This window comes from bacterium (assembly GCA_030646995.1).
In the GTDB taxonomy this organism is placed as follows: domain Bacteria; phylum Patescibacteriota; class Minisyncoccia; order UBA6257; family WO2-44-18; genus JAUSKF01.
The window spans coordinates 1-57,671 of record JAUSKF010000006.1; the positions used below are offsets into that span (position 1 = coordinate 1).

Below are 57,671 nucleotides of genomic sequence, written 5' to 3' on the forward strand. Positions count from 1 at the left end.
GTGCGGACGCTAATTTAATTCGATGAAATATAAATTTTTTACAAAATCCGACAAAGCTTGGGGGGCAATGCTTGAGGCGGTTAACGGCGCTCAAAAGTCAATTTATCTGGAAAGCTTTATTCTCACCGATGATCCAGAGACACATCATTTCTTAGAAGTATTGAAAACTAAGGCCAAGCACGGAATCCGAGTAAAGATAGTAATCGATCGGGCTGGTAGTTTTTGGTTTGGCACTATAGACAAGCAGGCCTTCGCGGCCGCCGGCGTGGAGGTTTTAATTTTTAATCGCTGGATTAATCATAGCCATAGAAAGCTTTTGATTGTGGACGAAGAGATTGGTTTTATTGGGGGCGTGAACCTGCGTGGCGAATATGCTGACTGGTTGGATTTGCATCTGCGGGTTACAGGAGTTTTTGTGAAGCGGTTACGTAGCTCGTTTGCCAAGATTTATTATCTCTCCGGCGGGCGAGACGAGGAGGTTTTAAAATTCAGGAAGTGGAAGTTTAAAAAAGTGGACGCTTCGTTGTACAAGGCCAAAACTTGGCTGCTTGAGCGGTGGCCGTTCCATGGGCGTCGAGCGTTGATTAATTTTTATAAAAAGAAATGCGCTGAGGCGAAAAATAAAATTACTATCGTGACTCCTTATTTTGTACCGCAGCGCTGGCTTTTCGGCGCTGTGAAGAAGGCCGCTAAACGAGGGGTGAAGATTGAGGTGATTATGCCCGGCGATACCGACCACGCGCTCGTTCAGTTGGCGCATCGGTATATTTTAAAGAATCTAAGCCCTTTGATTGATTTTTTTATCATGCCGGAAATGAATCACGCCAAAGTTTTATTAGTGGATGATCACGAAGGATTGGTCGGCTCCAATAATATGGACGCGCAGAGCTTCGATTTTAATCTGGAGGCGAGTGTAGTTTTTCAAAGAAAGGATATGGTGGGAGATTTGAAAAATATTTTGGATAAATGGAAAACACAGTCCGTGAAATTTTCAGCGGCAGGATTCCAGCGACGCTGGTACGATAAAATTCTTGAATACCTCGTCTCTTTTATCTATCCAATTTTGTAGATAAATAAAAAACCCGCAGTACTGCGGGTTTTTTATTTGCTAGGCGACCGCGCGGACTTTATTTTCTATTATGTGCAGAAGCTTTTTGTCTTCAACTAAACGAGCCTTTACCGTTTCGATTCCCACTCCCAACTTTTCTCCTTCAAAACTGTAAGATGCTCCGGCTTTTGTGATGACGCCATATTTTAAAGCGGCGTTGGCGACATCGGCTTCATAAGACATTCCCGAGCCGTACATAATATCGAATTCAGCCAGCTTGAATGGCGCCGCTACTTTATTTTTTACTACTTTAGCGCGGACGCGGTTACCTACGACGTCTTCGCCTTTTTTAATCACCGCTTCTTTCCGAACATCTATGCGGACTGAGCAATAAAACTTTAAAGCTCGGCCTCCTGGTGTGGTTTCGGGATTGCCAAAGACGATACCGATTTTTTCTCGGAGCTGGTTGATGAAAATAACCATCGTGTTGGATTTTGCGGAGATAGCGGTCAGTTTTCGAAGGGCCTGGGACATCATTCTCGCTTGCAAGCCCATATATTGAGCGCCCATCTCGCCCTCAATTTCTATTTTCGGGGTAAGCGCTGCCACGGAATCCACCACTACCACATCAATAATTCCCGAGCGGACTAGGCTTTCCAAGATATTCAAAGCCTCTTCGCCGTTGTCGGGTTGGGAGATGAGCAGTTCTTTTATCTTCACGCCTAATTTTTCTGCGTACTGCGGATCCATGGCGTGCTCGGCATCGATAAATGCCGCCTTCCCGCCTCTTTTTTGAGCTTGAGCGATTACGTTGAGCGCCAAGGTAGTTTTACCGGAAGATTCAGGCCCATAGATTTCAATAATCCTACCTTTCGGCAATCCGCCTACGCCTAGAGCCAAGTCCAATGAAAAAGAACCCGTAGGAATAGATTCTACGTTGAGTTTTTTCGCGTCCCCCAGCTTCATGATCGCTCCTTCACCGAATTTTTCTTGCAAAGACGCGAGTAGGCTATCCAGCTCGTTTTTTCCTTCCTTCTTCCCCTCCTTTTTTTCTTCCCCTTCCTTCTCTTTCTCTTCCAGTTCTTTTTTATTTGTCATTAGTTGGTAATTGGTAAATGATTTGTTTCACGACTTTGGTTTCCCGACCGAGGAAACGCTTGGCTAGAATTTCAAAAGTGTTGAGGCCGGGTTGCAGGTTGTAATTTTCTTGAAATCGCCCGTCTTTGTCGATGAAAACCTCTTCATTATTCACAAACACTTTGTCTTGGGGGCTGATGGCTCCACGCAGCTCATAAGTCGGGAAGATGGAGATTACTGTGGCGCTTAGGGGATTTTGGATATCCAGAGGCGGGATGCCGATGAGACGGGTGGCGTTGATGGCCAGGTAAACTAAGACGATACTGCCGATGGCGACCGGCCAGATCCAATTTTTCTTTGCTTTTTTAATGGCGAACCTATTTTCCGGAAGCTTGTCGGTGGAGCCGGAAGAGCGAATTTCTGCCTCTTCTTTGTATAACTCCCAAAGCTCTCCTTGCCCGCACTCGAGGGCCGTTTCAATTTTTTGTAAATATCCACGGGTGTAGGGAGCGGCGGGGAGGCGGTGCCACTCACCGGCGAAGATGTAATCTAAATAATGCTTAGGAACGCCGGTCAGCAAAAAAATCTTTTCAAAATTTAACCCCTTGGCGTCGATTTTTTCTAAGATAATATCTTTGAGAGTTTTTTGTTCCATCGCTTTGCCCTCGCATTATAAGGGCTCATTCAGCTTTTGTCTAACTTCTCACTCGGTTTCCTACCCCAAGGATCTCGGAAAACAACCTTTTCGGACACAGAATAACCCCGCTCCAACGGCGGGGTTTTCTTCTCTCTCGGCGGTTGTCCGTTCGACATAATAACGAACGGACCAAGCTCAACCGCCTCCGAGATGTTCCTTAAAGGTTATTTCCCTCGATTTACCTTGGACTAAAACCTTCGCTCGCTTTGGCTAAAACAGTTGCAATTTCTGTCTAGGTGTGCTATAATTGCGAAAGTGAATTTCGCACTTTAACAGGAACCCCAAAGAAAGGAGCTTGGTCATGGGAGCGGAGCTGGCGGGAGTGGTGATGTCGCTTCAGGAAGAAGTGAAGAAATTGAAGACGCAGTTGGAAGGCTCAATTTCAAAAGAGCTGGCGATGTCGGTGCTGAAAGGCGCGGAGGCGGAACTCGCGAAAGCAGAGACGGAAGTTCGGAAGGTTGCCAGCGAGATCTTGAAATCCAGAGGAGCGATTCAGACTTTACTTGCTCGGATTGAGAATCCCAAGTCTGAACATACTGCGTCCAAATCCCTGATTGTGAACTACGACAAGCCCATCTCGCAGCTCATCAGTGAAGCCGGGTTCAGCTACGTCAACTCCGACATCACGGAAAAGCATTTCAACAAGGAGAAGACGGGCGGCACGGAAGTGCTGGAGTGCAAGATGTATCACTTCGGTCGGAACATGAGTTCCGACGATGTGATCGCCGAGATGAAGCGTGATGGCTTCGAACAGGCCTCTTTGAAGGCGCTCCTCCATTACCAGTTGGCCCATCCCGACGAACACAAGCAGTATCCGATCGTCGGGCTCAGGAATCCTTGGCGGGACTCGTACGGCTACCGCTACGTGCCGTATCTGTACTGGAACGACGATCGGAAGCTCTATCTCTACTGGTGCGGCTACGATTGGAACGGCCACTATCGTTTCCTCGCCGTCCGCAGGTCTTAGGCCCTTGGACACTTGGGCGCCCTCATGAAGCTAGCTTCATGAGGGCATTTTAATTTAGGAGAAATTAAACCAAAGAATTCGGGTCTTCCGGGGTTCCGCTAGCAGAAGGAGCCGCGGGGGCATCGTTGTAAACTTCTCGGGGTTTGGCGCCGTCTCCGGGGCCGATTACGCCTTTGTCTTCCATAATATCCAATAGGCGGGCGGCGCGGGCATAGCCAACTTTCAATCTGCGCTGGAGGAGCGAGGCGGAAGCTTTCTGCGCTTCAGTGACCACGCGCAATGCTTCTTGATACAACTCGTCGTCGGTTCCATCGTCATCATCCATACCATCTAGAAAATCTATCGGCTCATTTTTCATCGGCATAATTTTCCCCTCCGGAATATCGGCGGTCATATCAGCTAATTCGTTATTTTCTTCAATGAATTGAGCTACGGCTTTAATTTCTTCCTCGGAGACGTAGGCGCCTTGGATACGCTTGGGTTTGGAGAATTCCGAAGAGATGAAAAGCATATCGCCTCCTCCTAAGAGTTTTTCCGCGCCTGCCATATCCAAAATTGTGCGGGAGTCTACCTGACTGCCGACTTGTAGAGCCATTCTGGAAGTGATGTTGGCTTTAATCAAGCCGGTGACTACTTCTACCGACGGACGCTGAGTAGCAACTACTAAGTGAATGCCGGTAGCGCGCGCCATCTGGGCTAGGCGCACAATTGAACCTTCAATTTCTTTTCCGTAAGACGCCATCAGGTCGGCCAACTCATCAATAATCATTACCAGATAGGGAAGAGGCGGAGAATTTTTTTGGTTGTAGGAGCGGATGTCGCGGGCGCCGGCATTTAGCAGGATTTCATAGCGATTTTCCATTTCTTTAATAGCCCAACGGAACAAGCCTACAGATTTTTTACCTTCTACAACTACTGGCGCAATCAGGTGGGGCAGGCCGCCATAGACGGAAAGTTCTACGCGCTTCGGATCTACCATCGCCAATCTAAGTGTGGCTGGAGAGTTCTTATATAGAAGCGAGATGATTAATGCATGGATTCCAACGCTTTTGCCGCTGCCGGTGGCGCCTGCAATTAAAAGGTGAGGCATTTTTTCGATGTCGGCCATTATTGGCTCTCCGCTAACGCCACGCCCTACGACGAAGGCCAACGGTCCAGACTCTTTGAATTCCGGATAAGAAATAAGACTTCCGAGGCGCACAATAGCCGCTGATTTATTCGGCACTTCAATCCCAACTAAAGATTTTCCCGGAATCGGGGCTTCAATGCGGATTGGGTGAGCGGCCAAGGCCAAGGAAAGGTCGGAGCTCAAGGCTAGGATTTTTGTAATTTTAACTCCTTCGGCCGGCTTGAGGGTATAGCGGGTAACTTTCGGGCCGATATTAATTTCGCCCATTTCCACGGGGATTCCAAAGCTATCGAGTGTGCGCTTGATTATATTCGCGTTAGCTCGCAAATCTCCCGAGGTTGGTTTTTCTACTGAAGATTTCAAAAGTGAGGCGGGCGGAGGAACGTAATTTCCGTATTCTTTTATTTTTAGGGAGGCTTTTTTAGCGGCAGCAGTTGCGACGGAAGCGCCCACAACCCTCGACTCCATTTCCTCCTCGTCTTTTTCTGATTCTTCCTCGTCTTCATCGGCGGCCTCCTTTTTTGTTTTGGGGGCGTCGGGCATATCGGCAATTTTTACTTCATCTATCTCTTCATCGGCTTCCGGCTCGGCTGATTTGTTTTGCTCTTCTTTCCCGACCCTCCAGAATTTAATCGAGGCATTGAAAGTAACCAAAATTGAGGTGACCAACAAAACGAATGCCAAAATTATAGATGCGGTGTAGCCGAACGGAACTTGGAGGAAGCCAACCAGCTTGCCGGCCATCCCGCCTTTGCCATCGAGTAAAATGTCCATTAGGCCCAAGCCGGAGATTATGAATAGAGATGCCCCGATAATGCTATTTGCGAGAAAGATTTTTTGCCTGGCCAGAAGAAATGTGCCGGCTACTAATAGAGAAATAGTGGGAAGCAGGTAATAGCCCCAACCGAAGAGTTTTTCTAAAATCATATAAACGAATTCACCAACGGGGCCGGCTTTATGGAAAGAGGCCAAAAGTAAAAGTATGGCGACGCCTACTAAAATAACAGCTAAGATGCTGTTTTTGGTTTCCGGATGGATGCGGTCAATATTTTTTTTCTTGTCCCTCTTAGACATTAATATCATTATAGCGGAAATGAATGAGAAATTAAAAAACCACCCGTTTATTGGGTGGCTGATTGTGAGGCTTTCTTTTCCATCATCTCAAGAATCATGCCGGTTACTTTTTCTATTACCGCCTGCTCTCTCATCTTGGTGGTGTCTAGAAGCTGCAACTGGTGGTAATCGGGTTTAAGCTGGTTAAAGGCGGTGCGATAGCGGTTCACAAGTGTTGCAATCGTAGCTGGATTAGAAGTTTGGCCCATTTTCTTGCTAACGGAAATTCTTTGCTCACGGCGCATCGCTTCTTCCGGATTGCAGACTACAAAAATAGGAAGGTCGATGTAACTAGTCCAGAATCTGGAAAGGAAGAATTGCTGCACCATCGCCATTTCTGCTTCAGAAAGTTTTTGCTTTTCCCGCCAATACATCATCCAGCAGTAAGCATCGAAGATGCAGCGATCAAAGATGACCACGTCGTAGAGATGACCGGCGGCAAAATCGATGAGTTTCGTGAGAGCGTATAGGCCGGTACGAATGTTGTAGAGAGGAGTAGTGCGTTCGATGTGGCGAATTTCTTCTGCGCCTTCTTGGGGCATCAGGACTCGGAAGCCCATAAGACGGAGAAACTTGTCCATTTCTTTAATGGCGGTGGTTTTGCCGGCGGAGGGGGAGCCGGTGAATTCAATGAAGAACGGGCGGGGCAGAAAGCTGTGATTGCGGCGGATGTCCGTTTTCAGGTAGTCCAGAATTTTGCGGGCCTTTTCTTCGTAGACGTTTTCATTTTTCATCCAGCCTCCTCTTTTCAATTTGCTGTTTTAAAGGATAATATAAAAACAATGGCAAAGGAAGTACGAACTAAAATAATTGGATTTGATATGGATGGGGTAATCATTGATAACACCGCCAATAAAATAAGAATCGCCAAAAAGTTTGGGATTGATCTGAAGCCGGAAGACACTCCGGCGGATTTTATCGAGAGCGTCGTACCCGAAGATATATTGAAGGAAATCCGGCCGCTTTTATACGATAATCCCGAAGTGGCTTTGAGTGCGGATTTAGTTCTGGGGGCGAAGGAGGGCTTGGGAAAAGTAAAAGCCTCGGGCGTGCCGTATTTTTTGATTTCCCGGCGGCGCAACGCAGAATTGGCAATCGGTCTTTTGAAAAAGCATGGAATCTGGCCGACTTATTTCAATGAAGGGAATGCTTTTTTTGTGCATAAGCCGGAAGAAAAGAATGAGCACGCCATTCGATTGGGAATAAACTTTTACGTTGATGATCAGCCGAGTGTTTTGGAAAAGCTAACTGCTGTTCCGGAAAAGTTTTTATTTGACCGATTCGGTAAATTTGGAGAGTTGCCCTTCGCGCATAAAAAAATTGCTTCTTGGGATGAATTACTCGTGCATTTTTTATGAGCCTCAATATAAATAAATCAATTTTTAAAGCTTATGATGTGCGCGGCCGCTACCCGGAAGAGATAAATGAGGCGGCGGTGAGTCGGATCGCGGAGGCCTTGGCCAATCAGTTTTCCGCCGGAAAGATAGTTCTGGGTCGCGATGCCCGGTTAAGTTCATCTTCTATATATGAGGCAATTCGGGAGGTTTTTCGAGGGCGTGGCTTTGATATTGAAGATGTCGGGACCTGCACTACCCCGATGTTTTACTTCCTGGCAAATGGATTGAAGGCTGCCGGAGGAGTAATGGTGACTGCTTCGCATGCGCCGAAAGAGTTTAACGGGCTGAAGGTTGTGAATGGGAAAGGGGAGGTTATAAGCGGTTCAGAAATATTAAAATGGATCCCGTTAGAAACCGCGCCCGCGCTTGCGCGCCCTGGAGGGGCTTTGGGGCGGGCTGTTTCTAACGGGATGGATTATTTAAAGCCTTACGTCGATTTTTTAAGTAGCAAGATTAAGTTGGCCAAGCCGATGAGTGTGGTTTTTGATTGCTCTAATGGGACCGCGGGAATGGTGATAGAAAAGTTAAAAGTTAAAGGTTTAAAGTCAGAAGTTATAAATCAAGAACCGGACGGGGATTTTCCGGCGCATGGGCCAAATCCTTTAGCCGAAGGCGCTTTACAAGAATTACAATCGGAAGTTTTGAAATCTAAAGCGGATTTGGGAGTTATTTTCGACGCGGATGGCGACAGGGCTTTTTTTGTTGATGATTTGGGACGGGAGGTGCCGGCGGATGCGGTTTTGTTTTTGCTTTCAGATAATTTCCCCGGTCCCGCCGTGGCGAATATTCTCGTGGGTTATCTCGCGAAGGAGCTTTTTGGTAAATCAAAAAAGGAACTTATTGAATCACGGGTTGGGCATTATTTTATAAAGAAAACAATGAAAGAAAAGAAAGCTAATTTTGGCGGAGAATTTTCCGGCCATTATTTTTTTCCGCTCGGAGAATCATATTTTGATTCAGGAGTTGTGGCGGCAGTTTATTTAATAAACGAAGTTTCGAAAATGAAGGCGAACGGCAAAAAACTTTCTGATTGGCTCGATGGTTTGCCCGTATTCCACCGTTCCGGAGAAATTAATTTTGAGGTAGCAGATAAGGAAAGGGCTATGGCGATGGTTGAGGGAAAATATAGTTCTGTCGCCGAGCGTGTTTCTAAATTGGACGGATTAAAAATGGAATTTGGTCCGCCAGTCGGCGGATGGTGGTTTGCGTTGCGTCCCTCAAACACGGAAAATCTTTTGCGTTTAGTGATGGAAGCGAAAAACGAAGAAGTTTTGCGGTCAAAACTTGCGGAGATTAAAGAGCTTCTATAGGATTTGATTAGCAACTTTATAGCGAGGAGGCGGAATGCAGATCCTATATGGCCACGCCGTAGTTAAAGGAGTCATCGACTATTTGCGGGCGTCTCCAAAGCGAAATAAGCAGCTTGCGATTATTGTTCCCGTGAATGATGACGCGGCTAGCGATGGATTTGTCGCGGAAGTTAATAACTTTGCTTCCAATTTGGCGATTTCTACCAGAACCCTTTTCAAGACGATTAATGCTACGACAGAAGAGTTGATTGCTGATTTGGATCGGTTATCAGCCGATAAGGACGTTGGCGGCGTGGTTTTGGTTTTGCCTTTGCCGAAGAATATTGATCGTGAAAAAGTTCTTTTGGCGATTCCGATCCGGAAGGACGTTGATGTGCTCAATCCCGGAAATAAGGTTAGTGAGCCACCGGCCGTTCGGACTGTTTCGGAGATTTGGAAAGAATTTAATGATGGCTATCATCCGCGAAATGGCCCACCAAAGAAGGTAGCAGTTGTCGGGCGCGGCTTGTTGATTGGGGCGCCCATCGCTAAGTATTTGCGTATGTGGGGGCATAGCGTTGAAGTTTATAACAGCAAAACCTCGCTGGATGGCTTGAGAGACGCAGACGTTGTGATTCTCGGCGCCGGAGTTCCCAAATTGGTTTCTCCTTCAATACTCAAAGCCGGGGCGCATGTAATCGATTTCGGCTATCCGGGAGATTTCGATTCAAAACATCCCGAAGCAGGAAAGGTCGGAATATATGTACCGGCCCGAGGCGGTACCGGGACGATCCTGACCGTTTCGATGTTCTACAACTTTTACCTTCTGAATAGCTGGTAGCGAATTGACAGGACCGTCAAGGTAGGTTATTATCTTGACGGTCTTTTTTTAAGGAGAAAGTGATGATTCGCTTGGTCACGGCAGTGCTGATGGCGCTCGTGGTGGTCTCGTGCGTCGGTTGCGGTGGCATGAATTGGAGCGTGACTCCATATGCCGGAGTTAGCGGCAATACGGATGATGAGTATTATCAGGGAATGGGCTGGCAAGCAGGAGTTTCCGTCACGCTTTATAGCGGGAGGTACCCGGCGCCTCCGGCAGTAATCCAGCCGGCTCCGGTCTATCGAAACGAGACCAAGGTGGAGAACAATGTTTCCAGCTCGTCCTCAAGTTCTTCGAGCTCGAATAGCTCGGCGACACAGAGTCAGACGCAAAATCAGGAGCAGTCGCAGAGCCAGTCCCAGAGCCAGAATCAGGATCAGAGTCAGTCTGGTGGTGGTGAGGGAGGCGATGATGATGACCACGGTCACGGCCATGACGATGAGCATGGTGGCCATGGTCATGATGACGACCATCCCGATTAGCCGGAAGCCCCGCAGTACGCGGGGCTTTTTTATTTGTGAATAATACTAGAAAAGAGTTGCCGGCAGGGATTCTTCTTGCCAGTTGAATTCGGCCTTCGATAATTCTTCTGTGTATTTTTTCGGGACCATTAGGTGTTTTTGTTTTTTTGCCAAGTCGTACAATTCTTTGGTGATTTTCACGTCGTTGAGGCAATAGCTGGCGAGCTCATCCATTTTTCCTTCTTTGTATAGCCGGATAGCCTCCAAGCCAGAGGAATGTGTTTTTCCGATTCCTAGGTTAGTTTTGGCCAGCATGTCCAGGCTGATCCGGTGGCCGAGAGCCAACTCGATCTCATCCAGCAGGTCCAGCCGGGGGAGGGCCATAATATTGAACTTGCAATGCTTGGCAAGCACCGGAAGATCGAAGCGGTTGATGCTAAATCCAATAATCAGTCCGGCTTTTTGAATCAAGACAGCGAGTTTGTCTAATTCATTTTCAAAAAAAGAAAGATATTTATCTTGGTTGTAGGAATAAACTCCTACAAAGGAGACCTCCAATTTATCGATATTACTTTGCCCGCCTACGTCGGCGAAGCTATTTTTAGTTTCGATATCTATGACCAATTTATCCATTTTATACGTGTTTATCCGCAACATTTGAAGCGGCGTAGCTCTCCGGTTTGGTTTTCGCTTCGAAATTGTGGGCGCGGATCATTCCAACTAATTCCTGGATCATTACTTTCGTAGCCCCATTTTGTCCGATATCAACGTGGATCTCGAAATCAAACTTTGGCGCGTCTTTAAAAGCCGCCAAGGATTCCGAGAACTGATTCGCGGAATCAAGCGAGATAAGCACCTCTCTGGTGATGCGGTCGCGAAGAGAATGAAATTTTATCGGCTCTCCGCTTCGAGTCCAAAAATAACGGGCGCCTTTGCCGATGCGGTGCACTACGATAGCAGTAACGAAGTCGGCTTTTTGTTCGATGTTGGCTTGAGAGTCCGTGCCAATCGTTACCCGGTATTCGGAGAGCCGATCATCTTTCATAAAATCAATAATTTGCTGAACCACTTGTTCAGCCGTAATTGAAAATGGGAGACTGCTATTGAAGTATTTACTCATTGGTTATAAAATACCCTTTCTTGCCTGTTTTGGCAAGTATAATATGAAGATGAAAGAAGTTTATCTTGATTATGCGGCCTCTACTCCCGTAGATCCCAGAGTTGAGGAGGCAATGAAGCCATATTTAGGGGGAGTTTTTGGTAACCCTCATTCTATGCATCGCTTTGGTCAGAAGGCTTCTCGGGCGGTTTTCGAGTCGCGTAAGGCCATTGCCGAATCTATCGGAGCTCATTACGAAGACATTATCTTTACCGGATCGGCTACCGAAGCAAATAATTTGGCAATTCGCGGGTTAGTGAGCGGAGTATTGGCATCTCGTAAATTTTCTAAGCCAAGAATTATTACTCTAGCAATTGAGCACGAGTCGATTTTGAGTACCTGCCAAGCCTTGTCGCTGAATGTAGAGACGATTTTTATTCCAGTCGACAAAAATGGCTTTGTGAATTTGAAAAAGTTCAAAGAGGCGTTGAACGATCAGACGGTCTTAGTTTCGATAATGCACGCTAATAACGAAGTTGGGACAATCCAGCCGATTGCCGCCATAGCGGCAGAAATTAGAAATTGGAAATTGGAAATTAAGAGCGACTTGTTCCCTATTTTCCATACTGACGCCGCGCAGTCTTTCCAATATCTAGACTGTCAGGTAGAAAATTTGGGAGTGGATTTGATGACCTTGTCGGCTCATAAGATTTACGGCCCTAAAGGAATTGGGCTATTGTATGCTGGAAAAAATGCCCGCGAGATAATGAAGCCGGTAATTACAGGAGCCGGCCAGGAAGGAGGTTTGCGTTCCGGCACGGACAACGTTCCGTATATAGTGGCCTTTGCGAAAGCCGTGGAGATTGCCGATAAGTTGCGGGAAAAAGAATCAAGGCGAATCGGAGAATTAAGGGATTATTTTTGGGTGAAGCTGGAAAAAGCGCTTGGCTTGAAGAAGGTGGTATTAAACGGAGTAATGCGAGACCGATTGCCTAATAATTTAAATCTTTATTTTCTAAAGCAAAAAGCTCACGATTTGTTAATTAAGTTGGATTTATTGGGTATTGCGGTTTCGCCGGGAGCGGCCTGTTCGGCGAGAGTTGCTAAAGCGTCTTATGTTTTGGAGGAGCTGGGCTTTTCGGAGGCGCGCGCTTCTGGAAGCTTGCGGTTCAGCCTCGGAAGACAGACCAGCAAGGATGACATTGATTACGTAATTTCTGCTACGTGTACCAGCCTTATAAAAACTAAGCGGGATGGTATAATTAAAGTATTGGATAGGTAGCAGTTCTTGAAAATTAGTATTTTTATTGATATAATCCGTTAAAATCAAAATGCCTTCTTTTAATAGATTCACTATCCGAGCCCAAGAGGCTCTCCAAAATGCTCAAGAGTTAGCCGCTAAGAGAAGTCACGGCGAATTCCGCGTTTTGCATCTTTTGCATACTCTCTTGCAAGACGAGCAAACTCTCGTCAGGCCAATGCTGATTAAGGCAGGTTTGAATGTGGAAAACTTTTTGCGTTCAGTGGAGGCGGAAATGAAGAAAATGCCAAAGATTTTCACCGCTTCCAATGTCGGTCAGCTCTATCTTTCTCCGGAATTAATGCAGGTCTTGGAGCGGGCCGGAAAGATCGCTATTTCTCAAAAAGATGAATATATCTCCTGCGAGCATTTGCTTTTGGGTATTTTTGATTCTTCTTCTTCGGCGCAAAAAATGCTTGAGAAATTCGGTTTGAAAAGGGATTTGGCTTTCCGTGCGCTTGCGCAGCTACGTGGCTCTACTCGTATTACCGATGAAACGCCGGAAAGTAAGTTCCAAGTTTTGGAAAAATACGCAGTTAATCTCACTGATCGGGCTCGAGATGGTAAGTTGGATCCGGTAATTGGCCGACAGGAAGAGTTGCGCCGTTTAATTCAAGTTTTGAGTCGGAGAACCAAGAATAATCCCGTGTTAATAGGAGAGTCGGGTGTGGGTAAGACCGCAATCGTTGAGGGATTAGCCCAGAGGATTGTTTCCGGTGATGTGCCGGAGACTCTGAAGGATAAGGAGATTATTATGTTGGATTTGGGTTCATTAATCGCCGGAACTAAGTTCCGTGGTGAGTTTGAAGATCGTTTGAAGGCCTTCGTGAAGGAAATCCAGAACTCTGCCGGCCGGTTAATCCTGTTTATTGATGAGATACACATGATAGTAGGAGCCGGCGCCGCAGAAGGGGCAATTGATGCTTCTAATCTTCTCAAGCCACCGCTCGCCCGTGGTGAGTTGCATGCAATCGGCGCCACTACTATTCGGGAATATCAGCGTCATATTGAAAAAGACCCGGCTTTAGAGCGCCGGTTTCAGCCGATTATGGTTGAAGAGCCGAACACGGAAGATGCGGTTTCTATTTTGCGTGGCTTAAAAGAAAAATATGAGATGCATCATGGGTTGCAGATTAGCGACGAGGCTATTAGAGCGGCTGTGAATCTTTCTGCTCGATATATCACAGATCGCTTTTTGCCCGACAAAGCGGTGGATTTGATTGACGAAGCCGCTGCGGCGCGACGTCTGGAAACCGAAAGTCTGCCGATTGAATTGGATAAGATTCGTAGAGAGATTACCCGCCGAGAAATTGAGCGTTCAGCGCTTTCTCAAGAGAGTTCGGTTAAAAATAAGAGTCGGATGAAGACTATCGACGGTGAGGTGGGTAAGTTGAAGGAAAAGAACGATGATCTATCGGCCTCTTGGCATGCGGAAAAAATTACTTTTGAAAATTTACATAATCTAAGGAAAAAAATTGAAGATTTGAAACGACAGGCTGAATTAGCCGAGCGAGAGGGCGATTTGGAGGGAGTTGCGCAAATTGTTTATGGAAGCTTGCCGCAGGCCGAGAAAGATTATAAGAGCTTCACGAAAAAACACGCTAAATCGTCCGGATTCATCAAAGAGAAGGTGGATGCCGAAGATATTGCTGCGGTGGTGGCTCGGTGGACGGGCATTCCGGTGAGTCGGATGTTGGAATCTGAGGCAAAAAAATTGATAAGAATTGAAGAGGCTTTACAGGGTCGGGTTATCGGGCAGGGAGCTGCCGTTAAGGCCGTGGCTAGCTCCTTGCGGCGTGCCCGCGCAGGGCTTTCCGATGAAAATCGCCCTCTCGGCTCATTTATGTTCTTGGGGCCGACCGGAGTCGGAAAAACTGAACTCGCTAAAGCCCTAGCGGAGTTTATGTTTAACGATGAAAAGTCCCTAATTCGCATAGATATGTCTGAATATATGGAGAAACATTCGGTTGCGCGTTTAATCGGATCGCCGCCGGGATATGTTGGTTTCGAGGATGGCGGGCAGCTGACTGAATTAGTGCGGCATCGGCCATATAGTCTGATTTTGTTTGATGAGATAGAAAAAGCGCATCCGGAGGTGTTTAATATTCTGCTACAAATTTTGGATAACGGACGGTTAACGGACAGCAAGGGCCGAGTAATTAACTTTAAAAATTCCATTATTTTACTTACCTCCAACGTGGGCAGTCATTACTTCAAGGCAATGTCGAACATAGGGTTTTCTTCTTCTGGAGACTCCGCTCACGAGTCTCAAGAGGAGGGATTACGCTCTAAAGTCAGCGAATCTTTAAAGCGGACTTTTAAACCGGAATTTCTGAATCGTTTAGATGAAACAATTATTTTTAATACCTTAACAAAAAAAGAGATTGAGCAGATTGTTGATTTGCAGATTGATCAGGTGAAAGAAAGGCTAAAAGAGCGCAGTATCATCATTAATGTAGACGTGGCTGCTAAAAAGTATATAGTTGAGAACGGATTTGACCCGGAATACGGAGCTAGGCCGATTAGACGGTTAATACAAAAAACTATTCTCGATAAGCTTGCCGACAAGATAATCGGCGGGGAAATTAAAGATGGTGACAAAGTTAAAATCGGTTTTTCTAAGTCCTCAATCAGCGTTAGCGTTTAAGGCGGCTGTTTTCGCCGGTTTTTTTGCTTTGGCAAAACTAGGCGATTTCAGCCTATTTTCGTTATCTGTATTTTTTGTGGCTGCCTGGGTTTTATACACCCGACCATTTTTTAGGACGTTTGAGATGGCCGGAACTTTTGTTGTGTTATTGGCTAGCTCAATTGTATTTAGCCACACATTTACTGATTCGATTGATTTCCTGTTCGCAATTGTATATTTCTCGGCGCTCTTCTATATACTGGTGGGAATTAAGGATTTAGTCCTGATTAACAGAGATGGTTGGAGGGTATTTTTGAACTTCGCTTTGGCCTATCCGGCCTTTCTTATGTACTTTTACTACAATCAAGGTCATTTTTGGTGGAAATTGCCCTTATTGTTCGCAGTCCTCTTGTTTTTATCCAAGGATTTTCTCAAGAAGAGGATTGTCTTCTGGTTGGTCGCATTTTTAGGTTCACAAATTGCCTGGGCTGCCGATTTTTTACCAATCGGCTTCGTTAGCTCTGCTAATTTAGCGATTCTCTTCTATGCTACGGCCGTGTCCTATTGCGACCAGTATTTACGGGAAGGCCTGACTAAAAGACACATTCTTGCGTCTTTTAGTATTTTTCTTGTTCTTTTAGTCGCTATTTTCGCCTTCTCCTCCTGGGGATTTTAGGTATTCCCTGAACTCGGGCCCGAAGTCCTTATGCTTCAAGCCAAAATATACCTGCGCTTTTAAAATCCCGATTTTGGATCCCGCATCAAACCTTTTACCAGGGAACTCCCAGGCATAAATTGAGCCTCCTTTAGACACATAGCTTCTTAGCGCGTCTGCTAGGGGGATTTCTTTGCCCGTGTATGGGTATAATTTTTCTAATTCTTCGAAAATCTCCGGAGTTAAAAGGTATCTGCCGATAATTGCCAGATTTGACGGCGCCTGGCCTTGGGCGGGTTTTTCCACAATATCCTCGATTAGTCGTAGGTCCTCATACTGCCCATCGGGCGCCACCTTAACCATGCCGTAGCTGGAGGCCAGCTCCGGAGGGACCGATTCTACCACTACTATCGGGGCATTAGCCTTTTTGAACTGGTCTACTAAGTTCTTTAGAGGCGGAATTTTGTCAGCCAGCAGGTCGTCGCCGAAACAAACCAAAAAGGGCTCATTTTTTATGAATTGGCGAGCCAGATATACCGCGTCGCCGTTTCCGGCCAGTTTTTCTTGTATAACGAAATCAAATTTTATTCCCAGCGTTTTCCAGCTGGGATCTTTTTCCAAATGGGTGATGTATTTTTTGAACTCCGGTTGATTTGGCCCGGTCACCAAAATAATATGATTGATTCCGGCGGCTACGATTTCGTCTATGACATAGTGAATAATCGGTCGGTCTACAATCCCAATCATTCCCTTTGGTTGATGTAGAGTCAGGGGCATTACTCGGGTCCCTAATCCGGCAACCGGCAAGATGGCTTTTTTGACTTCCATATTTGGGAAGTATAGAATAATTTCTAATGTTTGTTAATCAAAAATCTACCGAAATCTGTTATGCCTTATTGCGGGTGGCGGCGCAGATTCGTCGTCAGCAACTAAAGCAGAACCTTGAGAAGTTGGCTTTCAGGTTTCTGGAAGCCGCCACCTCGGAGGATTTTGACTTGGCGTTGAAAACATCATCTTCTATTGATGCGATGCTGAAGATTGGTCAATCTCTCTATGAAATCGAACCGGTTAACTCTAAGGTTATTTCTGGCGAGCTTGAAGCGGTTAACGCGGCAATGCGGCAATCATTGGGCATAGATGGATTGCCGAATCTAGACAGGATTTTTGAAAAGGCGAATAATGCGGCAAGCTATTCGGCAAAAACTTTTGCCGATATACGGCCATCTGCCGGATTGCCGGATTCTTTGCCTGTTTCTGAAAATAATAACGGCAATAGCAATGGATTCTCGGCAACAATCCGGCAATCGGCAATTTTGGATAAGATTCGGCAATCCGGCAACAACCAGGCAGCACTTAAAGATATCATTGCCGCATTCCCGGAAATCAGTGAGCGGACTATGAGATATGACCTCCAAAAGCTATGTCTCCAAGGCTTAATAGAGCGTGTCGGTAGTGGTGGTCCGGGTAGCTACTATTCGGTCAAAAATGGGGCGTAATAAAACGAAAATAGCCTCGTTATATCTAGGTAATGACTTTGTGTGAGGCTGGGTCATTTACGAAGGCTTTTAATGTTTAAATATTTCAATATTTAAATGTTGTAGCCCTTACCAGCCCTCCCACATCGGGAGAGTTTTTTTATTCCTCACAAGTAAAAAACTCCCAGTAATTACTTAAGACCTATAGGTCCTATAAGACTTATAAGTCCTATGTCAGCTTGAAACAAAGAAAAGATTGATTTTCGGTCCGTGGTCGATTCTTGCGCGCACTAGCGCGTCGGAAGGAACAGGAAACGATCTTTTAGTCAGTAATAAAAACAATTAAGTTAAAGGTAAAATAAATTAAACATGGGAAATATAACAAAGAAATTTGCTTCGATTGCCATTTCGGTGGCGACCGTCGCATCACTTTCGGGCTTCTCAATGTTGGTACCTGTCGCTCACGCGCAGACCAGCTTGCAAGCTCAAATCGATGCTTTGTTAGCTCAGATTGCTGCGCTACAATCCCAGTTAGCTAGTTCGAGCCCTGTTAGCACCGCCCTCTGCTCTTTCACCCGAGACCTCACCTTGGGAGTAAGAGGAGATGATGTAATGTGCTTACAGAAATACTTGAATAGCACTGGACATAAAGTATCAACCAGTGGACCAGGTTCCATTGGAAACGAAACATCCTACTTCGGTGCATTGACCGCTTCGGCTGTTGCCAAATGGCAGGCCGCTAACGGCGTTGCTCCGGCTGCTGGATATTTTGGACGCATCTCTCGAGCTAAATATGCATCATTGGCTGTCGTGGCCCCAGCTCCGGCCCCGGCTCCAGTTCCTGGCACTCCGGCCCCAGTTCCTTCTGGTTCTGGATTGACAGTCACATTAGCTTCCGATCAACCGTCCAACGGCTTATTCGGCGAATCATTTGCTAGCCGCCCATTCACGAAACTCACGTTGCGTGCTTCGGCTGATGGCGATGTAACCGTTAAAGCTATGGTTGTTGAAAGGACTGGTCAGGGTAGTGATGCCGCCTTCTCTGGCGTTATCGCTACTGATGAATCAGGTCTCCGTCTTGGTCCGTCCAAAACTTTTGGTTCTGACCACAGACTACGCTTGACCGAGAAAGTTGTTGTTAAAGCGGGTCAAACCAGGACCATCGTCTTGGCTGGTGATTCCGATAGCGATCAAAATGACTACAATGGTCAATTGGTTAGCTTGAGCTTAGTCGGTGTAGAAACCGAAGGAGCTACCGCCGTTAACGCTTCATTCCCGATGACTGGCGCGACTCACACAGTAAATAGCACGTTGGCGATCGGTAGCATGACTATCGCTCGCGGCGCTTTCGATCCAGGCTCCGGCTTGACGAAAGAAATCGGAACCGTGGGATATACCTTCTCCGGTTTGCGGTTGAATGCCGGCACTAACGAAGATGTTTTGGTAAAAGCAATTCAGTGGAACCAATCCGGTTCGGCTGGTTTGGCTGATTTGACCAACGTCAAAGTTGTGCTTGACGGTACTACTTATGACGTCACCAGCACCGATGGCAAAGACTATGTTGCCAAATTCGGAGCCGGTTTGAAGATTGAAAAAGGTTTGAGCAAGGAAGTTTACATTAAAGGCGATGTTGCTGGCGGTTCCGCCCGTACCGTTGACTTTGACCTCTTCCGCTACTCTGACATTCAAGTTGTCGGCTTAACCTATGGCTACGCTTTGTTGCCATCGGGTACAGAAATCGCAGCTGATAACGATGATGACGGCGAAATACAAGACGCCGAGCCTCGTTTTGACGCTTATCAGGTTCACATTGGCGCAGGCAGTATCAGCGCTCAAAACGCGCCGACTGTCGGATCCCAGAACGTTGCCGTCAACCTTTCCAACCAGCCTTTGGGTGGTTTGTTGATAGACGTTAAGGGTGAAGATGTCACTGTCGCTGCGATGAACTTTGACTTGAGCATCATTGAGTCAACGTCTCAAACCGATGTTGATACCAATGACATCACCAATATCACTTTGGTTGATGAAAACGGAAAGGTAGTTGCGGGTCCGGTTGACGCTGTGGCTGGTGGCAATAATGCTATCCGCTTCTCCGACACCGTTACCTTCAAGCCTGGCCGTATGGTTTATACCTTGAAAGGTAAAGTCGGAACCGATGTTGGAACCAACGATACAATCGCTGCTTCCACCACTCCAAACTCTGATTGGACCACTGTTCGTGGTGTAACCTCCGCGGTAACCATCACCCCAACCCCATCGAGCGCTGTTACTATGAGCACGATGACGGTGAAGGCTGCTTCTTTGAGCATTACTTTGTCGTCCGATACCCAGCAGGGCGTTGCTAGCTCTACCGCGCAAACCGTGGTTTCCGGCACCTCTGGATATACGTTCACACAGTATGTGTTAGATGCTAGCGGTTCTGGTGAAGATCTTCGCATTAATGCTATGCAGTTGTTGTTAACCTTCAGCTCGGCTAACGCCGCTGATGATTTGACCAATTGCCAATTATTCGATGGCGCTACCGCGTTAAACACCGGAGGCAACATCGTCAATCCGAGCAACAGCGATTCTACCGGTGCAGCTAAGACCTTCAGCTTTGACTCGAGCTTAATCGTTGCAAAAGGCACCGTTAAGACCTTGTCTATGAAGTGCAACTTAGTTTCCGGCGCTGCCTCTGGACATTATTGGAATTGGGGTATTGCTGATGCAGATGCTTCCATCAACTCCACCGGTATGACCTCAGGTCAAACCGTTGACGGTTCGGATGCAATCACCGCTGATAACGGCCGCATCGTAATTGCCGCGACTTCCGGAACATTGTCTTTGGTATTGGATGCTTCGAGCCCGTCTCTAAAATGGGCCCAATCCGGTTCCACTGATAACATCTTGGCAGTCTTCCGCTTGAACGCTACCAATGAATCGGTTCGCGTAGACACTCTTGGCTTGCAGTTAGCTACTTCTACCAATTCTTCTGCTGTAAACGGTTCCAGCACTCCGAGCGACTTAACTAAAGTCACTTTGTGGGTTGGCGCCTTGAAAGTTGGTGAAGTTGTCTTCACTGCCAGCGATTATGCTACCGCCACCCTTTCCGGAGTAACTGTTCCGAAAGATGGTCAGGTGCTGATTACCGCTAAAGGCGATATCGGCAACATCGGCACTGGTTTGTCGGCTCGTCCGGGCCACTTGGTCAACGTCAATTATGACGCTTCCAATAGCTCCGATGAATCAAACCTTGGTGCAATTGGTGTAGGTCTTTCTTCCGGCACTACTATTAGCGCTGGTGGATCTGACACTGGTTCCAATGGCGCTAGAATCGCTCGGGCTATCCCGACGGTGTCTAAAGAAGCCTTGGCTTCTAACACGTTCTCCAATTCCTCCAATCAGGCACTGTACCGATTTAAGGTTACAGCTCCGTCTGGTGGTAATGGTGTGAGCTTGTACAAGATGACCTTTGCGATTGCTACTAGCACCCTTAGCTCTCAAGAGACTGATGGTCAAAAAGTAGCTTCGACTTATAGGGTGACCAACTTCGATCTGTATTGCTATGAGAATGCAGCTTTCTCGGTTGCTTCTTGCAATACGTTTGATAACTCTGGTCTCTTGAACCAGGGAGGTTTGGCCAATGCTTCGCACGACAAGTTGGGTCTTAACAACACCAATGAAGGTGCATATAGCTCCTCTTCCCCGAGCGTTAGCGTTCGCTTCAACCCGACTGACACTACACAGGGTTCTACTGCTGAAGCTATTAGATTGGCTGCTGGTGAAACCAAATACTTCGTCTTACAGGCGGACGTAACTGGTGGAACCAACACCCCGTCTATCACTGTTAGAATGGATGGCGATGCAACTTTCGCTTCGCTGAACGATTCTACTGACTTCGGCGCGGATGCAACTGGTGAAGATAAAGACTTCACCAATGGTCACGACAACTGGTCCACGGGTCGTTATGTCTTCGCAACCACGGCTTCTATTGTGGATGCGTGGGATAATGATGACTTCATCTGGTCCGGTAACTCTACCAACACCTCGCAGGGCATTTCGTCTTACGATTGGTTCAACGGATTCTTAGTTCCGGGCCTGTCTAACTCCGACAACGGCGCCACCGAAGTGTTAACTCTCTAACGGGACTTGAGACCCGCTTAGTGAATCAAAACCCCCCGCAAGGGGGGTTTTGATTTGGGGAAGAAGGGTTGGAAATTAGATTAAAATCTGTTAGAATTCCAGTAATCTAAGATCATGAAGAAAATCTTATTAACTTTAGGAGGACTAGTTGTAATCGGTGCGTCTACCGCCGTTTTTTATTCTAATTATTACAAACCGAAAGGCGATGTGGTTACTCCGACGCAAGGTCAGAGCGATGACGGCATCGTTCTAGCAACCAGCTCTCCAGAAAAGCCGGCCGAGAAGCCGATTGTTATTGATAGTACTCCGAAGTACAAAGGGCAGGATTTAAATTTTTTGGCTTCCCCAAAAGAGCTTTCCGGTTATCCGAAAGAATTCGTGGAGGCGCAGCAAAAGAAATTACTCGGAATTATTAAGTTGGTGAATGAAAACCCTAAAGATGAGACTAACTGGATAGACGTCGGGTTGGTGAAAAAAGTTTTTAATAATTATATCGGCGCTCGTGATGTTTGGGAATATGCCAAACTGCTAAATCCGAATGCCTCAATGTCTTACAGTAATCTTGGCAAGCTTTATTCGGGATATTTATCAGATAATAAAAAAGCGGAAGAAAATTTTTTGGCCGCCTTGAAACTAGACCCCGGAATAAGCGATGGCTATCTCGCTTTAGCCGAGTTTTACCGTGATTTTTATAAGGAAAAATTTGACCAAGTGGATGACGTTTTGCTCGCAGGAATTAAGGTTGTGCCATTGGATCTCAATTTGCATCTCCAGCTGGCCTTTTACTATAAAAACATCGGAGATAAAGAAAATGCGATAAAGTATTTTGAGAAGTTTTTGAAGCTTCCTGACCTGACCGGAGCTCAACAAAAAGCCATTGAAGAAGAAGTGGTTGCTCTTAAGAGTTAAGATAGATCTTTTCTGTAGCGGCCACCATCAACTCTAAGTTTAGAGATTCTTTCAGGAAGGTATTCCCCTTTTGCGCTAATTGCTCCGCCACCTCTTTATTGTTGATTAGGTGCTCGATGGCTCGGGCCAATTCGCCTGGCATATTGGGTTGCATCACCAGGCCGCGATCTGTGGCTATCTCGGTCATACCGCCTACTCGCGTGGTGATTACCGGCAGTCCGGCGGCCATAGCCTCAAGGAGGGTGTAGGGCAGACCTTCTTTGATTGACGACAGTAGGAAGATATCGAAGGCTTTCATATATGGCGCGGCCGGAGCAACGCCATTGACGATGTAGAATTTATTTTCCAGGCCCAGTTTTTTTATTCTGGAGAGCAAGCGGTCTTTCAGTGGCCCGTCGCCGATTATAAAAAATTGTACATTTTCGTTTTTTACTAAAGCAGCGGCATCAACGAAGTCGCGGTAGCTTTTTTCTATGACTAGCCGGCCGATTGAGCCGACCCAAATTGAGTTTGTGAGTTGATGAGTTGATAGGTTTAATCCGGCCAGAGTTGTCAGCGCCTTGCGGGAGGTTTTTTTATCAAAAAATTTAAGGTTTTCCCAGTCCAAGCCATTATAAATGGTCACCAGTTTATTTAATGGAGCAATCTTATTTTGGATCGCCAAGCTTCTGTCATATTCGGATACGTTGATTATGACATCCTGATACCGGGCGGCCATTCTATGTATTAAAGTGAAAAGCTTTCTTTTTAAGTACCCCAAGGAGTTATCCGGATTAAAAACCCATCCATGAGCGGTAAATACTACTTTGGGGACGCCGCTTAGTTTGGCGGCGATTGCTCCCACCACGCCGGCCTTTGAGCTGTTGAGGTGTACTACATCCGGCTTTTCTTTTTTGAAGAAAAAGAACAATTCCGCAATTGCCAGCCAGTCATTGATGAATAAAAGGTGCGGCCAAAAAGAATTGGAGAGGAAGAAAATCCCCTTTTTCCCTCCGGTAACTACCCTCACCTCAAATTTATCTTTATTTAAGTTGTCGGCGAGATCTTGGACGTATTTTTGCGCTCCGCCAACGTCTTCTTTGGTGATTAAATATAATACTTTCGTTCTCATATTCACTCTTTAATTTTACCAATTTATAAGATAATATAAGACCAATGTCAAAGCCCTGCGTTGCCGTCTTCAGTTTAGCTTACCACCCTTTTGTGGGGGGCGCGGAAATAGCAGTCAAGGAGATTATTTCCCGTAACCCTGCCAGTGACTTTGTGATTCTCACAAAGAAGTTTGATCGAGCTTGGCCGTCGGCGGAGTCCTCCGATAATTGCTCTATTTTGCGTCTTGGGCGGGGCGAAATTTCACCCCGCAGTTATTATGGCGGATTTTTCGGTAAGATTTTTTATATTTTCCAAGCGGTTCGAGTTGCCGAAAAGATTCACCGCTCCCAGCCATTTTCGGCTATTTGGGGAATGATGGCTTCCTATGCCGGCATTGCCGCTTTAATATTTAAGTTGCGACACCCAAGCGTGCCCTTTTTGCTTACTTTGCAGGAAGGCGACTCCGAAGCGCATATTTTGAGAAAAGTAGGAATTTTTTATCCATTTTGGAGAAAGATATTTAAAAAGGCGGATAGCATACAAGTTATAAGTAGGTATTTGGCGAATTTTGCTAGGCGCCACGGAGCTATTTGCCCGATTGAGGTGATCCCGAACGGAGTGGATTTGTCTGATTATGGGACCGATAGGACTTATGAGTCTTATAAGACCAATACATCTAATGAGCCTTATGTGATCATCACCACTTCCCGATTAGTTCATAAGAACGGAGTAGATATTTTGATTGCTTCGTTGCCGTTGCTACATACTACTAACTACAAGCTACTAATTTTAGGCGACGGCCCGGATAAAGAAAAATTAAAGGACCTGGCCATTCAGTTGGGTGTTTCCGATAAGATAGAGTTCCTTGGCCACGTCGAACCCGATCTCATTCCTTCCTACTTGCTACAAGCTACTATCTTCGTCCGCGCCTCTCGCTCGGAGGGCTTGGGAAACTCATTTCTTGAGGCGATGGCCGCCGGGTTGCCTGTAATTGGAACTCCGGTCGGCGGCATCCCGGATTTTTTGAAGGATGGAGAAACGGGCATTTTCTGCCGAGTGGACGATCCGAAGGATTTAGCGAGAAAGATCAACCTCTTGATAGAGAATAAGGATTTATACAAAAAGATTTCGGAGTCGGGGCGGGTTTTGGTCGCCAAAAATTATTCTTGGGATGAAATATCTTCAAAAATGAGCTTAATTTTCCAATCCCTTAATACTAAATACTTGCTACTTACTACTCGTTTGTTGATTGCGACTGGAATATACCCCCCGGACATCGGAGGGCCGGCGACCTATACGGTGCTTATGGAGAAAGAGCTGCCAAAGCGTGGCTTTGCAGTGGATCATTTGGCCTTCACGGATTATCGGAAGAAGCCCAAGGTAATTCGCCATTTCCTATATTTATGGGATTGCTGGAGGAAGGCGAAAAATTTTGATGCGATTTACGCGCAAGATCCGGTAAGTGTTGGCTTGCCTGCGTTAATCGCCGCCCGACTTCGCGGCAAAAAGTTTTTCATCCGCGTCGCCGGAGATTATGCTTGGGAGCAATCGGCCCAGCGTTTTGGCGTAAAAGAGACGATAGACGAGTTCCAAAATAAGAAATATGGCTTCCGGGTCGGAGTGTTGCGGGCAATCCAGCGCTTTGTTGTTGGTCGCGCTGATTTAGTTATTACGCCGAGCAATTATTTCAGGAAACTTGTCGGCGGCTGGATAAAAAATCCGGAGAAAGTAAAAACTATCTATAACGGAATTGAGCTAGAAAGAATTCAGAAAACAAATCTACAAAACTCGAACGCCAAACTTATTGCTTCCACCGGACGCCTAGTCCCCTGGAAGGGCTTTGATGTATTAATAGAATTGATGAAAGAAGAGGATCTAAAAGATTGGTCCCTTCGAATATACGGCGATGGCCCGGACAAACAAAAACTGCAGAATCTGATATCCAAAAATGATCTTCAAGACAGAGTTTTATTAGTAGGGGCGCAGGATAGAAAAACTTTACTTAGCGATGCCGAAGCCGCCTCAATATTTGTGTTGAATACCACTTTCGAGAGTTTTTCTTTTCAGGTCGTTGAAGAGATGTATCGAGGTGTTCCCGTTGTTACTACCAATATTGGCAGCCTGCCTGAATTGATTGAAAACAATAAAGAGGGCATATTGGTTGAGCCAAACAATAAGGGTCAGATATTGGATGCTATAAAGAAAATTTCCCAAGATGAAGCTTTTCGGGAATTGATTGTTAAAAATGCCCAGGAGAAAGCCCAACAATTTTCTATAACCAGAACTGTCGATAATCTAGTAAAATTAATAAGCAATTAAATATGGATGTACAAGTAAATAAAACTCATTACTTCCGCAAAAAATACGACGACCTTGATCGGTTTATTTCCTATTTCTATCAGGTCGATCTATCGCAGGAAGCGATCAGTAAAGAAGCGAAGGTTTTGGAGATTGGAAAAGGAAACGGGTTTTATTCTGACTATATGAAAAAACTCGGGTATCAGGTTTCGACCTGTGATTTTGATAAGGATCTTAGCCCAGATGTGGTGGCCGATATCCGCAAACTTCCTTTCCCGGATAACAGTTTTGATCTGGTGACGGCGTTTGAGGTTCTTGAGCATCTTCCTTTTGAGGACGTTGAGGTCGCATTAGCTGAATTAAAAAGAGTTTCCAGCGGCAAGGTTCTTATTTCTGTTCCATATAAATCTACTTATTTTGAGATGGTTTTAAAGTTTCCCTTTGTTCGCACGATTCTTCGCCGGATGTTTTTGGATATACACTTCCGGATTCCGCTGGTTTTCGGCGGCATCAAGGTTTCCGGCCAGCATTATTGGGAAGTAGATTTGTTTAAAACCCCTTTGCGAAAAGTTCGGAAGGTAATCCGGAAATTCTTTGCGATTGAGAAAGAGGTCAGCCCGGTGCTGGATCATTATCACCGATTCTTCGTTCTGAAAAAATAATGAAGGTTTTACTACTATCAACCGATAGTCAGATATTCAACGAAGCGAGCCAAGTGCGCGCTCGAATTTTAGAATACGGGAAATTGTTTGAGGAGTTGCATGTCATCGTTTACACAAAACCAGGGTATAAAGAAAAAATAATCGGCAATGTTCATCTCTGGCCAACGAATAATAAATTCCGGGTGGGATACCAAAGAGCCGTGTTCGGCTATGTTCGCAAAAATTGCAAAAAGGGCAGTGATTGGACCGTTTCGTCGCAGGACCCTTTTGAGGCGGGTTGGGTGGGATATAAGTTAAAATCTTTTTTAGGGGCCCATTTCCAGATCCAGATTCATACGGATTTTTTAAGCCCATTTTTTGCCAAGGAGTCCTGGAGGCATCGTACCCGGGTTTTATTGGCGAAGTGGCTGGTTAAAAAGGCAGACCGAATCCGGGTAGTTTCAGAACGTATTAAAAAATCTTTAATTGCCTTGGACGCCGATTTAGAAAGGAAAATTGTAGTCCTGCCTATTTTTGTGGACAGGGAAGTTTTTCATTTAGCTATCTCCGAGAGCCGAGAAATAAATGTCGTTGGTCCGGATGACGTCTTGGTGCTGACCGTGGCGCGGAAAGGCCCGGAAAAGAATATAGATTTAGCAAATAGTATAATTGGGGAGCTAAAGAGCAGAGGCAACAAAGTGAAGTGGCTTCATATTGGATATAAAGCCAGCGACAAGGAGCCTGAGTGGCTCGTTCAATTTATAGAAAATCCGAAATCCATAGCTTCCTTCTATAAAATGGCCGACCTGTTTTTATTGACCTCAAATTACGAAGGGTACGGAATGGCCGCCGTTGAAGCAGCGGCTGCGGGCGTACCGGTAGTAATGACTGATGTTGGCGTAGCTTTGGGCGCAACATTTCCCGTTGGCGACAAAGAAAGAGCGGTCGCGATAATTGAGGAATTAATTCAGAGCCCGGAGAAGCGACGGCAATTAGTGGAAAAACAAAACGAATTTTTCAAGAATTGGCCGACCAAGGAGCAATACTTGGAGCAATTTAAAAAAAGTCTAACTTTTTAAACATGCGCCTATTATTTATTACTCAAAAAGTTGATAAGAACGATGACGTGCTTGGCGTCTATCACCGTTGGATAGAGAAGCTTGCCGCAAAAACCGAAAAAATAAATGTTATCTGTTTGTATAAAGGAAAAGTGGAGATGCCCGGCAATGTAGTGGTCCATTCTCTGGGCAAAGAGCTGACGGGGCATAATCGTTTCCGATATCTTGGGAACTTTTTCCGGTTAGTTTGGAAATTGCGTTCGGAGTATGATGTTGTCTTTGTCCACATGAACCCGGAGTATGTGATTCTGGCGGGGTGGCTCTGGCGGATGTTGGGCAAGCGCGTGGTTCTTTGGTATGCCCACTATTTATCCAACTTGAAATTGCGGATTGCCGCCATATTCCCGAATATTATCGTCACCTCTACTCGTCGAGCCTTTCCTTATGCCAGTAAAAAATTAATAGTGTTGCAGCAGGGCATAGATACGGGAAATTTTTCTTCGCTTCCTCGGCCCGTGTCCTCCGAAGGAGGATCCGCCTCCGGCGGAAAGGACGCCGCAGTTGTTAAGTTTTTGTTTTTGGGTCGGATCGCTCCGGTAAAGAAGCTGGAGGTATTGGTCCGCGCGATACAGTTGGCTTCCCAGAGAATTAACGCGCGATTGTCGGTGGTGGGATCGCCGACGGCCGGCAAGCCGGTGGAGGCGGAATATTTAAGGGAGGTTCAGAAATTAGTTTCCGGGTTGGGCCTGTCGGGCCGGATAGGTTTTGAAAAGCCGGTTGCTAATATTCTCACTCCGGAGATTTATCGGAAGCATGATATTTTCGTGAACCTGACCGTGACCGGAAGCTTTGATAAAAGCACTCTGGAAGCGATGGCGTGTGGATCTCCGATTTTGGTAAGCAACTTGGCCTTTCGGGATGTTCTGCCTGAAGATTTACAGAGCTTATTGATGTTCCAAGAGGGCGATCATCGGGATTTAGCCGAGCAAATGGTCAAATTAGCTGCTTTGTCGGCTCAAGATAGGGAGGCAATAGGGGGCCGGTTGCGTGATATTATAGTTGAGAAGCACGGACTAGATGGTTTGGTGGATAAATTGTATAGTGCCCTTTCAGCCAATGATAATTAATGCTTCGGACCAGAAACACTCCTTGTTGCACTACTTCTTTAAGGGCGAGGCCCTGAAGAGGTTTTTTGATACGCTGGCGACCGGCATCGGGTTAATCAATTCCTACTTCATCATCAGCACTCTCTCCGTTTTCCACTTCGGTTTGTATCAGTTAGTACTATCTTTCATAGCCATACTGGACGGCTTCAGTTTGGATGTGATGGATGGAGTGGTAGTGGTAGATATGCGTAGTTATCTTAATAAAGGTTTGAGGGGAGCCGCTAAAAAACTTTATTTGGCGTATATAAAGTTGAAACTTGGAATCTCTATCATGATGGCGGTCGGCGCTTTTTTCCTTTCCGGCATAATTGCCAAGTCTTATAGCGAGGACATCGGACTGCTGATAAAGATCGCCAGCTTGCTGCTGATATTCAGATCCCTTCAATCATTGGAGTCGTTGATTCTGAAAGTGATAATGAACTTTACTTATTGGAGTTATCCGGCCGTGCGCGAGGTCGCCAAGTTGGGTCTTATTATATTTTTGTTGGTTACGAGTGGAAGTTTTTCAATAGTTCAACTGCTGACCGCCCACGTTATAGCCGATGGCGTGGCGGTGCTGTTTCTGACCTTGGTTTTGTTTTGGAGGAATTTTTATAAGGTATTTCACGGGGTCGTTAGCGATGCCGAGAACCACTTGTGGGGGGTAATCAAAACATATGGCCATTGGACGGTTTTGCGTTATGTTTTTTCCAAGATCAGCAAAAATGTCACACCCTGGTTCTTGAAGTTCTTTATTAACACAGAGGCGGTCGCTTTTTATTCGTTAGCGATCAATCTCATAGCCTTTATCGAGAATCTATTTCCTCTGGATGGGCTTTCCCCGATCCTGGCTCTTAAGTCGGACAATCGGGGGGAAATTAGCTTTATCTTCAAGAGGGCGGTTAAGTACGCTTTTTGGTTGGGAATGATTCTAATGGTAGTGAGTTTTATCTTCGTGCCTCCGGTGGTGACGTTTATTTTCCCCAAGTATCAGCCGGCCATGCCCATCTTCAAGGTAATGATTTTGGCTTTGCCTATTTTCGGATTCTATAAGATTCTTAAGGCTACTTTGACGGTTTTGAAAGAGCAGAGAGTGCTAACGATGCGTCTACTGAACGAATCATTGATGGTGCCGCTGGGTTTGACTATCTTCCTGCCAATCTTTAAATTGGCGGGAGCTGGCGCGGCATACGCTATGGCTTACGTAGAAAGAGTTTGGTTCTTTTATTCCCAGCTGATTAAGAAATATCCGGAATTTCGGATTAAGATTCGGCAGTTCTTCAAGATTGATGAATATGACCGCGAAATTTTTCGTCGTACGATCCGGCGTCCTTTGCAGGCGATTAAAGAATTGCGAAAAAATAAATAATGCAAACCAAAACCGTTTTTATATCCTGTTTTTTTAATCTGGTGGCGCGCAATGTTTTGGAAACCAGTTTTTTTCAAAAATTGCGCAGCCGTACCGATTTGAAGATTGTTCTTCTTGCTCCGCAGGGCAAAGGAGATTTTTTTCGTAAGGAATTTGGTGGATCGAATGTGGCGGTGGAGGAGGTGCCGACGCGTCCGATGTCCAAACCTGGTCTTTTGTTTCACTTGTTGGCGTGGAATTTATTAAGAACAAAGAGCAAGGAGATACACCGCTTTGTTCAGTTAGGAAAGGACCGTAATTATGCGCGATATTTTTTCACGTCGGCCATGAATTGGTTTGGTGGTCGGCCGCTTATTCGCCGAGCGTTTCGTTATTTCGATGCCTTTATGCCTAGCGGTGGCTTTGACTATCTTTTTGATCGTTATCGGCCAGATTTGGTGTTTGCCACAGATATTCAAGATCTACGTGTGCAGGAGTTAAGCGATACCGCGCTTATCCGGGCCGCTCGGCGACGGGGAGTGAACAGCGTGGGTATGTCGCGCTCGTGGGACAGCATGACCACTAAGGGGTTGCTGCGCACCCTGCCCGATTTGTTAGTAGTTCAAACAGACAATATCAAAAGCCAGGCAGTCGCCTACCACAGCGTCCCCGCTGATCGTGTGGTCGTAGTCGGCGTGCCACACTATGATTCCTATATAACCGGTACTCGGACATCCCGAGAAGATTTTTTCAAAAGGATCGGGTTGGATCCGGCTAAAAAACTTATATTTTTTGCCCCACCCAGCGATATTTGGACCGGCGACAAGTCTTTGAACCCATTTTTATTCAAAACGATCGCTTCCATTGGGGAGCAAGTGGTCGCCCGCTTTCCTATATTTGGAGAGTTGGACCTAGGGGATTTCGCGCGACCCGCTAATATGGTTTTTGACCGACCAACCAACTCGGATAATTTAGCGGAGGCTTTATTAGCGAAAAAAGACGATGCCCACTTTGCTAATCTTCTCTACCACAGCGATGTAGTAGTTACTGGGCCGTCGAGTGTGATCTTAGATGCTTCTCTATTCAATAAGCCAACGATCTTGATCGGTTTTGATGGAGAAAAAATAAAGCCCTATTGGCAAAGATTGAGTCGATATTATGATTACGAACACCAGGATGCGGCGATCAGGTTAGGCGAGCTTAGGGTCGCCAAAAGCCGGGGAGAGCTGGTAGAGTATATAAAAGAAGGTCTTAGTCAGCCTAAGCGCGGAGAAGAGGGTCGTCGACGGTTAGCAAATAGTTTCTGCCAGGATTTAGACGGAAGATCCGGGGAGCGTTTGGCGGCAGCGATCACTGATAATCTATGAAATATTTGAGCCCCGAAGATATAAAGAATTCTCCAGATGAGTTGATGGCGCTACAACAGCACGCTAGCTGGGATATCCGTAGTGGCCGGGCTTTAAGCTTGGTCCAGCGGTATGTCCCCGATAAAGATGGAGCGATTTTGGATTGCGCCTCTGCTAGCGGCGGATTTTTGTTACAGTTGGCGAAAAACGGCTATTCCAACGTCAACGGATTGGATATTGACGACTATCGCCAGCCGGAAGCGAAGAAATTTAATTTCAAAACAGGCGATGTTTGTCTGCAACCGATACCTTGGCCGGACCATTCCTTTGACGCAGTAGTTTCTTTGCAGACCATAGAGCATTTGGAGAATCCATATTATTTTGTTCGTGAGGTAAGTCGGGTTTTAAAGCCCGGCGGTATTTTTACTGTTTCTATGCCGAATCCATTTCATATTTTAAATCGCCTGCTCTTTTTATCCCGCGGCAATCTATATCATTGGCTGGAAAGTGACAATCACATCACCTTTTTTACTAAAGCGACTTTTAAAAAGGCATTTTTGAATAATTTTAAATTGTTGGAGATGGGTTATTCCAAGCCGGAGTTTAAGTACCACATCTTCAGCCGCCTACGAGCTTTTTGGAAGATTTTGCCCGCAAATCAGTGGTTTGGCCGCTATACTTATTTTGTATTGAAGAACAAGGAATAAGATTTCAGGATGATTGACTGATCCGCCTCTTTATCTTAAATTGTGGCTAGTTGTTTTATATCAGTTTTTTAAAGGAAATCAAAATTGCGCAGAAAAATTTGTGTGTTCTCCGGTAAGCGCGGTGGATTCGGGGCTTATCTGAACTTGATGCGTTTAATCGAGAATGATCCTGATCTAGAATTGCAGATCATTTTGAGCGATATGCACGCTTCCGATAAATTCGGAGCGACCGCAAAAGAGGTGAAAGGATTTTTCCCTAACGTAGATATGGAAGTGGTTCCGATGAATTCCTCCAGCTCAGATTCTCCGGTGGCTCGCGCAACGAATCTTGGTGCCTGCCTAGAAGGCTTGGCTCCGGCGCTCGAGCGTCTTAAGCCGAATATTCTGATGGTGCACGGAGATCGCGGAGAACATTTGATGGCAGCATTTGCAGCTCTCAATCTTGGCATCCCCGTTACTCACACCCAAGGAGGCGAGACTTCCGGAAACATCGATGATGTTCAGCGTCATGCGATTACCAAGTTGGCACATTTGCATTTTCCGGAAACAGAGAAGGCAGCCCAGAAGATCCGCGCACTTGGAGAAGATGATTGGAGAATCCGAGTTGTCGGGTCTTTGTATATCGATCGGATCGTGGGAAAGCAGTACTCCGATGTCGGTGAGATGAAGAAGCGTTATGATGCGCCCGGTGAGTACGTTCTCGTGTTGTATCATCCCGACACCTTTCTTACCCCTGCCGAGAATCGACAAGTGATGACGGACATCCTGGTTGCGGTTATGCACGTATGGAGGATTAGGACGATCGTCGTTCATCCTTGCTCTGATCCCGGTCATGAGGAAGTGATTAGCACAATCAACGCCGCGAAAAAAGAAGACGTTTTTGACCACCTTCGGGTTTACAAGAACATCGATAACTTAGACTTCTTGGGGTTGATGGCCGGTGCCAGTGCCCTGATTGGAAATTCTTCCGCCGCCTTGGTCGAGGCTCCTTATTTTCATCTGCCGGCAGTCAATGTCGGAGATCGGCAGCGAGGGCGTGATCACGAGCTGAACATCATCAACTCCGCAACGGAAATAAATTCCATCGTGAACGCCGTGGGTAAGGCGATCAACCCCTCTGGCGATTTGCGGGATATTTTGAAGAGTTGTGGGCAGAGATTGGGCGATGGGCATGCCTCCGAAAAGATTTTTGCGGCTCTGAAAGCAGTAGAGATCAACGAAAAACTTTTGCGTAAAAGTTAACCCGGCTAGAAAGGCCGGGTTTTTAATTTGTTGTAAAATAATGCGTGCGCAGTTATATTGAGATTGGTTTACATGATAAATTATGAACATAGTGCCGTTGCGATTATTCCTGCTCGTGGCGGATCCAAGGGGCTACCGGGCAAGAATACTAAGTTATTAGCCGGAAAGCCGCTGATCGCCTACAGCATTGAAGCAGCCAAAAAAAGCCGGTTCGTTAGTCGGGTAATCGTCACCACCGACGATCCAAAGATAGCGGAAGTTGCCAAGGCCGCGGGTGCCGAAGTCCCCTTTTTGCGTCCGGCGGAGATAGCCCAAGACAGCACCCCGATGTTGCCGGTGGTCCGCCATACCCTAGAATGGTTACAGCAAAATGAAAATTTTGCGCCGGAATTTGTGTTGATGATCCAGCCGACTTCTCCATTCGTGAAAACTGAGCAGATAGATGCTCTATTCGAACTTTTGGTTTCCAAAGGAGCTGATTCAGGAATTACTACTATCGAATTGCCGCGCCCATTCCATCCATATCACGTGCGCCATCTCACCGAGAGCGGGTATTTAGAATTTGATCAACCGGAATTACATTATCAGCACCCGACTAGGCAATCCGATCCGAAACGCTACGCCTTCGCGAGCGTTTATTGGTTCAATCGTGACCTTTTTCTGAAAGAAAATAAAATTGAACCGGGTAAAAGAGTAGGTTTACCGGTGGACCCGGCAACCGCGCACGATATCAACAATGCTTTTGATTGGGAAATAGCGGAAGTCCTGGTTAAGAAATACGGCTAGAGCCATATTTATGGAACCCACAAAAGAGCAGTATATAATTGTTGCCTATCACTATGTAAGGGATCCGGATCCCAAATGGACCGGTATTCATTCTTGCTCAATTCGCGAATTTGATCGGCAGATCAAGCTTCTGTCGGAGCAATTCAAGATTGTTTCCGTTTCCGAAGTGGCCGAAGCGGCCCGACAGGCACGGGCTGGGAAGTTTTGCGCAATAACTTTTGACGATGGACTTTTGGATAATTATCAGAATGCTCTGCCTGTATTGGAAAAATATGGAGCGAAGGCCACCTTTTTTATAATCACCTCGGTTTTTGACGGTGGAGTGCCTCTTACTCACAAACTGCATGCTCTTTTCTCTCAGGCTTCTGCCGGCGAGTTGATCGATATTTTTAATCAGTGGGCAGCTGGTCGCTATTCGATTCCAAAAGACAAACGATTGGATCAGCGCCGCGTGCACGGTGATATCCTGACCAATAATTTTAAGGAAACGATGGTGATGTTGGATGAGGATACCCGTAAGAATTTTTTAGATTTTTGTTTTCAAAAGTTCCGTATCAATGAGCCTCTCCTTAATAAGCAGTTGTTTATGACTCGAGAGCAGGTAGTAGATATGAAGCGACGCGGTATGATCATTGGCAGTCATTCTCATAGCCATCATTCTTTTGAGTCCTTAAAGGCACCAGAGGCGGAAGATGATGTGTTTAGATCTAATGAGAGCTTAACGAAATTATTGGGGCGGACGCCTGATGTATTTTGCTACCCGCACGGACGCCATTCCAAGGTGACGCCCGTGATTCTGCAACAAGCCGGTTTTTCTTATGCGGTAGTCATCGAGCGCCGCGCGGTTTCTAAGAACGACGATTCATTTTTACTTCCTCGTTACGACGCTAATGATCTACGCGCTTAGTTTTGACTATCCCACGTATTTTATTGCATACTACCCCTAGTTGTTTAACAAGAGAGGAGTAGATATGGCGAGCGATGAGGTTGTTAAACCAAAGCTTGTTTATCTTAGCGATCTTACGCATACCTACCAGACAGTCGCTCTGAATACGGTTCCCTTTTCTGTTGCCGGATTGGTGTCTTACGCAAAGGCTAAACTCAAAGATTCGCAAGGTTTTCGGTTCCGCATTTTTAAGTATCCGGAAAAATTGATCACTGCTCTGCTGGAAGCCCCGCCTGATATCTTGTGTTTCAGCAATTACGTCTGGAACCTGGACCTGGGATATAGCATTGCCGAGCAGGTCAAGAAGGACCATCCGGAGGTCATCGTGATCTTCGGTGGCCCGAACTATCCCACCGATTTCAGCGAACAGGAGAAATTTCTTGCGGACCATCCGGCGATCGATTTTTATGCCTACAAAGAAGGTGAGATCGGTTTTACGGAACTGCTGGAAAGCCTAGCCACTAAGAATTTTGATGTTGCTATGGTTAAGGCTCTGAAGCCGCGCAGTTTTCATTACCTACTCGCCGGAGCTTTGGAAGTCGGCTTCTTGGCCGACCGCATCAAAGATTTGGAGGACATTCCTTCGCCATACCTGACTGGCGAGCTGGATGAGTTTTTCGACGCAACGCTAATCCCGATGATTCAGACTAATCGTGGCTGCCCGTTCACCTGCACTTTTTGCGTTGAGGGCTTGGGCTACTACAATAAGGTTAATAAGCGTTCGGTGGATACGGTGCGCAAAGAGTTGGAGTACATCGCCGGTCACAAGCACCCCAACATCCACGATCTGCATATCGTCGATTCCAATTTCGGAATGTATAAGGAAGACGAGGCGATCGCCGATGCTATCGCGGGAGTACAGGAAAGTCACGGCTGGCCGCAATATATCCATGTGGCTACCGGGAAAAACCAAAAGGAGCGCGTTTTGAGGGTTGCGAAGACCATCAACGGCGCTTTGCGGCTGGCCGGTTCGGTCCAGTCGCTATCGGAAAAAGTTCTCGAGAATATCAAGCGGGGGAATATCTCCGCTGATCAGCTGATGGATCTCGCTCACAAGGCAAAAGAGCTTGGTAGCAATACCTATTCCGAGATCATCGTGGCTCTGCCCGGTGAGACCAAGGAATCACACTTCGAAACGATCGGTACAATCGTCAACGCCAAATTCAATTGGGTTAGGATCTATACCCTGATGATGTTGTCGGGCGTGGAGATGTCCAATAATGAAACTCGCAAGAAGTATGAGATGCAGACCCGCTATCGGGTATTGCCTCGCTGCTTCGGATCATACAAGTTCGGCAACGAATTACTATTGAGCGCCGAGGTGGAAGAGGTTTGTGTGGCGACCAAAGATATGTCGTTTGAAGATTATCTTGATTGCCGCCTATTCCATCTGACGGTGGAGATTTTCTACAACGACAGCGTCTCTTCCGAGCTGGTGGAATTCCTGAACCTGTTCGGTATCTCGGTTTTCGACTGGCTGAAGCACATCCATGATCAACGTGATAGTTTCCCCGAACCGCTGAAGAAGATCTACCAGAATTTCTCGAGGTTGAGCCATGAAGAGCTTTGGGATTCCAAAGAACAGCTTTTGAAATTCACCAAAGACGAGCAGGTAATTCAGAAATACCTAACCGGAGAATACGGCAGCAACCTAATCTTTACCCACAAAGCGATGGCGATGACCGAAGCCCTGGAGGAGGTGTTGGCCGTTGCTTTCATCAGCGCCCGCTCCATTTTGGGTGGCACGCGACCGGAAACTCTAGGCGAATATTCCGATTACCTTTCTAACTTGCAGGTTTACAGTGAGCTGAAGAAGAGAAGTCTCTTTGACGACAAGCTCCTGTCCGGGCCTGGAAATAGTCCGGAATTCAGCCGCTTGCTCTTCTTTGATTTTTTGGGTCTGGAAAATCAGGGATTCCGGGTTCTGCCCGACAACTTCCGCAAGCCGAACGGAGTGCTGGCAAGCTTCGTCCATACGGACGATCAGAGGAAGATCATCAAAGACAGTCTGGACCTATATGGCCGGAATATCATCGGCATTGCCCGAGTTCTGAGCAAGGTCCACGTTACCAAGATTTACCGTATGTTGGTTCAGAATGATATCGTCGATTAACTAAAAGAGCCCTTTACTGGGCTCTTTTTTTACAGTATGCTGGAGGCAGAATTTTGACAGCCTCCAAAAGGAGAAAAAATGAAGAAGATCTTGGTGTTGGGGATTGACGGATATCTCGGTTGGCCGACTGCGATGCGTTTTTCTCAGTTGGGTTATGAAGTGGCCGGCGTAGATAATATGGCGAAGCGTGGCTGGGAGGACGAAGTCGGCGCCAAGCCCTTGTGGCCGGTGCCGACCTTGCAAAAGCGAGTCCGGGTCTGGGAAAAAGTTTCCGGCAAAAAGATTCGGGTATTTGTTGGGGATATCACGGGCGGACGTTTCATCTACAAAGTTTTTGAAGATTTCCGTCCGGACGTAGTTATTCATTATGCCGAACAGCCTTCGGCGCCGTATTCCATGAAGAATCGTCAGCATGCCGTTTTCACTCAGGAGAACAACGTCTCAGGTACGCTGAACGTGATTCATGCAATGATGAGTTTTTGCCCCAAAGCGCACCTGGTTAAGCTGGGTACGATGGGTGAGTATGGAACTCCGAACATCGACATTGAAGAAGGCTGGCTGGACATTGAGCACAACGGTCGTAAGGATCGGATGATGTTTCCGAAGCGGCCGGGATCTTTCTATCACCTGAGTAAGGTGCACGACAGTCACAACATTGAATTTTGCTGTCGGGTCTGGGGTTTGAGGGCGACCGATCTTAACCAGGGAGTGGTTTATGGTATCGCAACCGACGAAACGGAACTCCACCCGGAATTGCTCACCAGTTTTCATTACGATAGCGATTTCGGGACTGCCCTGAATCGCTTCTGCGTTGAAGCAGTGGCGGGAGTTCCTTTGACCGTTTACGGAAATGGTGGCCAGAAGCGCGGATTTTTGAATATCCGTGATACGCTCCAGTGCGTCCAGATCGCTACGGAGAATCCAGCCGAATCCGGAGAGTTTCGGGTATTCAATCAGTTCACGGAAGTATTTTCTGTGACGGAGCTGGCTAAGTTGGTTCAGAGTGGCGCAAAGGAGCTGGGTTTGTCGGTGAAGATCGCCAACCTGCCCAACCCTCGCGTCGAAAGTGAGGCGCATCACTATAATCCGAAAAACGATTCGCTTCTGAAGCTCGGATTGCAGCCGAATATGCTTTCTGGAGAGTTGGTTGACTCCATGCTCCGGAAGATCCAAGACGCCCGGGAATTGATTGATCTCGAGGTCATTCATCCTAAGACGAAGTGGAAACGTTAAAATCAGCTCCGCATTAATGCGGAGCTTTTTATTTCTTAAATTGCCAAACCGGCTTTAAATTGTTAATTTATGGTTATAACTTCCGTCTATCAGATATGTTGAATATTCTATTAGCAGAAAAAGTTTTCAGCCCTGATGCCAAGAAGATCCTAGCCAAAAAAGGCAGGGTTGTGGATTTTGTTTCTCGCCGGGAATTTATGAAAAATCTATCGAAGGCCGATGTTTTAGTGAATGCCTTAGAGATAAAGCTGGATAAGAATATCTTGCAAAAGGCGATCCGGTTGAAGCTGATAGGTAGCCGCACCACCCAGCTTCGCTATATTGATTTGGACGAATGCAAAAAACGAGGAATTGAAGTAGTAAATATCAAGGCCGACTCACCGGTATTGCAGATTACCCCGTCCACCGCCGAAGAGGCGATGGCTCTGATTTTTTCCGTCCTCCGTCATATTCCTTGGGCGTTCGATTCAATTAAAAATGGCCAATGGGATCGGAAAAAATATGAAGGCCGCGAACTTTATGAAAAAACAGTCGGTCTAATCGGCTTTGGACGCTTAGGAAAGATGGTAGCAAAATTCTGCCAGGCTTTTGGCGCGATAGTGATTGCTTGCGACCCTAATATAACCGCTAAGGCTATGCAAAAATCTAAAGTAAGAAAGGTTCCTATGAAAGAGTTGCTTAAAAAAGCTGATATTATTTCTCTGCATTCTGTTTATAATGACGCTACCTTCGGGATGTTAAAGGAGGAACATTTTCGATCCATGCGGCCGACGGCGATTTTTATCAATACTGCCAGAGGAGAGATAACTGATGAAAAGGCTTTGCTGAAAGCCCTAAGGCAAAATTGGATCGCCGGATCAGGGATTGATACTTTGGCCGGAGAAATGCCCGACGGCAGACATCTGATAGGTAATCCGCTAGTGGATTATGCGCGGAAGAATAATAATTTGATTATCCTTCCACACCTGGGGGGATCCACTAAAGAGGCGACCGAGAGAACCCAGGTCTACATAAGCGAGCTTGTAGCCCGGGAGTTAAAAGGCGCTAAATATGAATAAAGATCATCAATTAGGAAAATTAGTTAAAGCCGAGATCAAGAGACAGGAGGAAACCTTGGATCTTATCCCGTCCGAAAATTACGCCTCTCCGGAAATTCTAGAATTGCTGGGTTCGCCCCTCACTAATAAATATTCCGAGGGTTATCCGGGCAAGCGCTATTATCCGGGCAATGTTTTTTATGATGAGATAGAGCGGCTGGCTCAAAAGAGGGCGTTGGAGGTCTTTACTCTGGACCAGAATGAGTGGGCGGTGAACGTACAGCCATATTCCGGATCCCCCGCCAATCTGGCGATCTATTCGGCCCTGATGGAGTTCGGCGATACCCTGCTTGGTTTAAAGTTAGACGCGGGTGGTCATCTCACTCATGGGCATAAGGTTAATTTTTCCGGCAAGGCCTACAAGGTTGTTCATTATGGAGTTTCCGAAAAAACGGGATTAATAGACTACGATCAATTGGAAAAGTTGGCGCGGGAGAATAAGCCCAAGGTAATCGTTTCCGGTTTAACTGCATATCCTCGGGAGATTGATTTTAAAAGGATTGGCGCAGTGGCCAAATCGGTTGGCGCTTATCACCTGGCGGACATTTCTCATATTGCCGGATTAGTTTTGGCCGGCTTGCACCAATCCCCATTTGATTATGCCGACGTGGTGATGACCACCACTCATAAGGCCCTCCGTGGGCCGAGAGGAGCAGTAATCTTTTCGAGAAAATTCCCAATTACTAATTCCCAATTACTAATTTCTGAAGCAATCGATAAGGCGGTTTTTCCGGGGATGCAGGGCGGGCCCCACAACAACTCCACGGCCGCCCGCGCTTTGATGTTTTGGGAGGCTGGCCAGCCATCGTTCAAAAAATATCAGGAGCAGACTCTGAAGAACTCTAAAAAACTGGCGGAATCGTTGATGAAATTGGGTTTTAAATTGCTGACCAATGGCACCGACAATCATTTGATGGTAGTAGATTTGAAGAATTTTAATTTGGATGGAAAGATAGCCGAGCAGATGTTGGAAGCTAATAATATTAATGCTAATCGCAATTCTATTCCCGGAGATCTTTCGCCTCTGAAGCCGAGCGGTATTCGTATAGGCACTCCAGCGGTTACGACTCGTGGAATGAAGGAGCGAGAAATGGAATTAATCGCTGATTTTATTTATCGGGTATTAGTTAAAAAGGAAGACGTGGGCGCAGAGGCCAAGAAGCTTTGCAAAAAGTTCCCGCTCCCTTATTAAAATGATTATTAACGGCAAAGAAATAGCCGCTAAAGTTTTGGCGGAGTTGAAATCTCGACCACGGCCCTTGAAAAGCTTAGTGGCTGTTTTGGTTGGAGATGATGCCGCTTCTTTGAGTTTTTTAAAACAGAAAGAAAAGATTGCGAAGGAGTTAGAGGTGCCATTTACGTTGGAGAGAATTGCTGAAGAGACCAACGAAGAAGATTTAAAAGAAAGGATTGAAGAGATTTGCTCCGACAAGGGGGTGGGTGGAGTGATTGTGCAATTGCCGTTGCCGGAAAAATTTAATCGCAGCGAGGTTTTGTCGGCGATTGCGCCGGAAAAAGACGTTGATGGCTTAGTCGGCGCCGCCTTGCCGCCTGCGGCTTTAACCGTTAAAGAAATTTTGAATAATTTGAGTTTTGATTTGGAGGGAAAGACAGTCGGAGTAGTCGGCAAAGGATTTTTAGTCGGTGCACCGATTGCGAAGTGGCTGGCCGGAAAATGCGGGGAGGTGATAGTTTTCGATAGCAAAAGTGATTTATCCGGACTAAAAAAGGCCGACTTAGTGATAACTGGCACCGGAAGGGCCGGCTTGATCAAGCCGGAAATGTTAAAAGTTGGCGCGGGAGTAATTGATTTTGGTTTTGGAATGGTGGACGGGAAGATTCGTGGCGACCTCGACACTTTTAACTTTGAACTTTTAACTTTAAACTTGTCTTTTTATACCCCGACTCCCGGAGGCACGGGCCCAATCTTAGTTGCAGAATTGTTTCGGAACTTTTACGATCTGAATAAGTAATGCGTATATTATTTTTTAACCACAGTATCAGTCCTTATTCCGGAGTAGGGCGATTTTATATTTATTTAACCTCCGCCCTGAAGCACATAATTCCCGACCTATCTATAAAGGTGGCTACCTCCGAAGATTTAATTTCTCGGAGTAAATTTAAGTTATTGTGGAATTTCCCGAAAATTTTGAAAATGGCTAGGCAGAGCGATATACTCCATGCCCTTGATGGCTGGCCCTACGGCTTTGTTGCCGCGGTCTGCGCCAAATTGTTGAATAAAAAATTAGTGATTACTGCGGTTGGCACTGGAGGAGTGAAGCCGCTATATAATTTTTGGCAGCGCCCATTATTGCGCTGGGCCTACCGATTCGCCGATCAGTTAGTATCTGTCAGCAATCAGACAAAAAAAGAAATTCTTAAAGTAGTTCCCGGATTGGAGATTGAGGTGATTAATCACGGAGTTTCTCCGGGACGCTATCAATCCTCTTCGGAGAGTTTTAAAGAGTTCCAGCCGTATATTTTGAGCGTTGGAGCCTGGAAGCCGCGCAAGGGGCTGGAGACATCAATTCAGGCATTCAATGAATTACGGAAAAATTTCCCCAAGCTCAACTACTTAATTTTGAGTAATCCGCCGGAGGAAGTTAAAAAGAAATATAATCAGGTGAATTTTTTAAGTGGACTCTCCGAGAAGCAATTAATTGCTTTATATCAGAATGCGGAATTATTTATTTTACTTCCCCAAGACGATAAAAAAGATATTGAAGGTTTCGGATTGGCTTATTTAGAGGCCGCCGCCGCCGGCTTGCCGGTGATTGGCGCTAGAGATACCAGTGCCGAAGACGCGATGTTGGACGGCAAGAGCGGATTTTTGGTTGACGGGAAAGACGCGGGAGAGGCCTCTTATAAGATGCTAGAAATCCTCAACGATCCTGCCTTGCGCTCAAAGATGTCTGAAGAGTCCAAGAAATTTGCTCAACTAATGACTTGGGAAAAAGCGGCTAGCTCTTATTCGCGACTCTACTCTTCTGCCACTCAATAGTCCTCTTTAATCCCTTTTCGAATTTTACTTTCGGGTCATAGCCAAGCCATTCTTGAGCTTTGGAAATATCTGCGTAGGAATGTTTGATATCTCCGGCGCGAGATGGGCGGTTCTCCAGTTCCAGTTTTTTTCCGGAATATTTTTCTATCAATTCGCGGACCTGGTTCACGCTGGTTTTGTCGCCACAGGCGATATTGAAAACTTCTCCGCCGAGCGGTTTCGGATATTGCATTGCCAAAATATTCGCTTCAACAACATTGTCGATATAGCAGAAATCCCGCGACTGTTCGCCGTCCCCTTCTATGAATAAATGTTTTTTGCTGTCCGGTTGGTAAATTGCCTCCAGCCATCCGGAAATGACACTGGCGTAAGGCGAGTCGCCGTATTGGCCTGGGCCGAAAACATTGAAGTATCTCAAAACTACGGTATCCAGGCCATAAAGCTCGCTGAATATTCTGCAAAGCGGTTCGCCTGCGTATTTCTGAAAAGCATACGGTGATTTTGGATTCGGGGCATTTTCCGATTCTTTTGTCGGGAGCTTGGCCGCTCCGCCATATACGGAGGATGAGGAGGAATAGATGAAGCGTTTTGCTTTGTGATCTTTTGCCGCTTCAAGGAGGGCAACCGTGCCTACCACGTTATTTTCGGTCGTCTCCCGGGGGTGCTCCACCGAATAAGCTACGCGAGGGATGGCGGCGAAATGGAAAACATATTCCGGCTTGTGTTTCCGGAAGATCTGCTCCAGTAGGTTTTTGTCTAGCACCGATCCTTCATAGAAAGTGACGTTCGGATCAATGGCCGAGCGACGCCCGGTGGCAAAGTTATCTACGCCAACCACCGCTGTTCCCGGGAATCTTTCTCGGAACTGGTTCACAAAATTACTCCCGATAAATCCGGCGCAACCCGTTACCAATATAGCTTTCGGCCCTTCTTTCACATCTTCCATATATGGTCATTCTATAAGCGGCGTCGGTTTTAATCAATTGCTAAAACTAACTATTTTGGGTATAGTGTGCTTGGAACTTTCACATTTCATTTACACAAAAAGGAGACTCAAAGATGTCTGACGGAGTCAAGAAAACGGTTGGCGAACTCCGCAAGGAAGCGGTGGCCACCCACGATGAACGCTCTGAAAAGATCTTCAATTGGGCCAAGGAGCATGGGGGCGTGCACCACCGGGTAAGTCGCTATAAGACCAGGGCAACTCCGGAAAACGTGCAGAAACTGATCGATTTGATCTCCGGCGCGCTGGAGGCCAGCGTCCGACCGGATGCTTCTATTCTGATTTCGGTGATGGCCTACCTTCAGAAGTATGATCCTACCAATACTGATGAAGCGGGGCGGGACACCGGTGGTTTCTCCCTTGCTCTAAGCGAGATTGACGTCGCATTGACGCATCTCGATGACAGCCAAGAGAAAGCGCTCCGTTACCTGGCATATCGCTACAAATCCAAAATGTATCCGGATGAGAGCCGAGTCGTGGATTTCCCGACTATTCTTTATGTTGAATCGGCGTTGGCCTGCAATCTGATGTGCACGATGTGCTATCAGTCGGATAAGAAACTTGTCGAAGTGATAAGATCTACAGAAAAGAAGGTAATGGATTGGGATCTTTATCAGAAAGTGATCGATGAGGGCGCGGAAAACGGCCTTTGCGCGGTTGTATTTGCCGGCAGGGGCGAGCCTACGCTGAATAAAAACTTCACCCAGATGCTCCGGTACGCCGACGATAAGGGAGTCCTGGACATCAAGATCAATACCAACGCCACTAGACTCACGGAGCAGATGGTTCGCGATTGGCTTTCCATCGGCGCTCCTCTGACTGTGGTTTTCTCGGTAGACGCCGCCGACAAAGAAGGCTTCGAGGCAATCCGCCTTGGCGCTAACTTCGACGAGGTGATTGCCAACATCAAGATGTTTGACCGGATCCGCTCGGAAGAATTTCCGGACTCTCCGGTCCGCACCCGCATCTCGATGACTCTTTTTCAGGATAGTCAGGATCCGGAAGCGGCGAGAAATTTGTGGGGTAGTCTGGTTGATGAGTTTACCGCCAAGAACGCTCGTGGCGAGCAGTCCGGCAGTATTTATCAGACCGGCATTGGCGGCCAGCCCAAGAATCTGAATCCCGGTAAGAAGTGTCGAGTACTCTTCGACCGCCTGTATATCTGGTGTGATGGCAAGGTGAATCCTTGCGAGGATGATTACTTGAGCACGCTTCAACTCGGCAATGCCTACACGCACACACTGAAGTCTCTTTGGGGTTCCAAGGAGATGAACACGATGCGGATCCGGCATATGACCGGCTGTAAGAACAAGATCAGCCCGTGCAACGGCTGCAACGGATACTAAAGGAGAAAACATGAAAAACAAAGTTTACCTAGCTGGTCTGGGAAACTTCGGGAAGAAGATCGGGGAGTATCTCGAAAAGATGGGCAAGAACGTTTGCGTTCTGCCGAAAGACTTGGCGGCGCAGACCGAGGCCCTCAAAGATCCCGAAGTGGAAGCCCTGTTTGTAGTCACTCCCAACGATCGGCATTATGAATTGCTGGATAAAGCCTTGAAGGGAGGGCGGCACCACATTTTTGTGGAAAAGCCGATCACGTCTTCTTGGGGGGATGCTTTGCAGCTTCGCGATCTAGCGAAAGCAAACAGGAACATTTTGATGGTTGGTCACAACCAGCGGCGTGAAGCAGTTTTCCGGAAAGCAAAAGAAATTTTGGATTCCGGAAGGATCGGCAAGGTTGTCAGTGCGTACTTCAACTACTCTCACGGCGCGGCGTTCAATATCTCGCCGGATAATTGGCGAGCGCAGATCAAGCGGCATCGTGAAGGCCCGTTGATCACTCTTGGTAGTCATAGCATTGATACCCTGCATTATCTTCTGGGCCCGGTGAAATTGGTCACGGCGTTCATTCAGAATTTGACCGGCAAGATCGAGGCACCGGATGCGAATGCGGTGACGATGTTGATGGAAAACGGAGCAACTGTTTTTTTGCAGGCGGATTACAATATCCCCAGCGAGAAGATCTGCTTGATCCACGGGACGGAAGGAGTAATCGGGATTAACCGCGACAAGATTCACCTGCGGATCGGCCGGGACGTTGATCGGAAACCTTCCGAGTATGAAGAGATCCCGGTCGCTCACGTGGATACGATTGAAGAAGAGCTGGAAGAGTTCTTTGCGGCGATTGAAGGCAGGGCCACCGTGGAGACTGGTTTTTCCGAAGCCTTCAACGTGATGGCCGTGATAGATAGTTGTTTTCATAGCGATAGACATCGCCCACTGCTTTCTGTGGCTGATGAATCGCCCGGCTACTTTTCTTAGATGAGCCCCTTGTAAGGGGCTCTTTTTTAACTTAATAATTAGGGAATGCGAACCATCTTTTTATTCGTGGATAAGCCGACTTTCATAGGGGACCTGTTGGACACCTCTTATCTGCCTTACCTAGCCTCCAAATATAAGGTGATAGTTTTTACTCGCAAAGTAGACCAGCGGGAGGCGGCGGCGCGCGGTTACCACCAGTCGCCAAATATTACTTATATGAAATGGCAGATCGAGAACAATCGTCTGCTGGGAGCGATGAAGTTTTTCCGATTTTCCTGCATACGGGAATTCGATTATCTGATTACCACAAAATATATACGCAATCGCCGCGGTGAAGATGGAAATAGTTCTCTATTAAGAATTGCCTCTTGGCCCTTAGCCTGGTTGTTCACCTCAAAGTTTTTTAATTTCATTGAGCGTTTGCTGATGAGGCGTTCGGCCAAGTTTTCCGAATATTGCCGGACTTATCAGCCATCACTGGTCATCACCGCCACCCCCGGTTTGAATAATTTTGAGGCGGAAGCGGTTTGGCTCGCTAAAAAAGCCGGCCTGCCTACGGTAGCGGTCGATTGCGCTTGGGACAACCTCACTACCCGTGTTACCCGCGTTCGTCCCACTGACTATTTTTTTGCCTGGCATGAGCCGATGCGTCAGGAGGCGATAAGGATACACGGCCTTTCTCCGGAACGAGTGCAGGTTACCGGACCTTTGCGTTTTGATTATTACTTCACCAAGGAGCCTCAGCAGCCAACCAAGGAAGAGTTTTTGCAATCGTGCGGGCTGGATCCGAAGCTGCCGGCCATTTTATATACCACGCAAAAATCCCATCTTTTTGAGGATGATTTTTTAAGGAATCTTATCCAGATGCGTAATGAGCAGCAGATCCCATATGCCAGCATCTTTATCAGAGTGCACCCACTGGCAAAGCCGGGCCGTTTTCAGGAATTTGAAAAGTTGAAAGATATTTTTGTTGATAGGCCGACAGAAGTTATGTCGTCTGCCGATCTACGTCATTTAAAATACTCGCTTATGTATGCCGACCTGAATATTAACTATTCCTCCACCATTTCTTTGGAGGCGATGGCTTTTGATAAGCCGGTGATAAATTATTTCGAGCCCAGCCTGAAAAGTTTTGAGTTGAATCATTATAAGCCCTTGTTGGATATGAAAGCGTTAAAGTTGGTTTATGACACCAAAAATGAGCTGGCCAAAGCCATCCGCGATTATTTAGAAGATCCGAGTATTGATCGGGAAGCCCGCAATAAGGTTTTGAATATCTATTTCCCGTTCCGGGACGGCCTGTGTTATAAGAGGAATGTAGATTTCCTAGAGGAAATTGCAAATTATGGAAATAAGAAAGATTAAAAAATCAGAGCTTGGCAAAGTTATGGAATTCAACCGGAAGGAATATCCGGCTGGCCATATTTTGCAGAACGAAACTTACTACAATTGGCAGTTTGATAATGTTTTCAATCCGGAATCGGACAGTTATACCTCCCTCGGCCTTTTTAATGATGCGGGAGAGTTGGTCGGCACTAATGGATTATTCCCTGCCCCAATCACTTTTTTAAGCAAAAGTCTCCCGTGTATTTGGTTCGCCAATTTGATCGTTCGTGAAGATCTACGTAGTTTGGGATATGGCTATCTTCTGATGGAGAAAAGTGTATCGATGGCGGATATGGCGGTAGACCACAATATAAATGCTGCGGCGTGGCCTCTTTTTATTAAATCTGGCTGGCAAGGCGGAGATATTGAGCGGTATTTGGGAATTATTAATCCGGAAGGGGCCGAGAGAGTGATTGGTCAGAGTAATTTAGGGTTGAAGGTCTTGAGTTCTCTGCCGACTAATGATTCCGGTTTGAATTTTGAGTCAGTTTCCAAATTTGATTCGGAAGTGGATGCTTTGTGGGAAAGCGTCTCGCAGCGTTATCCAATTTCTATAGAGCGAAGTAGTAAATATCTCAATTGGAGATATGCCGAGCATCCGATGACGAAATATCACATTTTTTCGGCCAACGCTGGAAACGAAATGAAAGGATTTATTGTGTTGCGCATAGATGAGATCACCGAAGGACCGGAACGAAAGCCGTCGGGAGTTAAGATCGGCAGGATAATTGATTGGGTGGCTGACTCGAGCGCAGAAGAATTTATTTTGTTGCAGGCAATCGAGTGGTGCCGGGATCAAAAAGTGGATTTTATTGATTATTTCACTACTGAGAATTTTCACGCCGAAAGTCTGAAGAAGTTGGGTTTCGTGAATGATAGGGAAGAGCCTTATTCTTTGATGCCAACCCTCCTGAACCCGATCGACCGAGTTAAAAGGACGCGACATAATTTTGCCTTTAAGATTTCTAATCCTGAAAGATTAGATTCCAAGGCGCAAGATTTGGGTAATTGGTATGCAGTTAAAGGTTGTGGCGACCAGGATCGGCCATATTAAAAAGATGAAAACGATTTTTCTAACTAGTTTTAATCCGTTTATCGCGCGCAACATTCTGGCTACGGATGTTTTGCGGATTTTGAAGGAATGCAGCGATTTGAAGATCGTAGTTTTTGTGCCAGATTATAAAATTGATTGGTTTAAGAAGAATTTTTCCGGACTGAATGTGGTTTTTGAAGGCATTATGTCGCAAAAGATTTCCCGCACCGATGTTATTTTTACCTACCTTGCCAGCTCTCTTTTAGACAGTAAGACCTTGGCCATTCATAAGAGAGAAGAATTGGCGAAGGATCATAATTATTTTAAATTCGCAGCCTCTTGGGCGCTCAGGAAAATCATTGGCCGCGCAAAAACCTTTCGCTGGTTAGTTCGATTGCTGGATAGTAAATTTTCTTTCAGATTGGAGTTGAAAAAATATTTTGATAGTTATAAGCCAGATCTTTTGTTTGCGACTGATGTTTATCACAATGACGATGTCCATTTTCTATTGGAGGCCCAGCGGCGCTGTGTCTCTACGATCGGAATGATCCGTTCTTGGGATAATATTACTAACAAGGGAATTTTCCGGGCCAAGCCCGATCAGTTGATTGTGCACAATGAAACCATTCGGGATGAGGCGGTCCAATTCAATGATTTCAATTCTGAGAAAATTTTTGTTTCCGGCATCCCTCAATATGATGACTTCGTTAAAGGGCAGAGGATGGAGCGAGCGGAATTTTTCGCCAAGCTCGGGCTGGATCCAGCGAAGAAACTTATTATGTATTCTCCGTTTGGAGGTCGTTTTTATAAATATGACGGAGAAATATTAGAAATTTTAAAGGAGTTAGGTGAGCAAGTTCTGGTGCGCATGCCCCCAAACGACAAGACTGAATTGATAGGCTTCCAGCCAACAAAACTTTTTTATATTGATCAGTCTGGTCACAAATTCCAAAAAGATACTTTGCGTGATGTGGAATTAAACCAGCAGGATATGCGTTGGCTCGGAGATTCCTTGTATCATACCGATGTGCTGGTCGCCTGCGGGGCAAGTATCGCTATTGATGCCGCGCTATTCAACAAGCCGTCCGTATTCATTTATTTTGATGGCTTAGAAGAAGATTTGCCGTACATGAAGAGTGCTCGCCGATGGCTAGATTTTGACCATGCGAGAAAGCTTCGGGATCTCGGCGGATCAGTGTCGGCGATGAGTAAAAAGGAATTACTGGAATTCGTCGGGTCTTTTTTGAGGAATCCGGCCAAGGATCAAGAGAAGAGGAGGGCTCTAGCCGAAAAGCAGTGCTGGAAGTTGGACGGAAGATCGGGCCATCGGATTGCCGAATTTATTTTAGCCAGAATTGACCTTCAGCGTTTCGGAGGATAGATTGAATGAATGAAGACAGTCTTTTTAGCGGTGCCGCACGCGGTATTTTCCTCGGACCTTTTACGGACAAAATATATAGAGTATTTGGCTCAGAAATATAAAGTAGTGGTTTTGAGCGAAATGTTTGATGCCGCCGAGGCTAAGGAGCGAGGATATTTCCAGTCTTCAAATGTTGCATACATAAAGCGTGATATAGAGAATCCGCGTTTTTGGGGCCGAATGAAATTTTTGCGCGTTGCCCTAATCAATGAGTTTGATTACTTAATTTCGATCAAGCATTTTTATAAGCGCCCCAACTATGCCAATAACTGGAAGAGAAGGGTGGTTCGCATGATTGGTTTGCCGTTCAAATATTTTTTGACCGCTGATTTTTTTACAAAATGGGAATTAAAATACTGCCCCATCTCCCCCCAATTCAATTCTTTACTTTCGGAGTATAAACCGGATCTACTGATTACCGCTACGCCGGGCTTTTCTCCTCTAGAGGCGGAATTAGTTGTTTTAGCGAAGCGCTCCGGCTTGCCGTCGGTAGCGGTTAACTTTAGCTGGGATAACCTGACTATGAATTCCAAGCATATCCGCAAAACCGATTGGTTGATCGCTTGGAATGAGGTGATGCGGCAAGAAGCTATTAATATACATAAATATTCTCCTGAAAAAGTTTCTGTGTCGGGTACTTTGAGATTTGACCCATATTTTGATGACTCCGACGCTGTGATCGGAGCAGGTAAAGAAGAGCCAACGCGGAAAACTTTTTTGGAGTCCAAGGGATTGAACCCAGAGAATAAAACCGTTTTTCACACTACGGTTACTAAGGCTTACCCGTTCCAGAAAAAATATATTAATGATCTGATCAAATTGAGGGATTCCAAAAAAATCCCCTACGTTAATTTCTTGATCCGAATCCATCCCTTGGATTTGATAGAGAACTATTCGGAATTCAAGAATATTCCCGATCTTTGCTTGGAAAGGTCCGGTCAAAATGTAGAAATGAGCTATACCGACCTGCTGAACCTTAAATATTCTTTGAAATATACCGATCTGAACATCAATTATGCTTCTACGATCACCATTGAGGCCTGTATTTTCGATAAGCCGGTCATCAACATTGGCTATTTGGATCGCTTCGCCTTGGCCTATGAGTTCAACCATTATCAACCAATTTATGAAAGTGGAGCGATAAAGTTAGCGAAGACTGACGAGGACTTACCGATCCTTATTAATCAATACTTAGAGCATCCGGAATCAGGAAGGGAGCAGCGGTTAGCAATCGTGGATAAGTATGTACAATTCACTGATGGTTTATCATATAAACGTAGCGTAGACGCGCTAAGCGCAATATTTAAATATTTAAATATTTAAACTTAAAAATATGTCTGATTTATCGAAAGATAAATATATCATTGTTAACTACCACTACGTGGAAGATCCGCGCCCTAAGTCGGCGGGAATTTCTCCCTGTTCGATTGCTGAGTTTGATCGTCAGATCAGTTATTTGTCAAAGAATTTTAAAATAGTCAACTTGGGAGAGATTTATCAGGCCGCGGTTTCCGGTAAGGAGGGGAAGTTTTGTGCTATTACTTTCGATGATGGCCTGAAAGACAATTATGTTAATGCTTTTCCAATCCTCCAGAAATATCAGGCAACGGCTACTTTCTTTATCATTACCTCTGTATTCGAGCATCGTCTACCCGCAGCTCACAAGATCCATATTTTACTTTCTAGATTTACCGCTGATCAGATTATCGATCTTTTCCATACTTTCATAGGTGAGTTTTATCCAGACCTAAAAAACCAATATATCATTCCCAAGGACCGTCGTTTAACAGAGCGTAGGATGCATGAAGGAGTAGCAATGGCTAATTTCAAAGAAACAATGATCGCCTTGCCGGAAGATGTGCGGAGTCAGTTTTTGCGTTATGGATTTAAGATTAATAAATTGAACGAGGAAAAAATCAGTAGCCATTTATTTTTAAATCGAGAAGAAATCAAGGCTTTGCTGGATGGGGGCATGCAAATCGGTTCGCACTCCCATGGTCATTATTCTATGTCAGGAGACGATGAATCTTTTTTGCGAAAAGACGTAAAACTTTCCAAAGAAATTTTATCAGGGATCATCGGCGCTTATCCCAAATGGTTTTCCTATCCGCATGGGCGTTCTAGCGCGGTGGCCGAACGGGTTCTGCGAGAGGAGGGTTTTGATTTAGCGGTGACTATTCAGCGGAAAAAAATAGAGAGCACCGATAGTCCGTTGACGATCCCTCGGTATGATACGATAGATATAAAAGAGTATTTGGATGAGCAAAAGATTTAGTTTTTTAATTCTGGGTTTGGCAGTGTTAGTTGGGGTGCTTTATCTAGCACCTCAACTCCTAATCAAGCGCGCTGTGGAAAATTCCGGTCGTACTTTCGTATTGGCTCAATTCAACCAGCTGCATGATGGGGGAGAAGTCTATTTCCAGTTTGCTCGCGAGGCCGCTGAAGGCCATATTCCGCCTGCCGATCTTTATTTTGACCAGCAGCTCCCCAATATTTATCCGCCTCTTCCACCGGTGATTTTGTCGGTATTGATCCGAATATTCGGAGACGTGACCGGGGCTTATTTGGCCGCGTTGTTTATTTTTCCGGCGATTACCTTTCTGTTCTTCTTTTGGTTGGGCTGGATTGTTTTTGATCGCAATAAGCTTTGGTCGGTTTTTATGGCTTTGACTGGAATTCTAACTCCTATATTTTTAGTAACCTCGCAAATATTTTTAGGCCCTTCATATTTTGCAAATATCGTATTGAAGAATTTTTATCCCGGCATCCAGACCCTGCTACCGCTTTTATTCTTCTCCCGGGTTGATCACCCCCTGATTACCAGCTTAATTTACCTTCCGGCCATCGCTTCGTTGTTGATCTTTTGGAAAAGACCGAGCGCCAAGACGGCGGTTTTAACCGGGTTTGTTTCCGGGCTGCTTTTCTACACCTACTTTCACTTCTGGGCCTATTGGGTGGTGGTGGGCGGGTTGTTGTTGGTAGCGTCACTACTCTTGTGGCGCCATGAAAAAGCTTTGATAAAAAATTTCCTTGGACTGATCGGCGTTTTTATTGTGATAAGTATCCCATATGTAGTTAATCAGTTTCGGTTAAGTCGGTTGCCGGGGTATGACGAGTTTATTAAGCGGGTGGGGGTGGATTTTGGACACGGTGTCGGTTGGCAGTGGTGGCCATATTATTTGATTTACGCCGGAATGGCGATTTTGATTTACGCGGTTCTTTGGAAGAAAGAGAATGAAAAAAAACGAGCGGTTTTTTACTGGGTGGCGTTGTTGTCCGGAGTGGTGGCGTTGAATGTTCAGGTGATTACAGGATTCGTACCGCATCCAGATCATTGGTCTAGAGCCGTAGATCCAATCTTGGCATTGATGATATTTGAGATCATTTATCATCTAGCGAAGAGAGCTTCGGCTCGTTATCCAAATTTCAAAAAGGCGTTGCCGATAGCACTCGCTTTGCTGATGGTTCTACTTGTGGCGAAAAAGGCGGTGAACGTGGCCGGCTTTGTGAGGCCTGACCCGGAGTCGCTGGTTCAGTACGCGATGCCGGAGGATTTGTTGGAATCTTGGCGATGGATGGATGAAAACCTGAAAGAACCAAAGATTATTTCGCCTTCTATCATCACGACTATTTATTCCACGGCATTCAGTTCGGCGCGGCCGTTTTTGCCATCAGGTGGCGTTATCCCAATAACCAACGAAAAACTGGAAGACCTTTTTTTGATTGCCAATAAAGTTTTTGGAGTGAGTGTGGATGTAGTGGAGAAGCGATTAAGAGGGGGCGTGGGATTAGATTGTAAATATCTTTGCGATTGGAACCCTGCGCTCGTGAACATCGAGGGAGCTTCAGGGTTTCTGTACTCCTCTTATTTTAAGCACCTGACGGGCTCTAAGGCGGTACCGGAAGAAAAGATTGCCGAACTTTCTCGTAAGTATCGGAAAATTCGAGCTGATTGGGATAACTTGGGGGCGAATTATGTCTATTATGGGCCGCTCGAGAGGCAATTTTCCACAATTGATCCAAAGAAAGATTCTCGGTTGGAATTGGTTTATAAAAATACCTCGGTAGAGATTTATAAAATTAAGCGCTAGAAGATCTTTGCGTAGGTTGATTTTTTTGGGCTAAATGGTCTAGTATTCAGGGTATGAAAGTAGTTATCTTGTGCGGCGGGAAAGGAATGCGGCTCCGCGAGGAAACCGAGCACAAACCTAAGCCATTAGTAACTATCGGCGAGATGCCGATTCTTTGGCATATTATGAAAACCTACGCCCACTATGGGTTCAGGGATTTTGTGCTTTGCCTGGGTTATAAAGGCGAAATGATTAAGGATTATTTTCTTGGCCTTGATGAAGCGGCCAACGATTTCACCCTGAAGCTTGGTTCCGGACCGAAAGTGATTACTCATCACAACAAGCGTGGTTTGGCGGATGACTGGAATATCACCTTCGTGAATACCGGCCTGAATTCCAATACCGGCTCCCGCCTCGCTAAAATAAAAGATTTCATTGGCAATGACGAAGAGTTTTTGTTGACCTACGGCGATGGCGTCGCGGACATTGATATCAACGCTGCGGTGGCCTACCACAAGCAGAAGGGGAAGGTGGCTACACTTTCCGGAGTGAATTGGATTAATCCTTTTGGTGTCATTGAGCCGCAAGATGGATTAGTGGCGGCCTTCAAAGAGAAGCCCCGCTCCAAGGCCTTCATCAACGGCGGATTTTATATATTAAACAAGAAAGTTTTTGACTACGTGAAAAAAGACGAGGACTGCATTTTGGAAAAAGAACCGATGGAAAAATTATCGCGGGAAGGTCAGTTGGCAATCTATGAGCATCACGGATTCTGGTACTGTGTAGATACGATGAAGCACTTAGAAGATTTGAATGTGATGTATGCCTCCGGTAATCGTCCGTGGATGGTTTGGGAAAATAAAACGACCGAAGTTTAAACTTCGGTCGTTTTATTCCAGTAGAGTTTTTCGTCAATCTCCTTCTTGTCTTTCAGGTGATTGATTTGCTTAAGACGAATGAAATGCCGCTGTTCTAAGGGTTTTTCCGGTAATCCATGTTTTTGGAAATCATCCCGTAGTTCTTCCGCCGCTTTTTTCAGGTCCCATTTAAATTTGAAATCTGGAAGTATTTTCTGCAGTTTTTGGAAAGACACTCGATAACTGCGGGAATCTTTATCGGGCTTGTCCGATAGGGAAATTTTGGCCTTTGGGAAGACTCCTTGAACTATCTGCGCTATTTCTTTGACTTGATAGTTTTCTTTATCCTGGCCGCAATTAATCGCTTCTCCGCGCACTTTTTCTTCCGGAGTCTCCAGAAAGGCCACGAATAGCCGAGCGATATCTTCTGCGTGAATCATCGGCCTCCACGGAGTTCCGTCGCTCAAGATTTTCACCTCGCCAGCCGAGAAGGCATTGGCGGCGAAATTATTCAGCACTATGTCTAGGCGAAGCTTGCTGGAAGAGCCATAGGCGGTGGCGTTACGGAGGATTATCGGGCAGAATTTTTCATCGGCCATTCCTTTTAATACTTTTTCAAATTCTACTTTTGATATTGCATAAGCTGTTCGTGGGTCGGTGGGCGTTTCTTCGTCCACTGGTTTTTCTCCGCCGAGAGCTCCATAGATACTACAAGAAGAAGAGAAGAGGAATTTTTTTACGCCTGATTCTTTGGCGAGCTTGGCGAGCCGGATGGAGCCGTTGAGGTTGATGTCCATTGTGAGCTGGGAGTCTAGTGCTCCCATCGGATCGTTAGAGAGGGCGGCCAGATGGCAGATGGCATCTACGCTGGAGAGGTCGCTTTCATTGATATCCCGCACGTCTTTTTTAATGGCGGTAAAATTGGCGGTCTTTTTGAAAACGCATTCCGGGTCGTCAAAATAGCCGGCATCCACGCCGAGCACTTCGTATCCTTTTTCCTGCAATAACGGCACCAGCAGAGAGCCAATATAGCCATTACTGCCGGTTACCAGCACCTTTTTTAGCTTATCCATATAGCGCAATGATTATGAAACAAAAACTGGAAAATATAAAGCCCCGATTTTGTCGGGGCTTTGTTTTTACATTTCGTCGCGAATTCTAAGATATTCAAACATCTCGGGGATGGTGGCGTTTGGAGTGAAGTCGACGCCGTCCTTTTGAGCGTACTTCACGATTCGGTCGTATTCACCCTGTACGTGGTCTACGAGCGTCCCGTCCATCGTTCCGCCACCGAGTAGCGGTTTCGCGAGCGGTTTGCTCCAATCCACTACGTGGAAAGTGCGATTGTACGCCTTCACGAAGATGCCCAACTTTTTCATCGAGGCGATGATTTGCAGGAAACAGCGGAGTTGGTGATGTGGAGCAGTAACGATTGTCACTGCTCTAAGATCTTGATCGTGCATCATCTTCAGCAAAGTTTCCGATTCGGCAGCGGTGTGATCGGCTCCTGCGATTATGCTGATGTCATCACGCCTAACTCCACAGCGCTCTAGTTCATCGGTAAATACTTCTAGGCCGGGATAGGCGAGGCCGCGCAAGCTGCAGACTAGATGCGAATGGCCGTTCAAGAAAATATTCTTCGTCATCTTCTCTTTGTAGAACCGACCGATTGTGATTGCGGCCTCTCGGTTGTGTGCGGTGCTGGTGGTCGGGCTCCCATGCCAGAACAGACAGTCGGTTTTCTTCTCCTTGTCCATGAGGACCATCAGCACGGCCTTCATCATTTCGGCGCTTGTCGGCTCCCACTTCACGGGCCACCTCCTTTGTTGGGGTTCTGTGGGAAATAATAAATCAAAAAACCAGTAATGTCAAGGTTGAAAGAAAGCCGATTTTATCGTAAAATATCGGAGTATGTTAAGTGAACCGAAAGCGGTTTTAGTGACCGGGGCGACCGGTTTTGTGGGTTCTCATTTGGTGCAGAGATTGACCAATGAGGGATATCAGACCCATATCTTATTGAGAACAAAGTCCGATCCGTGGAGGATAGCGGACATTTTGCCGAAACTGAAAGCGCATAATGTGGACCTGACTGATAGAGAAGGATTAGTAAAACTGATGGAAGAGGTGAGGCCGAACTTTATATTCCATTTGGCAACCGCCGGGGTTTATGGAGGGAAGTCTTTACCTGATCAAGATCTTTTGAAAATAAATTTGGGCGGATTCTTAAATTTGGTGGAGGCAACTAATGATCTCGAATATTCTTTGTTCGTTAACACTGGAAGTTCAAGTGAATACGGTCCCAAAAATGAAGCGATGAAAGAGGGTGATGTGTGTCAACCTTCAAATATGTATGGGATCACCAAGTTGGCCGCCACTTTATACGGCCAGGCAGTCGCTGCGACCCACAAAAAGCCGATCGTGACTTTGCGGCTTTTCTCTCCGTTCGGCTCGCACGACGATGCCAAGCGTTTTATGGCGATTGCTGTAAGCGGGGGAATAAAAAATGAGGAATTGATCCTTAGTAACCCCACAGCTGTGCGCGACTTTATTTATATTGACGATGTGATTGATGCCTATCTACAATGTATGAGCAAAGCGGAAGCGCTTCGCGGCCAGGTGCTCAATATCGGCAGTGGCATAGAGATTGGCATTCCGTCCCTGTGCGAGAAGCTAAAAGAAATAGGCAAGTTTACCAACACTATCCGTAAGGAGCCGGGTCAGCCGAGGCTGGGAGAGTCTCCGAGTTGGCAGGCGGACATCACGAAAGCCAAAAAGTTGTTGGGGTGGCAACCCAAGCGTTCGCTGGAAGAGGGGCTGGAAAAGACTATTACTTGGTTTAGGGAGAATCTTAAATCTTATGAATAACCATCTGACACAAAAGAAAATTTCCGTAGTGATTGCCTGCTACAACGAGGAGGCAAACATCCGGACCTTATACGACCGGCTGATTAACGTTTTTAAAGACATCACCCCTCACTACGAATTTATCTACGTTGATAACAACAGCACTGATAGTTCGCCGCAGATCTATAAAGAGCTGGCGGCGCAGGACAAATCCGTTTCCGCCATATTAATGGCCAGGAATTTCGGAACTTCCGATTCTTCTTTTTCGGCCGGTACCGAATATGCCTCCGGCGACGCCGTGATCTGGATAGACGGTGACATCCAAGATCCTCCGGAGTTGATAAAAGAATTCGTGCAGAAATGGTTGGAAGGCAATGATGTTGTTTATGGCATCCGGGCGAAGCGCGATGCCAGCTTGGTAATGAAGCTAGGTTCTAAG

General features: G+C 46.2%; 50 protein-coding genes (1 of these 50 running past the window's edge). 39 read left to right on the forward strand and 11 right to left on the reverse strand.

The annotated features are described in order from the left end of the window. Positions 1-22 precede the first annotated feature (22 nt). Positions 23-1,069 (forward strand): phosphatidylserine/phosphatidylglycerophosphate/cardiolipin synthase family protein, encoded by a 1,047-nt coding sequence (locus tag Q7S83_03355; GenBank protein ID MDO8467145.1) that lies wholly within the window; start codon positions 23-25, stop codon positions 1,067-1,069. 39 nt (positions 1,070-1,108) lie between these two features. On the opposite strand, the gene recA is transcribed toward Q7S83_03355, so the two are convergent. After that, positions 1,109-2,146 carry a recombinase RecA gene (gene recA, locus Q7S83_03360; protein ID MDO8467146.1) on the reverse strand — a complete coding sequence of 346 codons (1,038 nt, stop codon included), beginning with the start codon at positions 2,144-2,146 and terminating at the stop codon, positions 1,109-1,111. After that, positions 2,136-2,780 carry a helix-turn-helix domain-containing protein gene (locus tag Q7S83_03365; GenBank protein MDO8467147.1) on the reverse strand — a complete coding sequence of 215 codons (645 nt, stop codon included), beginning with the start codon at positions 2,778-2,780 and terminating at the stop codon, positions 2,136-2,138. Before Q7S83_03365 ends, recA begins: the two co-directional genes overlap by 11 nt. Before the next feature lie 343 nt (positions 2,781-3,123). Here Q7S83_03365 and Q7S83_03370 point away from each other — a divergent pair, with 343 nt between their 5' ends. After that, positions 3,124-3,789 carry a hypothetical protein gene (locus Q7S83_03370; protein MDO8467148.1) on the forward strand — a complete coding sequence of 222 codons (666 nt, stop codon included), beginning with the start codon at positions 3,124-3,126 and terminating at the stop codon, positions 3,787-3,789. A 64-nt stretch (positions 3,790-3,853) separates the two neighbouring features. Here Q7S83_03370 and Q7S83_03375 read toward each other — a convergent pair whose 3' ends face one another. Both Q7S83_03375 and Q7S83_03380 read right to left on the reverse strand, forming a co-directional pair. Then, positions 3,854-5,992 (reverse strand): DNA translocase FtsK, encoded by a 2,139-nt coding sequence (locus Q7S83_03375; protein MDO8467149.1) that lies wholly within the window; start codon positions 5,990-5,992, stop codon positions 3,854-3,856. A 47-nt stretch (positions 5,993-6,039) separates the two neighbouring features. Continuing rightward, positions 6,040-6,765, reverse strand: coding sequence for a hypothetical protein (locus tag Q7S83_03380; GenBank protein ID MDO8467150.1), 726 nt, complete (start codon positions 6,763-6,765; stop codon positions 6,040-6,042). Between the two features lie 48 nt (positions 6,766-6,813). Here Q7S83_03380 and Q7S83_03385 point away from each other — a divergent pair, with 48 nt between their 5' ends. The 4 genes from Q7S83_03385 (at position 6,814) to Q7S83_03400 (ending at position 10,079) form a co-directional block, all read left to right on the forward strand. Continuing rightward, the gene (locus Q7S83_03385) at positions 6,814-7,389 is read left to right on the forward strand and encodes a hypothetical protein (GenBank protein MDO8467151.1); all 576 of its coding nucleotides are present in this window, start codon (positions 6,814-6,816) and stop codon (positions 7,387-7,389) included. Further along, complete coding sequence (locus Q7S83_03390) at positions 7,386-8,738, forward strand: phosphomannomutase/phosphoglucomutase (protein ID MDO8467152.1); 1,353 nt, start codon at positions 7,386-7,388, stop codon at positions 8,736-8,738. Before Q7S83_03385 ends, Q7S83_03390 begins: the two co-directional genes overlap by 4 nt. Positions 8,739-8,772: 34 nt before the next feature. After that, complete coding sequence (locus tag Q7S83_03395; GenBank protein ID MDO8467153.1) at positions 8,773-9,558, forward strand: tetrahydrofolate dehydrogenase/cyclohydrolase catalytic domain-containing protein; 786 nt, start codon at positions 8,773-8,775, stop codon at positions 9,556-9,558. A gap of 62 nt (positions 9,559-9,620) precedes the next feature. Next, positions 9,621-10,079 (forward strand): hypothetical protein, encoded by a 459-nt coding sequence (locus Q7S83_03400; GenBank protein MDO8467154.1) that lies wholly within the window; start codon positions 9,621-9,623, stop codon positions 10,077-10,079. Positions 10,080-10,124: 45 nt separating this feature from the next. On the opposite strand, the gene Q7S83_03405 is transcribed toward Q7S83_03400, so the two are convergent. Beyond that, a complete protein-coding gene (locus Q7S83_03405; GenBank protein ID MDO8467155.1) occupies positions 10,125-10,691 on the reverse strand; it encodes a ribonuclease H-like domain-containing protein in 567 nt (188 codons plus the stop codon). 1 nt (position 10,692) lies between these two features. After that, entirely contained in the window at positions 10,693-11,178 is a 486-nt protein-coding gene (locus Q7S83_03410; GenBank protein ID MDO8467156.1) for a ribonuclease H-like YkuK family protein, read from the reverse strand. Between the two features lie 43 nt (positions 11,179-11,221). On the opposite strand from Q7S83_03410, the gene Q7S83_03415 reads away from it, so the two are divergent. From Q7S83_03415 to Q7S83_03425, 3 genes are all read left to right on the forward strand, one after another. After that, positions 11,222-12,439, forward strand: a complete 1,218-nt coding sequence (locus tag Q7S83_03415; protein MDO8467157.1) for a cysteine desulfurase family protein — start codon at positions 11,222-11,224, stop codon at positions 12,437-12,439. A 49-nt stretch (positions 12,440-12,488) separates the two neighbouring features. Then, entirely contained in the window at positions 12,489-15,104 is a 2,616-nt protein-coding gene (locus tag Q7S83_03420) for an AAA family ATPase (GenBank protein ID MDO8467158.1), read from the forward strand. 124 nt (positions 15,105-15,228) lie between these two features. Next, positions 15,229-15,759 (forward strand): hypothetical protein, encoded by a 531-nt coding sequence (locus Q7S83_03425; protein ID MDO8467159.1) that lies wholly within the window; start codon positions 15,229-15,231, stop codon positions 15,757-15,759. Here the strand turns inward: Q7S83_03425 and Q7S83_03430 are convergent. Beyond that, the gene (locus Q7S83_03430) at positions 15,721-16,566 is read right to left on the reverse strand and encodes a UTP--glucose-1-phosphate uridylyltransferase (protein MDO8467160.1); all 846 of its coding nucleotides are present in this window, start codon (positions 16,564-16,566) and stop codon (positions 15,721-15,723) included. The genes Q7S83_03425 and Q7S83_03430 overlap by 39 nt on opposite strands. Positions 16,567-16,592: 26 nt before the next feature. Here Q7S83_03430 and Q7S83_03435 point away from each other — a divergent pair, with 26 nt between their 5' ends. From Q7S83_03435 to Q7S83_03445, 3 genes are all read left to right on the forward strand, one after another. Further along, entirely contained in the window at positions 16,593-17,234 is a 642-nt protein-coding gene (locus tag Q7S83_03435) for a DeoR family transcriptional regulator (protein MDO8467161.1), read from the forward strand. A gap of 348 nt (positions 17,235-17,582) precedes the next feature. Then, a complete protein-coding gene (locus Q7S83_03440) occupies positions 17,583-21,335 on the forward strand; it encodes a peptidoglycan-binding domain-containing protein (protein ID MDO8467162.1) in 3,753 nt (1,250 codons plus the stop codon). A gap of 114 nt (positions 21,336-21,449) precedes the next feature. Continuing rightward, positions 21,450-22,244, forward strand: coding sequence for a hypothetical protein (locus Q7S83_03445; GenBank protein MDO8467163.1), 795 nt, complete (start codon positions 21,450-21,452; stop codon positions 22,242-22,244). Here Q7S83_03445 and Q7S83_03450 read toward each other — a convergent pair. Then, the gene (locus Q7S83_03450) at positions 22,234-23,355 is read right to left on the reverse strand and encodes a glycosyltransferase (protein MDO8467164.1); all 1,122 of its coding nucleotides are present in this window, start codon (positions 23,353-23,355) and stop codon (positions 22,234-22,236) included. The two genes, Q7S83_03445 and Q7S83_03450, sit on opposite strands and share 11 nt — an antisense overlap. A gap of 44 nt (positions 23,356-23,399) precedes the next feature. Here Q7S83_03450 and Q7S83_03455 point away from each other — a divergent pair, with 44 nt between their 5' ends. From Q7S83_03455 to Q7S83_03530, 16 genes are all read left to right on the forward strand, one after another. Further along, positions 23,400-25,655 carry a glycosyltransferase family 4 protein gene (locus tag Q7S83_03455; GenBank protein MDO8467165.1) on the forward strand — a complete coding sequence of 752 codons (2,256 nt, stop codon included), beginning with the start codon at positions 23,400-23,402 and terminating at the stop codon, positions 25,653-25,655. A 2-nt stretch (positions 25,656-25,657) separates the two neighbouring features. After that, positions 25,658-26,296 carry a class I SAM-dependent methyltransferase gene (locus Q7S83_03460; protein MDO8467166.1) on the forward strand — a complete coding sequence of 213 codons (639 nt, stop codon included), beginning with the start codon at positions 25,658-25,660 and terminating at the stop codon, positions 26,294-26,296. Continuing rightward, positions 26,296-27,354: a glycosyltransferase gene (locus Q7S83_03465; GenBank protein ID MDO8467167.1), complete on the forward strand. Its 1,059-nt coding sequence runs from the start codon at positions 26,296-26,298 to the stop codon at positions 27,352-27,354. The genes Q7S83_03460 and Q7S83_03465 overlap by 1 nt, the downstream gene beginning before the upstream one ends. A 2-nt stretch (positions 27,355-27,356) precedes the next feature. Beyond that, positions 27,357-28,460, forward strand: coding sequence for a glycosyltransferase family 4 protein (locus Q7S83_03470; protein MDO8467168.1), 1,104 nt, complete (start codon positions 27,357-27,359; stop codon positions 28,458-28,460). Continuing rightward, entirely contained in the window at positions 28,450-29,847 is a 1,398-nt protein-coding gene (locus Q7S83_03475; GenBank protein MDO8467169.1) for a hypothetical protein, read from the forward strand. The genes Q7S83_03470 and Q7S83_03475 overlap by 11 nt, the downstream gene beginning before the upstream one ends. Beyond that, entirely contained in the window at positions 29,847-31,193 is a 1,347-nt protein-coding gene (locus Q7S83_03480) for a CDP-glycerol glycerophosphotransferase family protein (GenBank protein ID MDO8467170.1), read from the forward strand. Before Q7S83_03475 ends, Q7S83_03480 begins: the two co-directional genes overlap by 1 nt. Continuing rightward, positions 31,190-31,879: a methyltransferase domain-containing protein gene (locus tag Q7S83_03485; protein ID MDO8467171.1), complete on the forward strand. Its 690-nt coding sequence runs from the start codon at positions 31,190-31,192 to the stop codon at positions 31,877-31,879. Before Q7S83_03480 ends, Q7S83_03485 begins: the two co-directional genes overlap by 4 nt. 84 nt (positions 31,880-31,963) lie before the next feature. After that, positions 31,964-33,121: a UDP-N-acetylglucosamine 2-epimerase gene (gene neuC, locus Q7S83_03490; GenBank protein MDO8467172.1), complete on the forward strand. Its 1,158-nt coding sequence runs from the start codon at positions 31,964-31,966 to the stop codon at positions 33,119-33,121. A gap of 72 nt (positions 33,122-33,193) precedes the next feature. Then, the gene (locus tag Q7S83_03495; protein MDO8467173.1) at positions 33,194-33,907 is read left to right on the forward strand and encodes an acylneuraminate cytidylyltransferase family protein; all 714 of its coding nucleotides are present in this window, start codon (positions 33,194-33,196) and stop codon (positions 33,905-33,907) included. 10 nt (positions 33,908-33,917) lie between these two features. Then, positions 33,918-34,814, forward strand: coding sequence for a polysaccharide deacetylase family protein (locus Q7S83_03500; protein MDO8467174.1), 897 nt, complete (start codon positions 33,918-33,920; stop codon positions 34,812-34,814). 40 nt (positions 34,815-34,854) lie between these two features. Further along, positions 34,855-36,966 (forward strand): radical SAM protein, encoded by a 2,112-nt coding sequence (locus Q7S83_03505; GenBank protein MDO8467175.1) that lies wholly within the window; start codon positions 34,855-34,857, stop codon positions 36,964-36,966. Between the two features lie 78 nt (positions 36,967-37,044). After that, positions 37,045-38,199, forward strand: coding sequence for an NAD-dependent epimerase/dehydratase family protein (locus tag Q7S83_03510; protein MDO8467176.1), 1,155 nt, complete (start codon positions 37,045-37,047; stop codon positions 38,197-38,199). Between the two features lie 95 nt (positions 38,200-38,294). Next, entirely contained in the window at positions 38,295-39,257 is a 963-nt protein-coding gene (locus tag Q7S83_03515; GenBank protein ID MDO8467177.1) for an NAD(P)-dependent oxidoreductase, read from the forward strand. Then, positions 39,250-40,488, forward strand: coding sequence for a serine hydroxymethyltransferase (gene glyA / locus Q7S83_03520; GenBank protein MDO8467178.1), 1,239 nt, complete (start codon positions 39,250-39,252; stop codon positions 40,486-40,488). Before Q7S83_03515 ends, glyA begins: the two co-directional genes overlap by 8 nt. Before the next feature lies 1 nt (position 40,489). Beyond that, a complete protein-coding gene (locus Q7S83_03525) occupies positions 40,490-41,269 on the forward strand; it encodes a bifunctional 5,10-methylenetetrahydrofolate dehydrogenase/5,10-methenyltetrahydrofolate cyclohydrolase (protein MDO8467179.1) in 780 nt (259 codons plus the stop codon). Next, positions 41,269-42,297 carry a glycosyltransferase family 4 protein gene (locus tag Q7S83_03530; protein MDO8467180.1) on the forward strand — a complete coding sequence of 343 codons (1,029 nt, stop codon included), beginning with the start codon at positions 41,269-41,271 and terminating at the stop codon, positions 42,295-42,297. The genes Q7S83_03525 and Q7S83_03530 overlap by 1 nt, the downstream gene beginning before the upstream one ends. Here the strand turns inward: Q7S83_03530 and Q7S83_03535 are convergent. Next, complete coding sequence (locus Q7S83_03535; GenBank protein ID MDO8467181.1) at positions 42,257-43,243, reverse strand: NAD-dependent epimerase/dehydratase family protein; 987 nt, start codon at positions 43,241-43,243, stop codon at positions 42,257-42,259. The two genes, Q7S83_03530 and Q7S83_03535, sit on opposite strands and share 41 nt — an antisense overlap. 113 nt (positions 43,244-43,356) lie before the next feature. Between Q7S83_03535 and Q7S83_03540 the strand changes: the two genes are divergently transcribed. Genes Q7S83_03540 through Q7S83_03580 form a run of 9 tightly spaced genes read left to right on the forward strand, consistent with a single transcriptional unit; the run spans position 43,357 to position 54,409 of the window. After that, a complete protein-coding gene (locus tag Q7S83_03540) occupies positions 43,357-44,646 on the forward strand; it encodes a radical SAM protein (protein ID MDO8467182.1) in 1,290 nt (429 codons plus the stop codon). A 10-nt stretch (positions 44,647-44,656) separates the two neighbouring features. Then, the gene (locus Q7S83_03545) at positions 44,657-45,622 is read left to right on the forward strand and encodes a Gfo/Idh/MocA family oxidoreductase (GenBank protein MDO8467183.1); all 966 of its coding nucleotides are present in this window, start codon (positions 44,657-44,659) and stop codon (positions 45,620-45,622) included. A 45-nt stretch (positions 45,623-45,667) separates the two neighbouring features. After that, on the forward strand, positions 45,668-46,987 hold the full coding sequence (locus tag Q7S83_03550; protein ID MDO8467184.1) for a CDP-glycerol glycerophosphotransferase family protein: 1,320 nt from the start codon (positions 45,668-45,670) through the stop codon (positions 46,985-46,987). Continuing rightward, positions 46,968-48,062, forward strand: a complete 1,095-nt coding sequence (locus tag Q7S83_03555; protein MDO8467185.1) for a hypothetical protein — start codon at positions 46,968-46,970, stop codon at positions 48,060-48,062. Before Q7S83_03550 ends, Q7S83_03555 begins: the two co-directional genes overlap by 20 nt. Beyond that, positions 48,022-49,422, forward strand: a complete 1,401-nt coding sequence (locus tag Q7S83_03560; GenBank protein ID MDO8467186.1) for a CDP-glycerol glycerophosphotransferase family protein — start codon at positions 48,022-48,024, stop codon at positions 49,420-49,422. The genes Q7S83_03555 and Q7S83_03560 overlap by 41 nt, the downstream gene beginning before the upstream one ends. A gap of 9 nt (positions 49,423-49,431) precedes the next feature. Continuing rightward, positions 49,432-50,784 (forward strand): hypothetical protein, encoded by a 1,353-nt coding sequence (locus Q7S83_03565; protein MDO8467187.1) that lies wholly within the window; start codon positions 49,432-49,434, stop codon positions 50,782-50,784. 10 nt (positions 50,785-50,794) lie between these two features. Next, positions 50,795-51,736: a polysaccharide deacetylase family protein gene (locus Q7S83_03570; protein MDO8467188.1), complete on the forward strand. Its 942-nt coding sequence runs from the start codon at positions 50,795-50,797 to the stop codon at positions 51,734-51,736. Further along, positions 51,720-53,552, forward strand: coding sequence for a hypothetical protein (locus Q7S83_03575; protein ID MDO8467189.1), 1,833 nt, complete (start codon positions 51,720-51,722; stop codon positions 53,550-53,552). Before Q7S83_03570 ends, Q7S83_03575 begins: the two co-directional genes overlap by 17 nt. Before the next feature lie 53 nt (positions 53,553-53,605). After that, entirely contained in the window at positions 53,606-54,409 is an 804-nt protein-coding gene (locus tag Q7S83_03580) for a glucose-1-phosphate cytidylyltransferase (protein MDO8467190.1), read from the forward strand. Here Q7S83_03580 and Q7S83_03585 read toward each other — a convergent pair. Next, on the reverse strand, positions 54,406-55,461 hold the full coding sequence (locus tag Q7S83_03585) for an SDR family oxidoreductase (GenBank protein MDO8467191.1): 1,056 nt from the start codon (positions 55,459-55,461) through the stop codon (positions 54,406-54,408). The genes Q7S83_03580 and Q7S83_03585 overlap by 4 nt on opposite strands. 66 nt (positions 55,462-55,527) lie before the next feature. Then, complete coding sequence (locus tag Q7S83_03590) at positions 55,528-56,199, reverse strand: hypothetical protein (protein ID MDO8467192.1); 672 nt, start codon at positions 56,197-56,199, stop codon at positions 55,528-55,530. Between the two features lie 100 nt (positions 56,200-56,299). Here Q7S83_03590 and Q7S83_03595 point away from each other — a divergent pair, with 100 nt between their 5' ends. Next, complete coding sequence (locus Q7S83_03595) at positions 56,300-57,253, forward strand: NAD-dependent epimerase/dehydratase family protein (protein ID MDO8467193.1); 954 nt, start codon at positions 56,300-56,302, stop codon at positions 57,251-57,253. Then, positions 57,246-57,671, forward strand: the beginning of a protein-coding gene (locus tag Q7S83_03600; protein MDO8467194.1) for a glycosyltransferase family 2 protein. The gene runs 525 nt beyond the window's last position; only the first 426 of its 951 coding nucleotides appear in the window; its start codon is at positions 57,246-57,248; the stop codon falls past the right edge of the window. The genes Q7S83_03595 and Q7S83_03600 overlap by 8 nt, the downstream gene beginning before the upstream one ends.

Excerpts from the sequence above, each read along its gene's own strand:
- Q7S83_03355 (MDO8467145.1), top strand. The coding sequence starts at position 23 with ATGAAATATAAATTTTTTACAAAATCCGACAAAGCTTGGGGGGCAATG.
- recA (MDO8467146.1), bottom strand. The coding sequence starts at position 2,146 with ATGACAAATAAAAAAGAACTGGAAGAGAAAGAGAAGGAAGGGGAAGAA.
- Q7S83_03365 (MDO8467147.1), bottom strand. The coding sequence starts at position 2,780 with ATGGAACAAAAAACTCTCAAAGATATTATCTTAGAAAAAATCGACGCC.
- Q7S83_03370 (MDO8467148.1), top strand. The coding sequence starts at position 3,124 with ATGGGAGCGGAGCTGGCGGGAGTGGTGATGTCGCTTCAGGAAGAAGTG.
- Q7S83_03375 (MDO8467149.1), bottom strand. The coding sequence starts at position 5,992 with ATGTCTAAGAGGGACAAGAAAAAAAATATTGACCGCATCCATCCGGAA.
- Q7S83_03380 (MDO8467150.1), bottom strand. The coding sequence starts at position 6,765 with ATGAAAAATGAAAACGTCTACGAAGAAAAGGCCCGCAAAATTCTGGAC.
- Q7S83_03385 (MDO8467151.1), top strand. The coding sequence starts at position 6,814 with ATGGCAAAGGAAGTACGAACTAAAATAATTGGATTTGATATGGATGGG.
- Q7S83_03390 (MDO8467152.1), top strand. The coding sequence starts at position 7,386 with ATGAGCCTCAATATAAATAAATCAATTTTTAAAGCTTATGATGTGCGC.
- Q7S83_03395 (MDO8467153.1), top strand. The coding sequence starts at position 8,773 with ATGCAGATCCTATATGGCCACGCCGTAGTTAAAGGAGTCATCGACTAT.
- Q7S83_03400 (MDO8467154.1), top strand. The coding sequence starts at position 9,621 with ATGATTCGCTTGGTCACGGCAGTGCTGATGGCGCTCGTGGTGGTCTCG.
- Q7S83_03405 (MDO8467155.1), bottom strand. The coding sequence starts at position 10,691 with ATGGATAAATTGGTCATAGATATCGAAACTAAAAATAGCTTCGCCGAC.
- Q7S83_03410 (MDO8467156.1), bottom strand. The coding sequence starts at position 11,178 with ATGAGTAAATACTTCAATAGCAGTCTCCCATTTTCAATTACGGCTGAA.
- Q7S83_03415 (MDO8467157.1), top strand. The coding sequence starts at position 11,222 with ATGAAGATGAAAGAAGTTTATCTTGATTATGCGGCCTCTACTCCCGTA.
- Q7S83_03420 (MDO8467158.1), top strand. The coding sequence starts at position 12,489 with ATGCCTTCTTTTAATAGATTCACTATCCGAGCCCAAGAGGCTCTCCAA.
- Q7S83_03425 (MDO8467159.1), top strand. The coding sequence starts at position 15,229 with ATGGCCGGAACTTTTGTTGTGTTATTGGCTAGCTCAATTGTATTTAGC.
- Q7S83_03430 (MDO8467160.1), bottom strand. The coding sequence starts at position 16,566 with ATGGAAGTCAAAAAAGCCATCTTGCCGGTTGCCGGATTAGGGACCCGA.
- Q7S83_03435 (MDO8467161.1), top strand. The coding sequence starts at position 16,593 with ATGTTTGTTAATCAAAAATCTACCGAAATCTGTTATGCCTTATTGCGG.
- Q7S83_03440 (MDO8467162.1), top strand. The coding sequence starts at position 17,583 with ATGGGAAATATAACAAAGAAATTTGCTTCGATTGCCATTTCGGTGGCG.
- Q7S83_03445 (MDO8467163.1), top strand. The coding sequence starts at position 21,450 with ATGAAGAAAATCTTATTAACTTTAGGAGGACTAGTTGTAATCGGTGCG.
- Q7S83_03450 (MDO8467164.1), bottom strand. The coding sequence starts at position 23,355 with ATGAGAACGAAAGTATTATATTTAATCACCAAAGAAGACGTTGGCGGA.
- Q7S83_03455 (MDO8467165.1), top strand. The coding sequence starts at position 23,400 with ATGTCAAAGCCCTGCGTTGCCGTCTTCAGTTTAGCTTACCACCCTTTT.
- Q7S83_03460 (MDO8467166.1), top strand. The coding sequence starts at position 25,658 with ATGGATGTACAAGTAAATAAAACTCATTACTTCCGCAAAAAATACGAC.
- Q7S83_03465 (MDO8467167.1), top strand. The coding sequence starts at position 26,296 with ATGAAGGTTTTACTACTATCAACCGATAGTCAGATATTCAACGAAGCG.
- Q7S83_03470 (MDO8467168.1), top strand. The coding sequence starts at position 27,357 with ATGCGCCTATTATTTATTACTCAAAAAGTTGATAAGAACGATGACGTG.
- Q7S83_03475 (MDO8467169.1), top strand. The coding sequence starts at position 28,450 with ATGATAATTAATGCTTCGGACCAGAAACACTCCTTGTTGCACTACTTC.
- Q7S83_03480 (MDO8467170.1), top strand. The coding sequence starts at position 29,847 with ATGCAAACCAAAACCGTTTTTATATCCTGTTTTTTTAATCTGGTGGCG.
- Q7S83_03485 (MDO8467171.1), top strand. The coding sequence starts at position 31,190 with ATGAAATATTTGAGCCCCGAAGATATAAAGAATTCTCCAGATGAGTTG.
- Q7S83_03495 (MDO8467173.1), top strand. The coding sequence starts at position 33,194 with ATGATAAATTATGAACATAGTGCCGTTGCGATTATTCCTGCTCGTGGC.
- Q7S83_03500 (MDO8467174.1), top strand. The coding sequence starts at position 33,918 with ATGGAACCCACAAAAGAGCAGTATATAATTGTTGCCTATCACTATGTA.
- Q7S83_03510 (MDO8467176.1), top strand. The coding sequence starts at position 37,045 with ATGAAGAAGATCTTGGTGTTGGGGATTGACGGATATCTCGGTTGGCCG.
- Q7S83_03515 (MDO8467177.1), top strand. The coding sequence starts at position 38,295 with ATGTTGAATATTCTATTAGCAGAAAAAGTTTTCAGCCCTGATGCCAAG.
- glyA (MDO8467178.1), top strand. The coding sequence starts at position 39,250 with ATGAATAAAGATCATCAATTAGGAAAATTAGTTAAAGCCGAGATCAAG.
- Q7S83_03525 (MDO8467179.1), top strand. The coding sequence starts at position 40,490 with ATGATTATTAACGGCAAAGAAATAGCCGCTAAAGTTTTGGCGGAGTTG.
- Q7S83_03530 (MDO8467180.1), top strand. The coding sequence starts at position 41,269 with ATGCGTATATTATTTTTTAACCACAGTATCAGTCCTTATTCCGGAGTA.
- Q7S83_03535 (MDO8467181.1), bottom strand. The coding sequence starts at position 43,243 with ATGGAAGATGTGAAAGAAGGGCCGAAAGCTATATTGGTAACGGGTTGC.
- Q7S83_03540 (MDO8467182.1), top strand. The coding sequence starts at position 43,357 with ATGTCTGACGGAGTCAAGAAAACGGTTGGCGAACTCCGCAAGGAAGCG.
- Q7S83_03545 (MDO8467183.1), top strand. The coding sequence starts at position 44,657 with ATGAAAAACAAAGTTTACCTAGCTGGTCTGGGAAACTTCGGGAAGAAG.
- Q7S83_03550 (MDO8467184.1), top strand. The coding sequence starts at position 45,668 with ATGCGAACCATCTTTTTATTCGTGGATAAGCCGACTTTCATAGGGGAC.
- Q7S83_03555 (MDO8467185.1), top strand. The coding sequence starts at position 46,968 with ATGGAAATAAGAAAGATTAAAAAATCAGAGCTTGGCAAAGTTATGGAA.
- Q7S83_03560 (MDO8467186.1), top strand. The coding sequence starts at position 48,022 with ATGCAGTTAAAGGTTGTGGCGACCAGGATCGGCCATATTAAAAAGATG.
- Q7S83_03565 (MDO8467187.1), top strand. The coding sequence starts at position 49,432 with ATGAAGACAGTCTTTTTAGCGGTGCCGCACGCGGTATTTTCCTCGGAC.
- Q7S83_03570 (MDO8467188.1), top strand. The coding sequence starts at position 50,795 with ATGTCTGATTTATCGAAAGATAAATATATCATTGTTAACTACCACTAC.
- Q7S83_03575 (MDO8467189.1), top strand. The coding sequence starts at position 51,720 with ATGAGCAAAAGATTTAGTTTTTTAATTCTGGGTTTGGCAGTGTTAGTT.
- Q7S83_03580 (MDO8467190.1), top strand. The coding sequence starts at position 53,606 with ATGAAAGTAGTTATCTTGTGCGGCGGGAAAGGAATGCGGCTCCGCGAG.
- Q7S83_03585 (MDO8467191.1), bottom strand. The coding sequence starts at position 55,461 with ATGGATAAGCTAAAAAAGGTGCTGGTAACCGGCAGTAATGGCTATATT.
- Q7S83_03595 (MDO8467193.1), top strand. The coding sequence starts at position 56,300 with ATGTTAAGTGAACCGAAAGCGGTTTTAGTGACCGGGGCGACCGGTTTT.